Origin of the sequence: Aeromonas lacus, from assembly GCF_000764665.1 — a bacterium.
GTDB classification, from domain to species: Bacteria; Pseudomonadota; Gammaproteobacteria; order Enterobacterales; family Aeromonadaceae; genus Aeromonas; species Aeromonas lacus.
In genome coordinates this window covers 1-57,671 of record NZ_JRGM01000180.1, presented here as the reverse complement: position 1 = coordinate 57,671, position 57,671 = coordinate 1, and the positions used below count along the sequence as shown (strand labels likewise).

The 57,671-nt window shown below is 61.0% G+C and carries 42 protein-coding genes and 1 pseudogene (1 of these 43 running past the window's edge); 24 read left to right on the top strand and 19 right to left on the bottom strand.

Annotated elements, in window-relative coordinates; genetic code table 11:
* Window positions 1-371 carry the end of a DUF5718 family protein gene (locus LG31_RS0119895; protein WP_033116157.1) on the top strand. The gene continues 475 nt to the left of window position 1, outside the view, so 371 of the gene's 846 nt are visible here — the last part of the coding sequence; its start codon lies off the left edge, out of view; the stop codon is at window positions 369-371.
* Window positions 372-428: 57 nt separating this feature from the next.
* The gene (locus LG31_RS0119890) at window positions 429-821 is read left to right on the top strand and encodes a GNAT family N-acetyltransferase (RefSeq protein ID WP_050513497.1); all 393 of its coding nucleotides are present in this window, start codon (window positions 429-431) and stop codon (window positions 819-821) included.
* A 62-nt stretch (window positions 822-883) separates the two neighbouring features.
* On the opposite strand, the gene LG31_RS0119885 is transcribed toward LG31_RS0119890, so the two are convergent.
* The 3 genes from LG31_RS0119885 to LG31_RS21085 form a co-directional block, all read right to left on the bottom strand.
* Window positions 884-1,201, bottom strand: a complete 318-nt coding sequence (locus LG31_RS0119885; RefSeq protein WP_033116138.1) for a DUF4377 domain-containing protein — start codon at window positions 1,199-1,201, stop codon at window positions 884-886.
* Between the two features lie 93 nt (window positions 1,202-1,294).
* On the bottom strand, window positions 1,295-2,581 hold the full coding sequence (locus LG31_RS0119880) for a citrate synthase (RefSeq protein WP_033116137.1): 1,287 nt from the start codon (window positions 2,579-2,581) through the stop codon (window positions 1,295-1,297).
* Between the two features lie 180 nt (window positions 2,582-2,761).
* Window positions 2,762-2,950, bottom strand: a complete 189-nt coding sequence (locus LG31_RS21085) for a hypothetical protein (RefSeq protein ID WP_124242845.1) — start codon at window positions 2,948-2,950, stop codon at window positions 2,762-2,764.
* A gap of 64 nt (window positions 2,951-3,014) precedes the next feature.
* Between LG31_RS21085 and sdhC the strand changes: the two genes are divergently transcribed.
* The 9 genes from sdhC (at window position 3,015) to LG31_RS20680 (ending at window position 13,529) form a co-directional block, all read left to right on the top strand.
* Window positions 3,015-3,392, top strand: coding sequence for a succinate dehydrogenase cytochrome b556 subunit (gene sdhC, locus LG31_RS0119875; protein WP_161785995.1), 378 nt, complete (start codon window positions 3,015-3,017; stop codon window positions 3,390-3,392).
* Window positions 3,386-3,730 (top strand): succinate dehydrogenase, hydrophobic membrane anchor protein, encoded by a 345-nt coding sequence (gene sdhD / locus LG31_RS0119870; RefSeq protein ID WP_033116135.1) that lies wholly within the window; start codon window positions 3,386-3,388, stop codon window positions 3,728-3,730. The genes sdhC and sdhD overlap by 7 nt, the downstream gene beginning before the upstream one ends.
* Window position 3,731: 1 nt before the next feature.
* Window positions 3,732-5,498 carry a succinate dehydrogenase flavoprotein subunit gene (gene sdhA, locus LG31_RS0119865; RefSeq protein ID WP_033116134.1) on the top strand — a complete coding sequence of 589 codons (1,767 nt, stop codon included), beginning with the start codon at window positions 3,732-3,734 and terminating at the stop codon, window positions 5,496-5,498.
* A 17-nt stretch (window positions 5,499-5,515) separates the two neighbouring features.
* Complete coding sequence (locus tag LG31_RS0119860) at window positions 5,516-6,232, top strand: succinate dehydrogenase iron-sulfur subunit (protein ID WP_033116133.1); 717 nt, start codon at window positions 5,516-5,518, stop codon at window positions 6,230-6,232.
* Window positions 6,233-6,346: 114 nt separating this feature from the next.
* Entirely contained in the window at window positions 6,347-9,157 is a 2,811-nt protein-coding gene (gene sucA / locus LG31_RS0119855; protein WP_033116132.1) for a 2-oxoglutarate dehydrogenase E1 component, read from the top strand.
* Between the two features lie 33 nt (window positions 9,158-9,190).
* Window positions 9,191-10,378, top strand: a complete 1,188-nt coding sequence (gene odhB, locus LG31_RS0119850) for a 2-oxoglutarate dehydrogenase complex dihydrolipoyllysine-residue succinyltransferase (protein ID WP_033116131.1) — start codon at window positions 9,191-9,193, stop codon at window positions 10,376-10,378.
* Window positions 10,379-10,482: 104 nt separating this feature from the next.
* Entirely contained in the window at window positions 10,483-11,649 is a 1,167-nt protein-coding gene (gene sucC / locus LG31_RS0119845; RefSeq protein WP_005361097.1) for an ADP-forming succinate--CoA ligase subunit beta, read from the top strand.
* Window positions 11,649-12,521 carry a succinate--CoA ligase subunit alpha gene (gene sucD / locus LG31_RS0119840; RefSeq protein WP_033116130.1) on the top strand — a complete coding sequence of 291 codons (873 nt, stop codon included), beginning with the start codon at window positions 11,649-11,651 and terminating at the stop codon, window positions 12,519-12,521. The genes sucC and sucD overlap by 1 nt, the downstream gene beginning before the upstream one ends.
* Window positions 12,522-12,734: 213 nt before the next feature.
* A complete protein-coding gene (locus LG31_RS20680; RefSeq protein ID WP_084059669.1) occupies window positions 12,735-13,529 on the top strand; it encodes a TIR domain-containing protein in 795 nt (264 codons plus the stop codon).
* A 385-nt stretch (window positions 13,530-13,914) separates the two neighbouring features.
* Here the strand turns inward: LG31_RS20680 and LG31_RS0119835 are convergent, their stop codons facing one another.
* On the bottom strand, window positions 13,915-15,855 hold the full coding sequence (locus tag LG31_RS0119835; protein WP_033116129.1) for an amidohydrolase: 1,941 nt from the start codon (window positions 15,853-15,855) through the stop codon (window positions 13,915-13,917).
* Window positions 15,856-16,080: 225 nt separating this feature from the next.
* Between LG31_RS0119835 and LG31_RS0119830 the strand changes: the two genes are divergently transcribed.
* Window positions 16,081-16,800 (top strand): TetR/AcrR family transcriptional regulator, encoded by a 720-nt coding sequence (locus LG31_RS0119830; RefSeq protein ID WP_193354239.1) that lies wholly within the window; start codon window positions 16,081-16,083, stop codon window positions 16,798-16,800.
* 379 nt (window positions 16,801-17,179) lie between these two features.
* Here LG31_RS0119830 and LG31_RS0119825 read toward each other — a convergent pair whose 3' ends face one another.
* The 6 genes from LG31_RS0119825 to LG31_RS0119800 form a co-directional block, all read right to left on the bottom strand.
* Window positions 17,180-18,586, bottom strand: a complete 1,407-nt coding sequence (locus LG31_RS0119825; protein ID WP_033116128.1) for an FAD-dependent oxidoreductase — start codon at window positions 18,584-18,586, stop codon at window positions 17,180-17,182.
* Between the two features lie 18 nt (window positions 18,587-18,604).
* The gene (locus tag LG31_RS0119820; protein ID WP_033116127.1) at window positions 18,605-20,341 is read right to left on the bottom strand and encodes a putative 2-aminoethylphosphonate ABC transporter permease subunit; all 1,737 of its coding nucleotides are present in this window, start codon (window positions 20,339-20,341) and stop codon (window positions 18,605-18,607) included.
* Window positions 20,338-21,432: a putative 2-aminoethylphosphonate ABC transporter ATP-binding protein gene (locus tag LG31_RS0119815; RefSeq protein ID WP_033116126.1), complete on the bottom strand. Its 1,095-nt coding sequence runs from the start codon at window positions 21,430-21,432 to the stop codon at window positions 20,338-20,340. Before LG31_RS0119815 ends, LG31_RS0119820 begins: the two co-directional genes overlap by 4 nt.
* A gap of 272 nt (window positions 21,433-21,704) precedes the next feature.
* Window positions 21,705-22,724: a putative 2-aminoethylphosphonate ABC transporter substrate-binding protein gene (locus LG31_RS0119810; protein WP_084059668.1), complete on the bottom strand. Its 1,020-nt coding sequence runs from the start codon at window positions 22,722-22,724 to the stop codon at window positions 21,705-21,707.
* Window positions 22,725-22,839: 115 nt separating this feature from the next.
* Window positions 22,840-23,547 (bottom strand): phosphonate utilization transcriptional regulator PhnR, encoded by a 708-nt coding sequence (phnR, locus tag LG31_RS0119805; RefSeq protein WP_033116124.1) that lies wholly within the window; start codon window positions 23,545-23,547, stop codon window positions 22,840-22,842.
* Window positions 23,544-23,813 carry a PH domain-containing protein gene (locus LG31_RS0119800; RefSeq protein WP_033116123.1) on the bottom strand — a complete coding sequence of 90 codons (270 nt, stop codon included), beginning with the start codon at window positions 23,811-23,813 and terminating at the stop codon, window positions 23,544-23,546. The genes phnR and LG31_RS0119800 overlap by 4 nt, the downstream gene beginning before the upstream one ends.
* Here LG31_RS0119800 and phnW point away from each other — a divergent pair.
* Genes phnW through phnX form a run of 3 tightly spaced genes read left to right on the top strand, consistent with a single transcriptional unit; the run spans window position 23,812 to window position 27,222 of the window.
* Window positions 23,812-24,954: a 2-aminoethylphosphonate--pyruvate transaminase gene (phnW, locus tag LG31_RS0119795; RefSeq protein WP_033116122.1), complete on the top strand. Its 1,143-nt coding sequence runs from the start codon at window positions 23,812-23,814 to the stop codon at window positions 24,952-24,954. The genes LG31_RS0119800 and phnW overlap by 2 nt on opposite strands.
* On the top strand, window positions 24,951-26,390 hold the full coding sequence (locus LG31_RS0119790; RefSeq protein WP_033116121.1) for an aspartate aminotransferase family protein: 1,440 nt from the start codon (window positions 24,951-24,953) through the stop codon (window positions 26,388-26,390). Before phnW ends, LG31_RS0119790 begins: the two co-directional genes overlap by 4 nt.
* Window positions 26,383-27,222, top strand: coding sequence for a phosphonoacetaldehyde hydrolase (phnX, locus tag LG31_RS0119785; protein WP_050513496.1), 840 nt, complete (start codon window positions 26,383-26,385; stop codon window positions 27,220-27,222). Before LG31_RS0119790 ends, phnX begins: the two co-directional genes overlap by 8 nt.
* A gap of 98 nt (window positions 27,223-27,320) precedes the next feature.
* Here phnX and LG31_RS0119780 read toward each other — a convergent pair.
* Window positions 27,321-27,764, bottom strand: a pseudogene (locus LG31_RS0119780) (NUDIX hydrolase).
* Between the two features lie 398 nt (window positions 27,765-28,162).
* Between LG31_RS0119780 and LG31_RS0119775 the strand changes: the two are divergent.
* Window positions 28,163-38,866, top strand: coding sequence for a retention module-containing protein (locus LG31_RS0119775; protein WP_033116120.1), 10,704 nt, complete (start codon window positions 28,163-28,165; stop codon window positions 38,864-38,866).
* 98 nt (window positions 38,867-38,964) lie between these two features.
* On the opposite strand, the gene glpC is transcribed toward LG31_RS0119775, so the two are convergent.
* The 5 genes from glpC to LG31_RS0119750 form a co-directional block, all read right to left on the bottom strand.
* Window positions 38,965-40,167 carry an anaerobic glycerol-3-phosphate dehydrogenase subunit GlpC gene (gene glpC, locus LG31_RS0119770; RefSeq protein WP_033116119.1) on the bottom strand — a complete coding sequence of 401 codons (1,203 nt, stop codon included), beginning with the start codon at window positions 40,165-40,167 and terminating at the stop codon, window positions 38,965-38,967.
* A gap of 51 nt (window positions 40,168-40,218) precedes the next feature.
* Window positions 40,219-41,484 (bottom strand): glycerol-3-phosphate dehydrogenase subunit GlpB, encoded by a 1,266-nt coding sequence (gene glpB / locus LG31_RS0119765; RefSeq protein WP_033116118.1) that lies wholly within the window; start codon window positions 41,482-41,484, stop codon window positions 40,219-40,221.
* The gene (gene glpA / locus LG31_RS0119760) at window positions 41,474-43,159 is read right to left on the bottom strand and encodes an anaerobic glycerol-3-phosphate dehydrogenase subunit A (RefSeq protein ID WP_033116117.1); all 1,686 of its coding nucleotides are present in this window, start codon (window positions 43,157-43,159) and stop codon (window positions 41,474-41,476) included. The genes glpB and glpA overlap by 11 nt, the downstream gene beginning before the upstream one ends.
* A gap of 151 nt (window positions 43,160-43,310) precedes the next feature.
* The gene (locus tag LG31_RS0119755; protein WP_033116116.1) at window positions 43,311-44,096 is read right to left on the bottom strand and encodes a PilZ domain-containing protein; all 786 of its coding nucleotides are present in this window, start codon (window positions 44,094-44,096) and stop codon (window positions 43,311-43,313) included.
* A gap of 51 nt (window positions 44,097-44,147) precedes the next feature.
* Complete coding sequence (locus LG31_RS0119750) at window positions 44,148-44,606, bottom strand: YchJ family protein (protein ID WP_084059667.1); 459 nt, start codon at window positions 44,604-44,606, stop codon at window positions 44,148-44,150.
* Window positions 44,607-44,730: 124 nt separating this feature from the next.
* Between LG31_RS0119750 and LG31_RS0119745 the strand changes: the two genes are divergently transcribed.
* From LG31_RS0119745 to LG31_RS0119730, 4 genes are all read left to right on the top strand, one after another.
* Window positions 44,731-46,398: a methyl-accepting chemotaxis protein gene (locus tag LG31_RS0119745; protein ID WP_033116114.1), complete on the top strand. Its 1,668-nt coding sequence runs from the start codon at window positions 44,731-44,733 to the stop codon at window positions 46,396-46,398.
* Between the two features lie 130 nt (window positions 46,399-46,528).
* Complete coding sequence (locus LG31_RS0119740; RefSeq protein ID WP_033116113.1) at window positions 46,529-47,740, top strand: ROK family transcriptional regulator; 1,212 nt, start codon at window positions 46,529-46,531, stop codon at window positions 47,738-47,740.
* 139 nt (window positions 47,741-47,879) lie between these two features.
* Window positions 47,880-48,647 (top strand): tRNA-uridine aminocarboxypropyltransferase, encoded by a 768-nt coding sequence (locus LG31_RS0119735; protein ID WP_033116112.1) that lies wholly within the window; start codon window positions 47,880-47,882, stop codon window positions 48,645-48,647.
* A 190-nt stretch (window positions 48,648-48,837) separates the two neighbouring features.
* Complete coding sequence (locus LG31_RS0119730; protein WP_033116111.1) at window positions 48,838-49,614, top strand: TSUP family transporter; 777 nt, start codon at window positions 48,838-48,840, stop codon at window positions 49,612-49,614.
* A 76-nt stretch (window positions 49,615-49,690) separates the two neighbouring features.
* Here the strand turns inward: LG31_RS0119730 and LG31_RS0119725 are convergent, their stop codons facing one another.
* Window positions 49,691-50,557 carry a LysR family transcriptional regulator gene (locus LG31_RS0119725; RefSeq protein WP_033116110.1) on the bottom strand — a complete coding sequence of 289 codons (867 nt, stop codon included), beginning with the start codon at window positions 50,555-50,557 and terminating at the stop codon, window positions 49,691-49,693.
* A gap of 55 nt (window positions 50,558-50,612) precedes the next feature.
* Window positions 50,613-51,530 carry a DMT family transporter gene (locus LG31_RS0119720; protein WP_033116109.1) on the bottom strand — a complete coding sequence of 306 codons (918 nt, stop codon included), beginning with the start codon at window positions 51,528-51,530 and terminating at the stop codon, window positions 50,613-50,615.
* A 175-nt stretch (window positions 51,531-51,705) separates the two neighbouring features.
* Here LG31_RS0119720 and LG31_RS0119715 point away from each other — a divergent pair, with 175 nt between their 5' ends.
* The 4 genes from LG31_RS0119715 to LG31_RS0119705 all read left to right on the top strand — a co-directional run bounded on the left by LG31_RS0119715 (window position 51,706) and on the right by LG31_RS0119705 (window position 55,322).
* Entirely contained in the window at window positions 51,706-52,584 is an 879-nt protein-coding gene (locus LG31_RS0119715; protein WP_033116108.1) for a helix-turn-helix domain-containing protein, read from the top strand.
* A 72-nt stretch (window positions 52,585-52,656) separates the two neighbouring features.
* Window positions 52,657-52,779, top strand: a complete 123-nt coding sequence (locus LG31_RS21780; protein WP_255933577.1) for a hypothetical protein — start codon at window positions 52,657-52,659, stop codon at window positions 52,777-52,779.
* Window positions 52,780-52,856: 77 nt separating this feature from the next.
* Window positions 52,857-54,494: an ATP-dependent endonuclease gene (locus LG31_RS0119710; RefSeq protein WP_033116107.1), complete on the top strand. Its 1,638-nt coding sequence runs from the start codon at window positions 52,857-52,859 to the stop codon at window positions 54,492-54,494.
* Window positions 54,495-54,602: 108 nt separating this feature from the next.
* Window positions 54,603-55,322: a hypothetical protein gene (locus LG31_RS0119705; protein WP_033116106.1), complete on the top strand. Its 720-nt coding sequence runs from the start codon at window positions 54,603-54,605 to the stop codon at window positions 55,320-55,322.
* Window positions 55,323-55,397: 75 nt separating this feature from the next.
* Here the strand turns inward: LG31_RS0119705 and glgX are convergent, their stop codons facing one another.
* Window positions 55,398-57,461 carry a glycogen debranching protein GlgX gene (gene glgX, locus LG31_RS0119700; RefSeq protein WP_033116105.1) on the bottom strand — a complete coding sequence of 688 codons (2,064 nt, stop codon included), beginning with the start codon at window positions 57,459-57,461 and terminating at the stop codon, window positions 55,398-55,400.
* Window positions 57,462-57,671: the final 210 nt, after the last annotated feature.

The following is a 57,671-nucleotide window of genomic DNA, read 5'->3' as shown; positions in this document are numbered from 1 at the left end:
GCTATCTGGAGCGCGATGGCGAGCTGCACGCCTACGGGGTAGACAGCGCTGCCATCGACTACAGCTACTTCCACGGCAAGCTGCTCGACTGGGCCATCGACAAGTTCAACCATCAGCAGGATGAAGGTCCGGCGGAGCATATTCAGGGGCTGCTGGCGCAGGCGGGGCATCCTCCCCATGCGCTCATCAGCATCGGTGCCACCCGTTATACCCCGTTTGGCGAGACCCACTTCCTCAAACCCGGCGACACCTCCTGTGTGGTGGTCTATCCGGGCAGCCGCTACAGCGAAGCGGATATCCGCGAAGCGATCCGCAGCCGCAACTTTGGTGCCGATGTGTCGGTGCTGCTGCAGGCGGTGCAGGTACGCTAATCACCTTTGTCAGCGGGGAGATATCTCTTCCCGCTGGTTATCATATCGAGCCATTTAATGAAGATTGTCCCTGTATCCCGGGCTGATTATCCGGCCCTGATCGAGCTGTGGGAGGCCTCGGTGCGGGCGACCCACCACTTCCTGCCCGAGGCCGAGATCCTCGCGCTCAAGCCGCTGATTCTGGAGCACTACTTCGATGCGGTGACACTGCACTGTGCCCGGACGGAGGAGGGGCGCATTGCCGGTTTTTGCGGGCTATGTGATGGCAAGATAGAGATGCTGTTTGTGGCGCCGGCGGTGCGCGGCAGTGGCGTGGGTCGCCGGCTGGTGGAACATGCTATCAGCCAGTGCGGCGCGACGCTGGTTGACGTCAACGAGCAGAATGAGCAGGCGGTGGGTTTCTACCAAAAGATGGGGTTCGCCGTGACGGGCCGCTCGCCGCCGCGATAGTCACTCAAGTGAGATAACAAACGGGGGATGGCCTGCGCCATCCCCCGTTTTTGATCCTGCCGTTACTTGCTGGCGACCTTGCTCACCACCTTGATGAGCTGGTAGCGCAGGGAGGAGGCATCCGCTGGCACGTTGGTGAGCTGCTCCTTGCTCACGGTGAGCTGATACTGGTAGCCCGGCTCAAACTGGAAACCCTCGATCTGCTGATAGAAAAGCGTCCAGGGCTGCTGCTCGTCGCTGCGCACCTGCATGCACTGCATCGGCCCGACCCCGACACAATCGACCAGCTGGCTGTTGATGTAGAGGGTCTCACCCTGTGGGGCCGTGGTGTCCTGACAGGCGGTGAGCAGCAGGGCGGCGCTGACAAGCAGAGGTTTCATGCTGGACTCCTTCGAATTGAAAGGGGCATTAGAGCGACAAATAAAAAGGCGGTCAATGACCGCCTTTGTAACAAACCATGTCGACTCAAGCGCTTAGCGCTCGTCGATCGGGACGAACTTGCGCAGCGGCTCACCGATGTAGAGCTGGCGCGGACGACCGATCTTGCCATCCGGATCGGAGTGGAACTCGTTCCAGTGGGCGATCCAGCCGATGGTGCGGGAGATGGCGAAGATCACGGTAAACATGTTCATCGGGATGCCGATCGCCTTCATGATGATGCCGGAGTAGAAGTCCACGTTCGGGTAGAGCTTCTTGTCGACGAAGTAGGGGTCGGAGAGCGCAATGCGCTCCAGCTCCATGGCGACGTCGAGCAGCGGATCCTTGATCTGCAGCTCCTTGAGCACCTCGTGGCAGGTCTCGCGCATCACCTGGGCACGGGGGTCGTAGTTCTTGTAGACCCGGTGACCGAAGCCCATCAGACGGAACGAGTCGTTCTTGTCCTTGGCACGGGCGATGTATTCGGGGATGCGATCCACCGAGCCGATCTCCTCCAGCATGCGCAGGCAGGCCTCGTTGGCACCACCGTGAGCCGGGCCCCACAGGGAGGCGATACCGGCCGCGATACAGGCAAACGGGTTGGCGCCGGAGGAGCCAGCCAGACGAACGGTCGAGGTAGAGGCGTTCTGCTCGTGATCAGCGTGCAGGGTGAAGATGCGATCCATGGCGCGCTCAACCACCGGGTTGACCTTGTACTCTTCGGTCGGCACCGCAAACATCATGTGCAGGAAGTTGCCGGCGTAGGAGAGGGCGTTACGCGGTTGCATGAACGGCTGGCCGATGGAGTACTTGAAGCACATGGCGGCCAGGGTCGGCATCTTGGAGAGCAGGCGGAAGGCGCAGATCTCGCGATGCTGTTCGTTATTGATATCGAGGGCGTCGTGATAGAAAGCGGAGAGGGCACCCACCACGCCACACATGATGGCCATGGGGTGGGAGTCACGACGGAAGCCGCGGAAGAAGAAGGCGATCTGCTCGTGCACCATGGTGTGACGGGTTACGGTGCGTTGGAATTCGGCGAACTGGGCCTTGGTCGGCGCCTCGCCGTAGAGCAGGATGTAGCAGACTTCGAGGTAGTTGGACTCTTTGGCCAACTGGGCAATCGGGTAACCACGGTGCAGCAAGACACCCTGATCCCCGTCGATATAGGTAATGGCGGACTTGCAAGAACCGGTCGCCATGAAGCCCGGGTCAAAGGTGAAATACCCTTGTGCACCCAGTTTTCTGACATCAATGACATCCGGTCCGACTGTTCCGGAGAGGATCGGCAATTCAACCGGATCTTTCCCGGGCAGGTGTAGGGTGGCTATTTTATCAGCCATAGCACGTCTCCTTTGCTCTTTATAATTTGGTTCCAGTCCTACTCTATTACGACTTTTATGACGCTGGCAAAGGTTGTTACCCATACCGAGGTGGCTGGAGCGCCTTATTTGAAACAGAGTTCCCTATCAATGTCAATTTTGCTGGATGGCCATTAATTAAATGTTAAATAAAATATGCGATCAGGTTTGCGGTTTTGTGTTTTCTTTGTAGCTATTTGATTGTCTTCGGTTAAGCCCGCCGATATACTGCGCCACGTGGGTCATGGCTGCGGGTGTTTGAAACGCTTTGGCAAAGCCTGATGTGAAACCGAAAACCGGATTTTTGGCTTTTTCAGAGTGTTTTGGTAACAAATAACCAACAATCACCATCCCGTGCCCTCAGAAACGAGTTAAAACAATAACTAACGTGCTCAATGGAGCTGAGTGGGCAAGCGTGAAAAACAAACAGAGACCGGTCAACCTCGACCTACAGACGATCAGCTTTCCTGTCACTGCCATTGCATCCATCCTGCACCGTGTTTCAGGGGTCATTACCTTTGTTGCACTGGGCATCTTGCTGTGGATGCTTGGTACTTCACTCGCCTCTCCCGAAGGGTTTGAAACCGTGGTTGCCATCATGGACAACTTCCTGGTCAAACTCGTGCTGTGGGGGATCCTGACTGCGCTGGCTTACCACATTGTGGGTGGTCTGCGTCATCTGGTCATGGATATGGGCTATTGGGAAGAGCTGGAATCCGGCAATCAGAGCGCCCGTGTGGCCTTCGTGATCACCGCGGTTCTGGCAGTATTGGCGGGAGTGCTTGTATGGTAACCAATTCTGCAACCTTCGGGCGCAGCGGCGTACACGATTACATCCTGATCCGCGCCACCGCCCTCATCATGACCTGTTATGTCCTCTATCTGGTCGGTTTTGTCGCGTTTAACGACATCACCTACGAGGTGTGGACCGGCTTTTTCGCCAACACCTTCACCAAGGTCTTCACCCTGTTGGCTCTGCTGTGCGTATTGATCCATGCATGGATCGGTTTGTGGCAGGTGCTGACCGACTATATCAAGCCAGTGGGATTGCGCGGTGCGCTGCAGTTCGCGCTGGTCGTGGTGCTGTTTGTCTATCTGATGACGGGTTTCGTCGTGCTGTGGGGTGTGTAAGGTGACTATTCCAACTCGTGAATTTGATGCGGTCGTGATTGGTGCCGGTGGTGCCGGCATGCGCGCCGCGCTGCAGATTGCCCAGTCCGGCAAGAGCTGCGCTCTGTTGTCCAAGGTCTTCCCGACCCGTTCTCACACTGTCTCCGCCCAGGGTGGCATCACGGTTGCGCTGGGCAATGCCCACGACGACAACTGGCAGTGGCACATGTATGACACCGTAAAAGGCTCCGATTACATCGGTGATCAGGAAGCCATCGAGTACATGTGCAAGACCGGCCCTGAAGCCATCTATGAGCTGGAGAACATGGGCTTGCCCTTCTCCCGTTTCGACAACGGCACTGTCTACCAGCGTCCGTTTGGCGGTCAGTCCAAGAATTTCGGTGGCGAGCAGGCTGCCCGTACTGCGGCTGCGGCCGACCGTACCGGCCACGCCCTGCTGCACACCCTCTATCAACAGAACGTCAAGAACAAGACCACCGTCTTCTCCGAGTGGTACGCGCTGGATCTGGTGAAAAACCAGGACGGTCACATCGTTGGCTGTACCGCCATCGATATGGAGAGCGGCGAAGTGGTCTACTTCAAGGCCAAGGCCACCGTGCTGGCCACCGGCGGTGCCGGTCGTATCTACCAGTCCACCACCAATGCCCACATCAACACAGGTGACGGCGTCGGCATGGCGCTGCGCGCCGGGGTAGGGGTGCAGGACATGGAGTTCTGGCAGTTCCACCCGACCGGCATCGCCGGGGCAGGCGTGCTGGTGACCGAAGGGTGCCGTGGTGAAGGCGGTTATCTGCTCAATAAAGATGGCGAGCGCTTCATGGAGCGTTATGCCCCCAACGCCAAGGATCTGGCCGGTCGCGACGTGGTGGCCCGCTCCATCATGATCGAGATCCGCGAAGGGCGTGGCTGTGATGGTCCTTGGGGCCCGCACATCAAGCTCAAGCTGGATCACCTCGGCAAAGAGGTACTGGAATCCCGTCTGCCGGGCATCTGCGAGCTCTCTCGCACCTTCGCCCACGTGGATCCGGTCAAAGAGCCTATTCCAATCATCCCGACCTGCCACTACATGATGGGCGGCGTGCCGACCAACGTGAATGGCCAGTGTCTGGCGCAAGACAAAGATGGCAATGACGTGCCGGTGGTCGGCCTGTTTGCGGTCGGCGAAATTGCCTGCGTCTCGGTACACGGCGCCAACCGTCTGGGTGGCAACTCCCTGCTGGATCTGGTGGTGTTTGGTCGCGCCGCTGGCATGCATCTGGTCAACACCCTGGGCGAGATGGAGCACGGCCGCGAAGCGTCCGAATCCGACATCGATGCCGCACTGGCCCGCTTCAACCGCTGGGAAAATTGCCGTGACGGCGAAGACCCGGTGCAGATCCGCAAAGACTTGCAGCGCTGCATGCAGAACAACTTCTCGGTGTTCCGCGAAGGGGATGCCATGGCTGAAGGGTTGGCGGAGCTGAAGCTGATCCGCGAGCGCCTGAAAAATGCCCGTCTGGATGACACCGCCAAAGAGTTCAACACCCAGCGCATCGAGTGTCTGGAGCTGGACAACCTGATGGAGACGGCGTTTGCCACTGCGGTGGCGGCCAACTTCCGTACCGAGAGTCGCGGAGCTCACAGCCGCTTTGACTTCCCGGATCGCGACGACGAGAGCTGGCTGTGTCACAGCCTCTATCACCCGGACACCGAGTCCATGACCCGTCGCGCTGTCAACATGTCACCCAAGACCCGTGAGGCGTTCCCGCCCAAGGTCCGGACTTACTGATTGCGGAGCCAAGCCCTATGAACGTCACTTTCTCTGTCTACAGATACAATCCGGATGTTGATAACGTCCCTTATATGAAGGAATATCGTCTTGATATTCCTGAAGGTTCCGACATGATGGTGCTCGACGCACTGATCCAGTTGAAAGAGCTGGACCCCACACTCGCCTTTCGCCGCTCTTGCCGCGAAGGGGTCTGTGGATCAGACGGTCTCAACATGAATGGCAAGAACGGTCTTGCCTGCATCACCCCGCTCTCCGATCTGCTGAAAAAGGGCAATAACGTCGTTATCCGCCCCTTGCCAGGCCTGCCGGTGATCCGCGATCTGGTGATCGACATGACCCAGTTCTACACCCAGTGGGAGAAGGTCAAACCCTTCCTCATCAATGAAGAGAAGTTGCCGCCGGTGCGTGAGCACCTGCAATCCCCCGAAGAGCGCGCCAAGCTGGATGGCCTGTACGAGTGCATTCTCTGTGCCTGCTGCTCCACTTCGTGCCCCTCCTTCTGGTGGAACCCCGACAAGTTCATCGGTCCGGCCGGGCTGCTTGCCGCCTACCGCTGGCTGGCTGACAGCCGCGACACCGCGACCACCGAGCGACTGGGTAATCTGGATGACGCCTTCAGCGTGTTCCGTTGCCACGGCATCATGAACTGCGTGAACGTCTGTCCGAAAGGCTTGAACCCGACCAAGGCGATTGGCCAGATCAAGTCGATGTTGCTCAATCGGGCTGTTTAGTATTCGGGCCGGCCAAGGTCGGCCCTGCTTCCGGACAGCCATCCCACCCGTGGCAGGATGGCTGTTTGAACCCTACAAGCTGCGTAGCAGTAACAAGAAGTACAAGGGATAGAAATGCATAACGGCGTGATGAAGGCCTGGTTGGAGTCATCTCACCTGGCTGGTGCGAATGCAAGCTACATTGAGGATTTGTACGAATCCTTCCTGGAAAATCCTGACTCCGTATCCGATGAGTGGCGCAGCCTGTTTAGCGAGCTGCCCCAGGTCAATGGCCATGCGGTCGAACAACCCCACTCCCAGGTCCGCGATTATTTCCGTCGTCTGGCCAAGGATCCCTCCCGTTACAGCGCGCCTGTCTCCGATCCGCAAGTGGATGCCAAGCAGGTGCGGGTACTGCAACTGATCAACGCGTTCCGTTTCCGTGGTCACCAGAATGCCAATCTGGACCCGCTCGGTCTGTGGCAGCGCGATACCGTCGCCGAACTGGATCCGGCATTCCACAACCTGCAGGGCGCAGACATGGAGGCCACCTTCAATGTGGGCTCCTACGCCATCGGTCGCGAGACCATGGTGCTCTCCGATCTCTACGCCTCGCTGAAGAAGACCTATTGCGGCTCCATCGGCGCCGACTACATGCACCTCACCTCGACCGAGGAGAAGCGCTGGCTGCAACAGCGTCTTGAATCCATTGAAGGGAAGGGGAGCTACACCCTCGAAGAGAAGACCCGCTTCCTCGACAACCTGACCGCCGCCGAAGGGCTGGAAAAATATCTGGGTGCCAAGTTCCCGGGAGCCAAGCGCTTCTCGCTGGAAGGTGGCGACGCCATGATCCCCATGCTGAAAGAGCTGATCCGTCGCGCCGGTGAGCAGGGCTGCAAAGAGGCCGTTATCGGTATGGCCCACCGCGGTCGCCTCAACGTGCTGATCAACGTGCTGGGCAAACGCGCTCAGGACCTGTTCGACGAGTTTGCCGGCAAACACGGCGAATCCTGGGGCACGGGCGACGTGAAGTACCACATGGGCTTCTCCTCCGACTTCGCCACCCCGGGCGGCAACGTCCATCTGGCGCTTGCCTTCAACCCGTCTCACCTCGAGATCGTCAACCCGGTGGTCATCGGCTCGGTGCGTGCCCGCATGGATCGTCGCGGTGACAAGGATGGTTCCAGCGTGCTGCCCATCACCATCCACGGTGACTCGGCCATGGCCGGTCAGGGCGTGGTGGCCGAGACCTTCAACATGTCTCTGACCCGCGCTTATGGCGTAGGCGGGACGGTGCGCATCGTCATCAACAACCAGGTCGGTTTCACCACCTCCTATCACCGTGACCTGCGCTCCACCGAATATTGCACCGACATCGCCAAGGCGGTGCAGGCGCCGGTGCTGCACGTCAACGGTGACGACCCGGAAGCCGTGGTGCTGGTGACCCAGATTGCGCTCGATTATCGCAACACCTTCAAGCGCGACGTGGTGATCGAACTGGTTTGCTACCGTCGTCATGGCCACAACGAGGCCGACGAGCCGAACGCGACCCAGCCCTTGATGTACCAGAAGATCAAGCAGCACCCGACCCCGCGCAAGATCTACGCCGATCAGCTGGTGGCCGAGGGGAGCATTGCCCAGGAGCAGGCGACGACGCTGGTCAACGAGTATCGCGAAGCACTGGATCGCGGCGAGCGGGTGAGCAAGGAGTGGCGGCCGATGGAGTTGCATTCCGTCGACTGGACCCCTTATCTCGGCCACGACTGGAACATGGCCTATGACAGCACAGTACCGATGGATCACCTCAAAGCCCTCGGCGAGCGGGTGAGCCAGTATCCGGCTACCCACGTGCTGCAGCGTCAGGTCGAGAAGATTTACGAAGACCGTCGTCTGATGGCTGCCGGCGAGAAGCTGGTGGACTGGGGCTTTGCCGAGACCCTGGCCTACGCCACCCTGGTGGACAAGGGTTCCCGCATCCGCTTTACCGGTGAAGACTCCGGCCGTGGCACCTTCTTCCACCGCCACGCCGTGCTGCACAACCAGACCGATGCCAGCACCTACACCCCGCTGTGCAACCTGCACGACGAGCAGGGGCCGTTCGAGATTTATGACTCGGTACTGACCGAGAACGCGGTACTGGCCTTTGAATATGGCTACGCCAGCGCCGAGCCGGCCGGCCTCACCATCTGGGAAGCCCAGTTCGGTGACTTCGCCAACTGTGCCCAGGTGGTAGTCGACCAGTTCCTCTCCTCCGGCGAGCAGAAGTGGGGCCGGATGTGCGGCCTGACCATGTTGCTGCCGCACGGTTACGAGGGGCAGGGGCCGGAGCACTCCTCCGCCCGTCTGGAGCGTTATCTGCAGATGTGCGCCCAGCACAACATGCAGGTGTGCGTCCCCTCAACCCCGGCTCAGGTATTCCACATGCTGCGCCGTCAGGTAGTGCGCCCGATGCGCCGTCCGCTCATCGTGATGACCCCCAAATCCCTGCTGCGCCATCCGCTGGCGGTGAGCAAGCTCGAAGATCTGGCGGAAGGCACCTTCCAGAACGCCATCGGCGAGATCGACGCGCTGGATCCGAAAGCGGTCAAGCGGGTGGTATTCTGCTCCGGCAAGGTCTATTACGACCTGCTCGAAGCCCGTCGCAAGGCGGAGCAGAAGGATGTGGCGATCGTGCGTATCGAACAGCTTTACCCCTTCCCGGAAGAGGAAGTGCGCGCCATTCTGGCCGATTACAGCCACGTCACCGATTTTGTCTGGTGTCAGGAAGAGCCGCAAAACCAGGGCGCCTGGTACTGCACCCGTCACAACTACGATGACGTGCTGCCGACCGGAGCCACCCTGCGTTATGCCGGTCGCCCGGCGTCCGCCTCGCCGGCGGTTGGTTACATGTCCGTCCACGCCAAGCAGCAGAAAGCCTTGGTGGAAGATGCCCTTACTCTGGCCTAAGCCCTGAACAAGAAGTAACAAGGAACTGATTAGATGACTATCGAGATCAAGGTACCGGACCTGCCGGAATCAGTGGCGGATGCCACCATTGCCACCTGGCACAAGAAGCCGGGTGATCTGGTTGCCCGTGATGAAGTGCTGGTCGACATCGAAACCGACAAGGTGGTGCTGGAAGTGCCGGCACCGCAAGCTGGCGTGCTGGGCGACATCCTGCAGGCAGAGGGGGCAACCGTCCTCTCCCGCCAGCTGATCGCCACCATCAAGGCGGCTGCCGTGGCCGGTGAAGAGACCAAAGAGAAGCCGGCTGAAGCGGTTGCCGATGATGGTGCCGATGGCCTGAGCCCCTCCGTGCGTCGTCTGATTGGCGAGCACGACATCGACGTGGCCAAGCTGACCGGCACCGGCAAGGGCGGTCGCATCACCAAGGATGATGTGGAAGCCTACATCAAGGCGCTGAGCAAGCCTGCCGCAGCCGCTCCGGTTGCTGCTGCTCCGGTCGCACCGGTTGCCGCACTGGCCGGTCGCAGCGAGAAGCGGGTGCCGATGACCCGTCTGCGCAAGCGCATCGCCGAGCGTCTGCTGGAAGCGAAAAACACCACCGCCATGCTGACCACCTTCAACGAGGTCAACATGAAGCCCATCATGGATCTGCGCAAGCAGTACGGCGAGATCTTCGAGAAGAAGCACGGCATCAAGCTCGGCTTCATGTCCTTCTACGTGAAGGCGGTGGTGGAGTCCCTCAAGCGCTATCCGGAAGTGAACGCCGGGCTGGATGGTGACGACATCGTCTACCACAACTACTTCGACGTCAGCATCGCCGTCTCCACCCCCCGTGGTCTGGTGACGCCGGTACTGCGCGACTGCGACAACATGAGCCTGGCCGACATCGAGAAGGCCATCAAGGATCTGGCCGGCAAGGGCCGCGACGGCAAATTGACCGTGGATGAGCTGACTGGCGGCAACTTCACCATCACCAACGGTGGAGTGTTCGGCTCCCTGATGTCCACCCCGATCATCAACCCGCCCCAGAGCGCCATTCTGGGCATGCACAAGATCCAGGATCGCCCGATGGCCGTTGACGGCAAGGTCGAGATCCTGCCGATGATGTACCTGGCCCTCTCCTACGATCACCGTCTCATCGACGGGCGCGAATCGGTAGGCTTCCTGGTCTCCGTCAAGGAGCTCCTGGAAGATCCGACCCGCCTGCTGCTGGACGTCTGAGCAACCAACTGAAAGATAACGAGGGGCCCCCGAGGCCCCCACTCACAGGGGATTGAGAAACACGAGCCCCGGACGGAAATACCTACAACACGGATAGAGCATCTATGAATCTGCATGAATATCAGGCAAAACAGCTGTTTGCCGAGTATGGCCTGCCGGTCTCCGAAGGTTATGCCTGTGCTACCCCGCAGGAAGCGGCCGAAGCGGCCGACAAGATTGGCGGCAATACCTGGGTGGTGAAATGCCAGGTACACGCCGGTGGTCGCGGCAAGGCGGGCGGTGTGAAAGTGGCCAAGAGCAAGGATGAGATCCGTGCCTTCGCCCAGAACTGGCTGGGCAAGAATCTGGTGACCTACCAGACCGACGCCAACGGCCAGCCGGTCACCAAGATCCTGGTTGAATCCTGCACCGACATCGCCAAAGAGCTCTACCTGGGCGCCGTGGTTGACCGTGGCTCCCGTCGCGTGGTCTTCATGGCCTCGACCGAAGGTGGCGTGGATATCGAGAAGATCGCCCACGAAACCCCCCATCTGATCCACAAGGCGGCCATCGATCCGCTGGTGGGTCCGCAGGCCTATCAGGCCCGCGAACTGGCCTTCAAACTGGGTCTGGTCGGCGATCAGATCAAACAGTTCACCAAGATCTTCATGGGTCTGGGTCAGATGTTCCTCGACTGCGATTTCGCGCTGCTGGAGATCAACCCGCTGGTGATCACCGCGCAGGGCAACCTGCACTGCCTGGATGGCAAGATCAACATCGACGCCAACGCCCTCTATCGTCAGCCGAAGCTGCGCGAGATGCACGACCCGTCACAGGATGACCCCCGCGAAGCGCACGCCGCCCAGTGGGAGCTCAACTATGTGGCCCTCGATGGCAACATCGGCTGCATGGTCAACGGCGCGGGTCTGGCCATGGGTACCATGGATATCGTCAACCTGCACGGCGGCAAGCCGGCCAACTTCCTTGACGTCGGCGGCGGCGCCACCAAGGAGCGCGTGACCGAGGCGTTCAAGATCATCCTCTCCGACAGCAACGTCAAAGCGGTGCTGGTCAACATCTTTGGCGGCATCGTGCGCTGCGACATGATCGCGGAAGGCATCATAGGTGCTGTCAAGGAAGTGGGGGTCAAGGTGCCCGTGGTCGTGCGTCTGGAAGGCAACAATGCCGAGCTGGGTGGTATCAAGCTGGCCGAGAGTGGCCTCAACATCATTGCGGCCAAGAGTCTGACCGATGCCGCGCAGCAAGTCGTCAAAGCAGCGGAGGCCAACTGATGAGCGTACTGATTAACAAGGAAACCCGAGTCATCTGCCAGGGCTTTACCGGCGGTCAGGGTACTTTCCACTCCGAGCAGGCGCTCTCTTACGGCACCCAGCTGGTGGGCGGCGTCTCCCCGGGCAAGGGTGGCACCACCCATCTGGGGCTGCCGGTGTTCAACACCGTCCGTGACGCGGTTGAAGCGACCGGCGCCACTGCCTCCGTCATCTATGTCCCGGCGCCGTTCTGCAAGGACGCGATCCTGGAAGCGATCGACGCGGGCATCAAGCTGATCGTCACCATCACCGAAGGCATCCCGACTCTGGATATGCTGGATGTGAAAGTGAAGCTGCAAGAGACCGGCGTGCGGATGATCGGCCCCAACTGCCCGGGTGTGATCACTCCGGGTGAGTGCAAGATCGGCATCATGCCGGGCCACATTCACAAGCCGGGCAAGGTGGGTATCGTCTCCCGCTCCGGCACCCTGACCTACGAAGCGGTCAAGCAGACCACTGACGAGGGCTTTGGCCAGTCCACCTGCGTCGGTATCGGTGGCGACCCCATCCCGGGCTCCAACTTTATCGACATTCTGGAGATGTTCCAGAACGACCCGCAGACCGAAGCGATCGTGATGATCGGCGAGATCGGTGGCAACGCCGAGGAAGACGCGGCCGCCTATATCAAGGCCCACGTCACCAAGCCGGTGGTCTCCTATATCGCCGGTGTTACCGCGCCTCCCGGCAAGCGGATGGGCCACGCTGGCGCCATCATCTCCGGTGGCAAGGGTACCGCCGCCGACAAGTTTGCCGCGCTGGAAGATGCTGGCGTGAAAACCGTCCGCTCCCTGGCCGATATCGGCAAGGCTCTGCGCGAAGTGACCGGCTGGTAATTCCTGTTAGCCCGTTATCGCTAATAAAAATGCCGCCCGATGGGCGGCATTTTTATTCACTAATGATTTGAAGCAGTCATCTTTATTTCCGGACGTTAGAATATGCTTTGCTGTTTGACCTTACGGGTTAGGTAATAAGTGCTCTGTAAATAGGCGTTAACTCACAGTATAATCAACAATTAGGCCCATAAAAACTGAACCGGTACTCTGTGAATGAGCATAAATTTCCTAAAAAGTGATTTTGAGAAAGTTAACTATCTGTTAAATTTGTTGATCGCTCATGCCACAGGAAAAACAGCAGATTCCAGTGAATACGAACAACTTCGCTACGAGTTACTTAGTAATCACGATATTGCTACCCAATTACCAGCATGGCTAAAACTACATAGAAATCTTGACTCTTTCTGGGGGTTCATACAGCCGAAATTCGCTACGTATGCTGAGCGAAGAACCTACCTTTCTGAGCAATTCACACCACTGCTGGACGCGCTTGAGTTCGGTGTGTCAGTGCCATTACAAAATCAAGGCAAGGTCTTAGGCGGAATAAATGAACCTATAGCTAGAAACAAAAGAAATGTTTTTATTGTTCATGGAAGGGATAATGAAGCTAAATATGAAGTTAGCCGTTTCATAGAAAGTTTAGGTCTTAAAGCAATCATACTTCATGAGCAAGCTAGTTCAGGAATGACAATCATTGAGAAGATTGAGCATTATTCAAACGATGCCGACTTTGCTCTAATTTTATATACGCCCTGTGATCTTGGTCGGGGTGTGCATGAATCAAAAATTCCTCCTAAAAACCGAGCTCGACAGAACGTTGTTTTTGAACATGGCTACCTGATGGCAAAATTCGGTAGGGAAAATGTTTGTGCCTTGGTTAAGGGAGAAATTGAAACTCCAAATGACATCAGTGGCGTAGTATACGTGGGCTTAGATGCCGCTGGTGGCTGGAAACTTGCAGTATCTAAAGAGCTCAAGGCATGTGGTTATGCAATTACCAGTTGGTGATCATCTCGTATGTTGGGCTTCGCTACGCTCTGCACCAACCTACAAATCACGCTATCGCTCTGAGTGACAACTCGTGGGGTTGAATAGCGAAGCGTATTCGGACGGGCGGTTCGTATTGCCACAGGGATTACCAGCCGCCAGAATCGAACTGGTCAAGATTGTTCCGCTGCTGAAATCGAATTGACTGATGCTGTTTCGCAAGTGAATCAGTCCTGCCGCCGCTGAGGTCAATCAGCTGACCACGCTTGGTGATAATGCCCCTCTGATTTCATCTGTAAAAATGCCGACCCAAAGGTCGGCATTTTGCTTTTAAGAAGCGCCTTGCTTGCGGCATATGCTCAGAGCGCAGTTGATGAGATCCTCACACTCGCCATTTCGCCTGAGCCTATTGGCTAAAGACCGTCTGCCCGCGAAAGACGGTGCGGGTGACTTTGGTATCGGCGATCTGCTCCGGCTTGCCAGCGGCGACCAGCTGGTAGAGATCCCGATCCAGCACGATAAAGTCGGCCGATTTGCCTGCTTCGATGGAGCCGCTGATAGCCTGCTGGCGCACTGCGCGGGCGCCGTTGATGGTGTAGGCATCCAGCATTTGGTCTAGGGTGATGCGCTGGCTCGCCCGAAAGTCATCGCCGCTTTTGGGTGCATGGTTAACCCCGGCGGCCATATTGGCGAAGGGGCGCGGATCGCGGCTGTCGACCGGCGCATCGCTGCCGGCCACCAGAATGGCTCCCGCCTTGCGCGAGCTGGCCACCGGATAGAGCGCCTGCTTGAGATACCCCTTGGGATCGTACATCGCCTCGTGCAGGGATTGCCCCTTGCGGGTCGGCTGAATAAAGGGGGTAACCAGCATGTCATATTCGGGCTGGGGGTTGGTCCAGGCGTAGGTGAAGGTGAGGTAGAGGCCAAGCTGGCCGAGCCGCTGTTGATCGTCAGGATGCACCACCTGCAGATGGGCGAGGGTATGAGGAATGCCGTGATCGCCGTTGTTGGCGCGGGCCGCTTCTAGTGCATCGAGGGCCATGCGGGTAGTGCGATCGCCGATGCTGTGCATATGGATGCTAAAGCCCGCCTTGTCGAGCGCCCCCACGTAGCGGTTCAGATCGGCGGCGCGGTAGTTGACCAGCCCCTTGCTGCCTGCATCCTCGCTGTTGGCGGTGATAGTGACCTGCTCGCCACCCTGATCCGCGGCGAGGTGGGGGGTCTGGTAGTTGGCCAGCATACCGGCGTTGGGCAGGAAGGGGGGCGTGCTGAAGGGATCCCCCTCCAGTACTCCGTCGAGGAAGATCTTGATCGCATCGGCCTTGATCAGCGGATCACCGGCGAACTGGTCGCGCACCCGGTTGGCCTTGGCCAGATGGCCGCCGATATCGAGCTTGCCGCTGTAGTCATCCTCGTGAAAACAGGTGGCGGCGGTGACCCGCATATTGAGCAGCCCCTGATCTTCCATCTCCCGCAGGCGATCGCGGATAAAGTCGGTGGCGCAGGCGTCCTGAATGCTGGTGATGCCGCGCGAGGCCATCAGGGTCGAGACGGCGGGCAGGATCTGGCGATACTGGTTCGCCGCCTGCTCGTCACGGGCGCTGAGCAGGCCGCTATCGGGGGAGGGGATGGCGCTACGGGCCCCCTCGCGAATAACGCCGCTATCGAGATCCACATAGGGTTTGAAGGGGGCAAAGAGGCCGCCCGGCGCCAGGGTGGCGGTGGAGAAGCCCACCTGTTTGCCGCTTTTATCGGTCGCCAGCGCCAGTGCCCGCGAGTTGTAGGCGCTGGCGTGGCCATCGACCCCGGCCAGCACCACCGGGTTGTCGGGGGCGGCGGCATCGAGGGCCGCCAGTACGGTTTTATAGGCGGTGGTGGGGGCGTTGCCCTCGTAGGGAGACCACTGGTTGATCACCAGCCAGTCGCCAGCTTTGGGGGCGTAGCGGGGCAGGCTGCGCTTCACCTTGGCCGCCAGCTCGCCGAGATCGACCGGCTTGCCGTCGAGATCGCACATATCGAGGGCCACCGTGCCCAGCAGATGGATATGGTTGTCGTGCAGCCCCGGCAGCACCATCTTGCCCTGCAAGTCGACCACCTGAGTGTCGGGGGTGGTGAGCGCCTCGGCCCCCTGCCGGTTGCCCACATAGAGGAACTGGCCGCCGCTCACCACCATGGCCTCTGCCACCTGCCGCTGACCATCCTGAGTGTGGATCTTGCCGTTGAGATAAAGAGTGCGTGCGGCGATGGGCGGTTGCCCCTGCTGACAGCCCGCCAGCGTGGCGGCCAGCAGCGGGGCGAGCAGCAAAAAGGTGCGGGAACGGGCGTGGTGTGGTGCCTTGCAATCCATGCAGTGATCTCCTTGAGGGTCGGGTTGAGTGCAGTTTTTACTGCACATTACGCGATCTCTTTATGGCTGCCCGGTCAAAAAATGCCAGCAATTGCTGTAAATATTTAACGTTTTGTTTACCATGTCACATCAATCGGTGGCGAGCGGGGCGCAGTGCCCGCTTTGCTGAGGTACCAAGATCTACCGCCAGAGCGCCTGCCGATGGGCCAACAACAGGGAGGGGTGATGTCAGAGGAGTCAGTGACCGAGGGGCCGTTACCCCGGGGGGTTGCCATGCGCCGCCAACCCAAGCAGCAGCGCAGTCAGGCGGTGGCCAGCCGCATCGAGGAGGCGACCCTGAGCCTGTTGCAGGAACAGGGCTTTACTGCTCTCAATACCAACGCCATCGCCGATCGGGCAGGGGTGGGGATCAAGTCGCTCTACCACCTCTATCCCAACAAGGAGGCGATCATCGGCCGCCTCGCCATGGGGTGGCTGGCGGCGGTCTGTGAGGCGCAGCAGGCGATCCGGCTACAGGCGACCAGCTGGCCACAGGCGCTGGTGCTGCTCGACGAGGCACTGGAGGAGCTGGAGCGCCGCTTTGTCGGCTATGGCGCCCTCTGGCATGCGATGGATTTGATCCCCGAGCTGCATGCGCTGGAGCAGCAGCACGAGCGGGGTCAGATTGATTTCTGGTCATCCCTGTTGCGCGATTTTGGCTGCCGCTGGCCGGAGCCCGAACTCACGACGCTGGTGCGCTACTTCTATCGCACCGCCGATGTCACCAAGCAGTGCACCCGGGCCGACGGGGATCTCGGTCAGCAGATGTGGCTGCTGCACCGCCACTGGAGCGAGCAGCTGATCGCCGCCGCCATTGCCGAGCCCGACCCCGAGCGGGTGTGGCAGGCAAGGCCTGCGTTGCTGCTGGGGACGGAAGTATCGGCGGCCGACAAGTGGCGGCGATAAACCGCGTGCAAGCGTAGCGGGCTGGCGATGTTTGCCCTGATCGGCGGGACTCTCTCTCTGGCGCGATATCACAGCAAGGCGGCGCTTTGTCAGCCTGATTGTTGCGACAGTAAAATGATTTCTCTTGATGGTGTTTCGCTGGTGAAACAGTGCTGTTGGCAGCAGGTTGGGCACCGTGTGTGCCGCGTCTTGTCTATGCCGTCCGATGCCCTCCGATCCGGGCAATGCAGCGCGGAGCTGATCGCAGGTTTTCGCCGCTCGGGATCATCCTGCACGCTGATGGTCTATGGTGCCATTAGCAAAGCGCCAAACCTTAGGTCGGCGCTCTGCTTGTTGCAGTCAGACGGGGCAGAACCGTGCGGGATTGGTATTACCGCGCTTACTTGTCTGCCTTGCCAGCGGCATCGGCAAGTTTGGCCAGCTGTTTGTCATACCAGGCCACCGGGCGGTTTTCATCTTCCGCCCGCTCTTTGCGCCGGATGGCGTTGCGCACCGCCATGGCGCCCAGCCAGCGAAAGGGTTCGGGTGGAAAGTAGCCGCGCGGGCCGCTGACCAGCGCGCAGTCGCGCCACGGCTTGTCCTCCTCCCGCCCCTCATCGCGCACCAAGGCCGCCAGGATCTGGCCGCCCATCCAGCTCTGCGCCACCCCGTTGCCGGAATAGCCGAGGCCATAGACGATATTGGGCTGCCCTCGCCAGTGGCCGAAGAAGGGGAGGCCATCCACCGAGCGATCGGAGGCGCCGCACCAGCTGGCGGCGATGGGCACCTCTTTAAGTGCCGGAAAGAAGCGGCGCAGGGTGCGGGTGAGAGGGGCAAGATAACGGCTCGGCGCATCAAACTCGGCCAGATGGCGGTTGGCAAAGGCGAAGGTGTTGCCCCCTTTGCCCAGCATCAGCCGCCCTTGCGGGGTCGAGCGGTAGTAATGGACAAAGGTGCGGCCATCCACCACGGAGCGGCCGTGTTCAAGCTGCTGGGCGGCCAGTGCATCCGGTGCGGGGTCGGTTATCACCATATCGGAGGAGACCAGCACGATAGTGCGGCGAAACTCGCGAAAGTGCTGCACCATGGCGCTGTTGAGGGCCAGCACTACCTTGCGGGCACGCACCTCACCTTGCGGCGTCTGCACTCGCGCCGGCTGGCCCGCCTCAAGGCGCTGCATGGGGGAGTGCTCATAGACCTCGACCCCCAGCTCCCGAGCCACCCGCAGCAGACCGCGCACCAGCAGTGCCGGTTGCACCGAGCCCGCGTGGGGGCTGTAGAGCCCCTCCAGATGAACGTGGGAGCCGCTCTGGCTCGCCAGTTCATCCTCTGCAATCGCCTGCCACTGGTTAAGGTCGGCGCGCTGTAGCTCCTGCAATACCGGCTCCATCAGGCCGCGCTGGGCCTCGCTGGTGGCGGTGTAGCAGGTGCCCTCGACTCTCAGCTCTGCCTCTATGTTGTGCTTTTCGCAGAAGCGGGCGATCTCGTGTACCGCCTGCTCGGATCTTTGCACCAGCCAGGCGGCCTGCTGCTCGCCAAACAGGCGCTTTAACGTCAGGTATTTGGCCGACCAGGTGAGCAAACAGCCGCCGTTGCGCCCGGAGGCGCCGCTGCCACAGCGATCTTTCTCCAGCACCATGACGTGCAGGTGGGGCTCGGCCTGTTTAAGGGCGATGGCGCTCCACAGCCCGGTAAAGCCGCCACCGACGATGCAGATATCGGCCTCGTGGTGGCCGTGAAGGGGCGTGGGCGGCACGGGCTGTTCGGCGGCGAGCGCCTCGGCTAGCCAGAAGGGGAGAGTGGACATGGTGACTCCTCGATAAGGTTATGGGTGGCGCCAGCGCTGGGTGCGATCCAGCAGGGCGCGGCTCAAAAAGAGCTGGAGCAGCTTGACGGCGGCGGCGGCCAGCAGGATCAGGGTGGCCATGGCGGCGGCCGCGGCGGTATCGCCGGAATCCTCCATATTGAGCACGGCGATGGAGGCGAGCACGCTGTCGCTCGAATAGAGGAAGATCACCGCCGAGGTGGTGGTCATGGCGTTGACGAACAGATAGATGAAGATCTCCAGCAGCGCTGGCAGGAAGGCGGGCAGGGTGACCCGCAAGAACGCCTTCCAGAGCAGAATGCGCAATGAGATGGCCACCAGCTCCAGCTCCTTGGGCAGTTGCTTGAGGCTGGTCAGCGCCGTCATATGGCCCACGGTGTAGTAGTGGATGACGCAAGAGAGCACCATTAGTGGCAGGGTGCCGTAGAGGCCGCCAAAGAGCGGATTGCCGTTGAAAAAGAAGATATAGCCGAGACCCAGCACCATGCCGGGTACCGCCAGCGACAGCATGGCGAGCAGATGCAACAGCTGGCGCAGCGGCGCAAAGTGGCGCCCCTTCTCCTGCGCCCAGGCCAGCACCATCACCAGCACGGTACCGATAAGCGCGGTATAGAGGCCCAGCTGCAAGGTGTTGGTAAAGGGCTGCCAGCCGTAGACACTGTTGCTGTCAAAGGCGTAGTGATCCAGCGTCAGAGCGAGGTTATAGGGCCAGAACTGCACCAGGGAGCCGTAAACTGCCATCCCCACCAGCGCCAGAAACAGCAGGGCCCAGAGGGTACACCAGCCGAGCGCCAGCAGATCCCGCAGCCGATGGGGTTTGGGCTGATAGGGAACCGCCTTGGTGCTGCTCTGCTCCTGCATCTTGCTGCGTACCCTGTGCTCCAGGGCAAAGCTCAAGAGCGCCGGCAGCAGCAGGGTGACGCTGGCAACGGCGCCCAGCGAGAAGTTCTGCATCCCGATCACCTGCCGGTAGATATCGGTGGCCAGCACGCTGTACTGGCCGCCAATCACCTTGGCCACCCCGAAGTCGCAGATGGTGAGGGTGAAGACGGCGATGGCAGCGCTGAGCAGGCCATAACGGGCGGTAGGCAGGGTGACGGTGACAAAGGTGCGCCAGCCGCTGCTGCCCAGCACCCGGGAGGCTTCATAGAGGCGGGCATCGCTCTGGCCCAGAGCCGTGATAAGGATCATCAGGGCGTGGGGGAAACACCAGAAGCCAAGGCCAATGACGATGCCGATGGGGCCGTAGATGCTCTCGCCGCCGAGCAACCCCTTGGCGATCCCCTGATTGCCAAACCAGTAGACCAGACTGATGGCGGGCAACAGGGAGGGCATCAACAGTGGAATAAGGCCGATGAGGCGAAACAGGGGCTTGCCCGGCATGCAGGTGCGGGTGAGGGCATAGGCGTAGCCAAAGGCGATGGTCACCACCAGCGTGGTGATCAACACCCCGAGCCAGAGGGTGTTGCCGATGGTGCGCCCCAGATGAGGGGAGTCGAAGTAGGCGCTGAAGTTGGCAAGGCCTATCCAGAGGCCGTTCTCATCTTGCAGGCTCTTTTGCAGCATGGTGAGCAGCGGCAGCAGCAGACCGCCGGTGAGCAGGGCGATGCCGAGCACCAGCAGGATCAGTTGCAGCAGCTGATCCCGGCTCCAGCCAGGGCAAAGCCGCTGCCAACGAGAGTCTTGCCGGGCTGTCGCTGGCGACAGCAGGGAGGAGGTCGCAAAGGGGGCAGTCATGGGTGCTCTCCTTCAAACAGTTGCATCGCCCCGGCGGGCCAGTGCAGCGAGCAGCGCATGCCGCTGCGCCAGCCACCCTGTTCGTGGCGGGGCAGTTCGTGGGTCGGGCGCTCCACCAGAATTTGCTGTGGGCCCAGATAGGTGTCGGCGGTGCAGATAAGTCGCTGGGCGGCGCCGAGAAACTCCACCTGATCGATGGTTGCTTCAACGCCATGTTGCCCAAGATACGGCTCGCTCGGCGCACTCAGGGTGATCGCCTCGGGGCGGATCGCCACCTGCAATTTGCTACCGGCCGCGGCCTGGTTGGCAAGTGTCAGCGGTTGTTCGTTGAGGCGCACCTGATTGGGGCTCAGCACCAGGGTCTCGAGGAAGTTCATGGTGCCTACAAAGCTTGCCACGAAACGGCTGGCAGGCTGGTGGTAGATCTCCTGCGGGGTGCCCACCTGTACGATGCGGCCGCCCTCCATCACCACGATGCGATCGGCCATGGTCAGCGCCTCTTCCTGATCGTGGGTCACCATGATGGTGGTGATGCCAAGGCGCTGCTGCAGGGCGCGGATCTCGCTGCGAAGGTGGGTGCGCACCAGCGCATCCAGCGCGCTGAGCGGTTCGTCCAGCAGCAGCAGGCCGGGGGAGAGAGCCAAGGCCCGGGCTAGCGCCACCCGCTGCTGTTGGCCGCCGGAGATCTGGCTCGGGTATTTGTGGGACTGGGCAGTGAGATCCACCAGCCCCAGCCAGTGGTCCACCCGCTCCTTGATGAGATCTCGCGCCAACCCCTGATTCTCAAGGCCGAAGGCGATGTTCTGGGCCACCGTCAGGTTGGGGAAGAGGGCATAGGACTGAAACACGATGCCAAAGTCGCGCTGCTGGGGCGGCAGGCGGGAGATATTGCGCCCTCCTTGCCAGATCTCGCCACTGTCCGGCAGATCCAGCCCGGCGATGGCTCTGAGCAAGGTGGTCTTGCCGCAGCCAGAGGGGCCGAGAAAGCAGATAAACTCCCCCGGCTCAATGGTCAGAGAGATCCCTTTAAGGGCCTGAAAAGCACCGAACTGCTTGTTGAGATGTTGAATGTCCAGATAGGGCTGGGTCATGGTTCGACTCGCTACTGATTTGGTATATACCAGTTTGCAGGTGAAGTGTGACGGTCAGGTGATCGGGGGATGACAGCTTGATGACAGTCAAATGAGATCGGGTCGCCAGCAAGTGGCTTGGCCCTGTGTGGATGGGCGAAGCGTCGCTAATTGAAGGCAATACAAACTCGGGAAGTTAAAACCAAAAAGCGAAGGCCAACACCTGTTGGCCTTCGACTGGCAGTTTATTGGCTGCGGTGTGTCTGGCGTGAACAAACCGCCGCCCTCCACGCTTACTGCTTGGCTTCGGTCTTGCCATCGAAGCTGGCGCTCCACTGGGCCAGGATGGCGTTACGCTCGCGGGCTGCCCAGCCAAAGTTGTTGTCGATCATCTGGCCCTTGATATCCGCCGGATAGCCCGCTCTCGGTTGGGCCACATCGGGGATGGCGACCACGGCGAACGACTTGTTGTAGAGGGCGTTGGCCTGTTCGGTGGCGGCAAAGTCGAGCAGCTGTTTGGCGGCTTCCAGCTTGGGGGTGCCCTTGATGATGGCGGCGGCTTCCATATCCCAGCCCGAACCCTCTTTCGGGAACACCACCTCGATGGGGGCACCCTTGGCTTTGAGGCTGGTAGCCGGGAAGTCGAAGGAGATACCGATCACCGTTTCACCGCTGGCGGCCAGCTTGCAGGGGGCGGAGCCCGAGTGGGTGTAACGGTCGATGTTCTGGTGCAGGCCGTTCATGAATTGCCAGCCCTGCTGCTCGCCCATGGTCTGCAGCCAGCCCGCAACGCTCAGGTAACCGGTGCCGGAGGAGCTGGGGTTGGGCATGATCACCTTGCCCTTGTAGATGGGCTTGGTGAGGTCGGCCCAGCTGGTCGGCGCCGGTATCCCCTGCTTTTCCGCCTCTACCTTGTTGAAGCAGATGGCGCTGAAGAAGGCGTCCAGACCGATCCAGTGCGGCTCGGCCTTGCTGTCGTGAAAGCGGCTGTCGAGCTTATCCAGCCCTTTCGGTGCATAGGCATTGAGCATCTGCTGCTGATCGAGCTGCATCAGGCTGGTGGCGGCCAGTCCCCACACCACATCCGCCTTGGGCTGCGCTTTTTCTGCCAGCAAGCGGGCGGTGACCACGCCGGTGGAGTCACGCACCCACTTGATGTTGATGTCCGGATGCTGGCGCTCGAACGCGGTTTTCAGCTCGTTGAGCTGCTCCGGTTCGAAGGCGGTGTAGACGGTGAGATCGGTCGCGGCCAGTGCCGGGGCTGTCGTGGCAGCCAGCACGGCGGCGGCCAGCAGATGGGTTCCCTGTTTCATCCTCTTCTCCATATAAGTTGGCTTGGTATAAACCAGATTGGTCGAGAGAGAGGCTAGGGGATCTTTATGACGTGACCGTGACAGCCCCGTGACGTTTTGCCGTTCCTGATGTGCCCTAATCCTGGGTATCCACTTCGATCTCCAGACTGTCGTGGCGCCAGTACTCCAGATCGAAGTCGAGCACCCGGCCGTGCTGATCGAAGTTGAGCCGCTCGAGGCGCAGGGCGGGCAGACCGGCGGTTGCTCCCAGCGCCTTGGCCACCTCGTCCGGCAGGGCGGTCGGGAAGAAGCGCACCTGCATGCGGGCGTAGTGGAGATCGTAATGGGCCTGATAGATCTCGGTCAGGCTGCCGTTGAGATCCAGCTCCAGCAGGCCGGGTACCCGCGCTGGCAGGCAGTGGTTCTCGCAGTAGCAGATGGCACGCCCGTTGGCGTAGCGCAGCCGCTTGAGCAGAAACAGGCTGTCGAACGGCTTGAGCTGCAGCTGCGCCATCAGCTCGGGCGGCACCGCCTGGCGGCTTTTCTCCAGCAACTCGGTGCGCGGCTCACCCCCTTGCTCCCGCACTATCTGGTGAAAGTTGGAGGTGCGTCTGGGGTTCAAGCGAAAGCGCGGCGGTGTGACGAACCAGCCGCGGCGATCCTCCCGATAGATAAGGCCGTTCGCCTCCAGCTGCACCAGTGCCTCGCGAATGGTAACCCGGGTGGTGCCATAGAGTTCCCCCAGCAGGCGCTCGGAGGGGAGCTTGTCGTTGGGGGCCAGACCCCCCGCCAGGATCTGGTTGGCGAGGGCATCCTTGATCTGCAGATATTGCGGTTTGCTCATGAAAATCCCTGATTGTGCAATGAGTTGGCAATGAGTTGGGCAATGGGCTGGGCACAGGGCAGGTCATCTGCTCGGTCGTTAAACGGCGACATCAACATACGTTGGTAGATACCAGTGCTGCCCCCGTTGTTCAGGCTTCCTAGATTATCGCGATCCCGGCGCTGAAAATGAATTTTTTGTTGCACGTAGCCCCACCCCTTTGACCTTGGCGGGGCAGTTACCCACAATGCGCTCATTCTGGTATATACCAAAAGGAGCGAAGTCATGACCCATATTCCTGCGGCCCCCGCCGCCGTCGATTACCTGCTGCTGACCCCGGGCCCCCTCTCGACCACCGCGACTGTGCGTGCCGCCATGCTGCAAGACAGCTGCACCTGGGATGCGGACTACAACCAGGGCGTGGTGGAGCCCATTCGCCGCGAGCTGGTGCGGCTGGCCACTGGCCCGGAATATCAAAGCGACTACAGCGCCGTGCTGCTGCAGGGGAGCGGCAGCTATGTGGTGGAGAGTGTGCTGGGCTCGGCGATAGGCGTCGATGAGTGCCTGCTGATCATCAACAACGGTGCCTACGGTGCCCGCATGGGGGAGATGGCCCGCTGCCTTGGCCTGCGTCACCATGAGCTCGACTGCGGCGAGACAACCCGCCCCGAACCTGTTGCCATCGAGGCGATGCTGGCGCGCCACCCCGAGATCACCTATCTGGCCATGGTGCACTGCGAGACCACCACCGGCATGCTCAACCCCCTTGAGGAAGTGGCTGAGCTCTGCCAGCGCCGCGGCATCCGCCTGATCGTCGATGCCATGAGCAGCTTTGGCGGCATCCCCATCGACATGGGCCGCCTTGGCATCGAGTTTCTCATCAGCTCTGCCAACAAGTGCATTCAGGGGGTGCCGGGCTTTGGTTTCGTCATCGCTCGCCGCGTGGCGCTCACGGCCTGCGCCGGTCGTGCCCGCTCGGTCTCCCTCGACCTGCACGCCCAGTGGCAGACCATGGAGCAGCAGGGGGGAAAGTGGCGCTTTACCTCGCCTACCCACACAGTGCTCGCCTTTGCCCAGGCCCTGCGCGAGCTGGATGAAGAGGGGGGCATTGCCGCCCGATATCAGCGCTACAACGAGAATCAGCGCACCCTGGTGGCGGGGATGGCTGAGCTCGGCTTTGCGCCGCTGCTGCCAGAACAATGGCAATCTCCCATCATCACCGCCTTCTACTCTCCGGCCCACCCTGACTACCGCTTCGCCGATTTTTACCAGCGGCTCAAGGCGCAGGGCTTTGTTATCTATCCGGGCAAGGTCTCCCAAGCCGACTGCTTCCGTATCGGCAATATCGGTGACGTGACCCCAGGGCGAGTGCGCGATCTGCTCGCCGCCATGGCCTGCGCCTGCTACTGGCAAGGGGACGCGCGATGACCAGCATGGCGGTTCAGGGGCGCGAACTTCACGGTCGCGAGCTGCGTGACGATAAGCTGCACGGCAGCGGCCGCGCTGACAGCGAAGGGGATATCAACCTCGGCGAGGGGCGGGCACGCTGGTGGGCTGGTCAGAGCGAAGATGTACAGGCCGGATTGGCGGAGGATAGCCGCTACTTTCTCCATCAGGCGCTCTCCACTCCTTGTCTCGATCTGCTTGAGAGCGCCCAGGGGAGCTGGCTGACCAGCGTATCGGGCAAACAGTACCTCGATTTTCACGGCAACAGCGTCCATCAGCTGGGCCACAGCCACCCCAGGGTGGTGGCCGCGGTGCAGCAGCAGCTCGCCGATCTGCCGTTCGCGCCCCGCCGCTACACCCATCAGGTCGCCATCGACTGCGCCCGCACTCTGGCCGAACTGGCCCCCGGCGATCTCAACCGGGTGCTGTTTGCCCCTGGCGGCAGCGAGGTGGTGGGGATTGCCCTGAAGCTCGCCCGCTTTATTACCGGCAACAGCAAGGTGGTGTCCCTGTGGGATGCCTTTCACGGCGCCTCCCTTGATGCCATTTCGGTCGGTGGCGAGGCCTGTTTTCGTGCAGGCATGGGCCCCTTGATGGCCGGGGTGGAGCGCATTCCACCCCCCACCCGTTATCGCGGTGTCTGGTATCGCGGGGAGGGGGATGACCTGCACTACGCCGATTATCTCGAGTACGTCATCGAGAAGGAGGGAGGAATCGGCGCCTTTATCGCCGAGCCCATCCGCAACACCGACGTGCAGGTGCCTTCAAAAGCCTACTGGCAGCGGGTGCGGGAGATCTGCGATCGCCACAAGGTGCTGTTGATCGTCGACGAGATCCCCAATGCGCTGGGCCGCACCGGTCACTGGTTCAGCTTCGAGGCGTTTGGCATCGAGCCCGACATCATCTGCCTGGGCAAGGGGTTGGGGGGCGGGGTGGTGCCGTTTGCGGCACTGATCACCCGCGACCGTTTTAATCAGGCTGCGGCCATCTCGCTCGGTCACTACACCCACGAGAAGAGCCCCATTGGCTGCGCGGCGGCCCTCGCCACCATCAGTACCATCCGTGAAGAGGGGCTGCTGGCCAAGGTGCGGGAGGATGGCCGCTTTATGGCGCGCGAGCTCGCGGCGCTTGCCGAGCGTCACCCGCTGATCGGGCAGGTGCGCGGTATCGGTTTGCTCTGGGCGCTCGATCTGGTGGTCGATCACCAGAGTCGCACCAGCAATAGCCAGGCCGCCGAGCGGTTGCTCTATCGCTGTCTGGAGCTGGGGCTCAGCTTCAAGGTCTCCCAGGGCAATGTCATCCAGCTCTCGCCGCCGCTCAACATCGCCCGCGCCGATCTGGTGCGTGCCATCACCATTCTCGATCGCGCCCTCGGCGAGATCGCACTTTCACCGGAACAGGAACATCACCATGACTGACTTGCAGATCGCTATTCACCCGACCACCAACGTAGAGGCGCTGATCCTCGACTGGGCCGGTACAGTGGTCGACTTTGGCTCCTTCGCCCCCACCTCCATCTTCGTCGAGGCCTTCGCCCGCGCTTATGACTTTACCGTTACGCTGGATGAAGCACGCCAGCCCATGGGGCTGGGCAAGTGGGATCATATCGCCGCGCTGGGCCGTCTGCCCTCGGTGGATGCGCGTTGGCAGGCCCGCTTCGGTCACCCCATGAGCCACGCCGAGGTGGATCACCTCTATCACACCTTTATGCCGCTGCAGATTGCCGCGGTGACCCGCTTCGCCGATCCCATCCCCGGTGTGCTGCCGGTGCTGGATGCACTGCGGGGGCAGGGGCTGCGGATCGGCTCCTGCTCAGGTTACCCCCGTCCGGTGATGGAGGCGCTGGTACCTGCTGCGGCCGATCACGGCTATCGCCCGGATCACTGGGTCGCCACCGATGACCTCAAGGCAGGCGGTCGCCCCGGCCCCTGGATGGCGCTGGCCAACGTAATTGAGCTGGGAGTGAGTGCGGTGCATCGCTGCATCAAGGTGGATGACGCCGTGCCGGGTATCAGCGAAGGGTTGAACGCGGGCATGTGGACGGTGGGGTTGTTGGTTTCCGGCAACGAATTTGGTGCCACCTGGGACGAGTTTGCCGCCATGAGCGAAGCGGAGATCGCTGCCCGGCGCGCACCTGCCGAGGCCAAACTGCGGGCGGCGGGGGCGCACTACGTCATCGACACCCTGGCCGATATTGCCCCGGTCATCGCCGATATCAACCGCCGTCTGGCGGCTGGCGAGCGGCCGTAGGCCATCGGCTTGATCTAACAAAAGCGCTTGGCTGGCTTTAGATACAATACGCCCCCATTTGGGGGCGTGTTGCATTTACAGGGGGAAGTTGTGCGCGGTCAGCGGATATCGACCCGCATCAGAGGGGAAGGGGTGTTGTCGACAAAATAGTGCCAGATATGGTCATTCTGGCCGGGGAAACTCACCAGCGCCTTGGCCTCGGTCAGGGAGTTCCAGCGATAGTCGGTGTGCTCGTCGTTGAGGATCACCGCCTGATTGGGCGGGCAATAGACAACAAAGACCGGTACCTCCTCTATCGTATTCAGGCTCGCCTCGTAGAACTGCTCCAGATACTGACCATTGTAGAGCTCGGTGACCCTGATCCCCGTCTCTTCGCCAAACTCCCGAATAATGGTCTGCCCGCCGGTTTCACCCGCCTCCACCGTGCCCGCCACATGACACCAGAAGCCCCCCCTTGACCCGTGTCATCACAGTAATTTTGTTTCGCCATCGATAGTGGCAAGGGCAACGCCAGAGACGGCCTTGCAGCGAATGGGGAGCATGATGAGACTCCAGAGGTTAGCCAAAGAGAGCTGCATTGTTTGGTGGCCAAGCAAGAGTGACAAGTGATTTTCCGGTCAGTGCCGGCCTTTTTCGACTGGTGCAGGCAGCCCCGGGAACTGTCGCAAATTTTGCTTTTGGATTCTGATTTATGAAAATGGGGTTCAAAAGAGACGGTAATTTCTTCGAAGCCTTTCTTTATAAGGTATGTGGCGAATAGATGTCATTATTTGTCGTATCAGAAGACGTTAAAACATGACTTTTATTATATGAAATGGTCGGTTTGTGGCGTCTTTTATCGAAAATAGAGAAAAGACTGATTATCTTGGTTTCTGTATAATCGTTAAGCAGGGCGATGTGCTGATAAAAATATTTTTAATCAGGTAGTGCCGGAGGTTGTATGGCTGAGTTGCAAATTGAAAAGTCCACGGTGGTGACCCGCATAGAGGGCTCCGTGTTTGTCATCAGTGCAGATGGAGCTGTCGTACGAGCAACCGTGGGGATGGAGCTCCATCCCGGCGATCGGCTGCAAGCCGCGCAGGGGGGGCAGTTTGCACTGGCTGATGCCGATGCGCAGCCAACCGGACAACAACCTGAACCGGCCAATCCTGTTCCGGCCGATGGCAGTGAGGCGCAGCCTGATCAGGAGCTGGCTTCCCTGCAGGAGGCCATTCGCCAGGGGGTTGACCCGACCAAACTCTTTGCCGAGACCGCCGCAGGCAATGCGGCGCCGGCTGCCGGCAATATCGGTGGCGTTGCTGGTTCCAGCTCCGGTGGTTTTGTGGTGGTCGATCGCACCAATGACGCCACCCTGGCCGAGGCCGGGTTTGATACCGATTATGCCGTGCAACCTGTGGGTGATGAGCTGTTGTTTGCTGAAGAGCGCGACTTCTTTGCTGCCATCACCATCACAGAGCCGCAGACCCGCGACAACATCATCAACGCTGACGAAGCTGCTGGCGTCATCATCCGCGGTACCGTGCTCGATGTGGAGGTCGGTCAGCCGGTCACCGTGACCCTGATTGACCAGGCGGGCAACCGACTTACCGTCACCACGGTGGTGCTGCCTGGTCTGGTCTGGGAGGCCAATTTTGGCGACGTCACCGGAAAACTGGTGGATGGCCCCCTCACCATTCAGGCCGATACCCAGGATGCTGCTGGCAACCGAGCCAGTGATCTGGGCCAGACCCTGCTCGATACCATCACCACTATTACCCTGGATCTCGCCGATGAGAGCGACACCGGCGCCAGCCAGAGCGATGATCTGACCCGCGACAATACCCCGCTGCTGCAGGGCAAGGGGGAGCCCGGTGCCACAGTCACCCTCTCCCTTGGTGGCAGCGTGCTCGCCGTGCTGACCGTCGATGGCAATGGCAACTGGCAATATCAGCTGCCCGATACGCTGGCAGACGGAGCTTATGATTTCAGGGTCGACTCGGTGGATATTGCCGGCAACCGCGCCAGCGATACCCTCACTATTGAGGTCGATACCCAGGCCGCTATCGATATCGATGATCTCTATGCGGTGGAACTTTTTGGCAGTGACAATGCCACCCTGAGCGGTACCACCGCCAACGTCGAGCCGGGACAGAAGGTGACCATCACCCTGCTTGGCAGCGATGGACAGATCCTGCTGACCACCTCCGCAGTGGTGGGCGCAGATGGCCGCTGGCAGGTATCAGGTCTTGATCTCTCCGGCATCACGCAATCTTTCGAAGTGCGTGCCAGTGTCACCGATCTGGCGGGTAATTCGGCCTTGGACGGTGCGCCGCTGATCGGCCAGAGCGAGACGCTCACGCTATCTGAAAGCGGGCTGGTCAATGGCCCTGTTACGGCGACCGGCAGCCTCAATACCGGTGCTGGCATCGATGGCAATCTGCAGGTCACCTTCGCCGCTGACCAGAGTGCATTGGAGGGGCTGGGGCTCGTCAGCCATGGCGTGCCGCTTGGCTACGCCATTAATGGGCAGACCCTGACAGCCAGTGCCGGTGGGGCGACAGTCTTCACCCTGACCCTCAACAATGACGGCAGCTATCGCATTGTCTGGAGTCAGAGTCTGGATCACAGCCAGGATACCCTGCGTCTGCCGTTCAACCTCGAATACCGCGACAGCGACGGTGATCTGGTCAAGGCACCGCTGGTGATCAATCTGGTGGACAGCAATCCGCCCAGCTTTGACTTTGATCTCCCGCCCATTACCCTGACCGAAGATGCCTTTACCAACGGTGCCGCCGTAGTCGGGGAGAGCAGCTTTGTGGTCAAGCACACTGCCGATCCTTTGCTGGTGGATTCGCTGGTGTTCAGCAATCAGAGTGGCACCCTGGCTACCCTCAACGGCTCGGGTCTTGCCAGCGATGGCCATCCGCTTACCTTCGAATTTACCGATGATCGTACCCTGCTGGGCTACTACCTCGATGGTAATGGTCAGCGGGTAGAGGTATTGCGTGCCCAACTGCTGGCCGAACAGCAGGGGAGCGATGTGGGCGGTCGGGTGGTGATCACCCTCATCGGCCCGCTCGATCATCAGGGTAGCGACAGCCTCTCGTTGGGGTTGCAGGTGAGTGTCAAAGAGATCGATGGCGACACCACCAGTGCCGACCTGACCCTGACCATCAACGATGGCAGTGATCCTTCGCTTGGTCTCGACAAAGGCGTTTCGCTGCAGGAGGGTGGCAACCAGAGCATTGATGGTCAACTGCCGGTAACGGTGGGAAGCGATCGTCTGGTCTCTCTCACCTTTGAGGCGAGCCAACCAGCGTTGGCGGGGCTCACCAGCCAGGGGCAGCCCACCAGTTATGAGGTGCAGGGCAACCAGCTGATCGTCAAGGATTGGCAGGGCAATACGATCCTTACCGTCGCCATCGGGCTGGATGGCAAATACAGCGTCTCCCTGACCGGCGTGTTTGACGAACCGGTGGCGACCAACAGCCTCAACCTTGGCCTGAAGGTACAGGGTTCAGATTTTGACGGGGACAAGAGCAACCTCGGCACCCTCAATATCACCATTACCGATGGTGCCTTGCCGCAGGTTAATCCTGTCTCCCTCACTCTCACCGAAGATAGCAACTGGCAGCAGGGCCAGACTCTTAACGGTGATCTGACTATCACCGCAGGCAGCGATCCGCTGGCCAGCATCACCTTCGATGCCAACCAGCCGGGGCTGCAAGGGTTCACCTCGGGCAAGCAGGCCGTGACCATCACGGTGGCTGACCACCTTATCGAGGGGCGTACCCCCGATGGCAAACTGGTGTTTGAGCTGACCCTCGGCAACGATGGCAAGTACAGCTTTACCCTCCATCAGCCGCTGGATCAGGGCAGTGCCGACAGCCTGCTCAAGGCGGGCTTTACCCTGCTCGACAGCGATGGCGACAAGGTCTCCTCTACTATTACCGTGGCGGTAGGTGATGGCGCCAACCCGACTATCTCTGCCGTCAGCGGCACTGCCATCACCGAGATGGCGCAAGGGGAGGCCGCTGCGGTCAGCAACATGAGTTTCACGGTGACCCACGGCAGCGATGGGCTTGATCCCGCATCTCTCGGTTTTGATATCGCCACCATCCAGAGCACCCTGACCGGGCTCACCAGCCATGGCAGCCCGATCAGTTTTTCCCTCGATGCCAACGGCCAGCTGGTGGGCACCACGGCAGATGGTCGCGAGATCCTGCGCGCCGAGCTGAGCTTGGTCGACAACCAGGGTAACTGGAGCGTCACCGCCAAGGTCACCTTGAGCGGCGAGTTGGATCATAAGGGCAGCGAATCCCTCAATCTGCCGCTGGCGGTCACCATGGCCGACAAGGATGGCGATCGCATCGGTACCACGCTGCCGCTCACCATCGCGGATGGCAAGGCGCCGAGCTTTATCCCGGGCAAAGGCGTGTCTCTGGATGAGGGGAACCTCACCGGCAGCAACAGCCTGAGTCAAACCGGTCACTTCGATGTGCAAGCCGGGTCGGATCGGGTGGTCGAGGTGGCCTTTGCCGATGGCAGCCAGCAACCGGCACTCACCGCACTCGGTCAGCCGCTGCAGTACCAGCTGGTGGATGGTGACCCGCTGATCCCAGGCAGCCAGCTACTCAAGGGCTATGTGATGGTCGATGGCCAGCGAGTCGAGGTGTTTGAGGTGCGGCTGGTTGGCACGCTCGATCAGGCGGGCAAGAACGGTTTTGACTATCAGGTAACTCTCTATCAGGGGATCCATCAGGGCGCGCAGGCCGTGACCGAGCTGCCCATCAAGGTGATCGTCAACGACTACGACAAAGCGGGCGGCAACAACGACAGCACCAGCGGAACCCTTAATATCCAGATTGGGGAAGGGAATAAACCGACCCTCACCCTGACGGGCGTCACCTTAAGCGAAGGGCGTTTCGATGGAGCTAACTCGACCACTGATGACCAGCAGGCGAGCGGCAAGATCACCATCAAGGCTGACTCGGATCCGGTGACCGATGTGCGACTGACGCTCTTCGGTCAGGTCATTGATGCCAGCGGCAAACCCATTACCCACAATGGCGAGGCCTTGACTTGGAAAGCGGTTGGCACGGATGGTCACACCTTCCAGGCAGTGACCAGCTCTGGTCTGGTGGTGATGACGGTGTCCATCCCCACTGTGCCAGCCAGCATTGCCGCTCACACTAGCGCGGAGATAGGTTATCAGGTGACGGTGCATACCAACCTGGATCACGGGGCGGATGACAAACTCAACCTGACCTTGCCAATCAAGGTGACCGACAGCGACGGCAGTGTGACGACTGGCAGTACCACCGCCGTAATCACCGATGCTGACAATCCCGTGATCACCTCTATCGAGGGGGTCACCGTCAAGGAGTCGGATCTCAACGGGGGCAATGGCCAGCATGGCGGCTCTAGCCCGTCAGGCTCGGGAGAGGTTGCCATCGGCCAGGTGACGATCGCCGCCGGGAGTGACCGGGTGGCTTCGCTGCAACTGGATGTGGCTCGCTTCAACGCCCTCAACACCCTCAAGTCAGGGGGGAAGGTCGTCACCATTGGCGCCGATAGCCAGCCCGGTGTGTATCTTGGCAAGGACAGCGCAGGCAAGCTCATCTTCAAGCTGACTTTGGATGTCTCCGGTCGCTACACCTTCGAGCTTATCGGCAATCTGGATCACAGTGCTCAGGGCAAGGATCTGCTGGATATCCAGCTGCCGTTACAGGCACGGGACAGTGACGGAGACCTCAGTGCCGAAGTGATTGGTCATGTGAGCGTGCAGGATGATGTGCCCGTGGCCGTGGATGCGAACAAGACCCTGAATGAAGGAGCGAAAGTGACCGGCGATCTGCTGGCCACCGCCAGTGAGGGGGCGGACGATGCGGTAGTGAAATCGGTCACCATCAATGGCACCGAGCACCCCATCGCCGCAACGGGCAATACCACCATCTCGGTAACAGATGGCACAGGACAAGTCATCGGCACTCTGGTTATCAATGCCGAGGGTAACTACAGCTTCACTGCCAAGTCGGGTATCGATCACAGCAACAGCACCCTGGTACAGCAGATTGAGTTCCACCTGGTGGACGGTGACGGGGATACCGATGATGGGGTTCTGACCCTGACCATCCGGGACGAGGATGGCATGCTCAGCGTGAGCGAGGTCACCGGTCTGGAGGATGCCGGTGCAACCGATCCGGGTCAGGGGATCCCCATCACCATGAACCTGGATGTGGGGGATTTCGATCGGGGCGAACATGTGGAGCAGCTGCTTATCCAGGCACCTGCCAATGCCCAGGGGACCTTCTATTTCAACGGTGTCGCGCTGACCACCATCACCCAGGGTGGCAAGACCTGGTATGAGGTGCCGCCTGCGGCCATGGTGGCGGTGGCCAACACCAACGACAAGTTCCAGCTCACCGGCGTCACCTTCGTGCCTAACCACGACTACTCGAGCTACAACAACGGAGGCAATCCGCTGCGCTTCCCGGTGCAGTTGCAGGTGGGCGTCACCGAGGGGAGCAAGCCCCCGGTGCTCACCGGCAATCTGGACATCACTGTGCAAGGTATTGCCGACAAACCCCTGTGGGATGTGGGCAGCACGCACCAGCACTACACCACCAGTGAGGACAGCAGCGGCATCGCTCTGAATGTGAAGGCGGGCCTTACCGATACGGATGGCTCCGAGACCCTGAGCTACCAGATCAAGTGGGAGGCGGGTCAGGGGAGTCTGACCCTTAACGGCAAGGTGCTGACCCCGGGGGCAAACGGCCTCTATACGGTAGCTGGTGGCGACATCAACAAGGTAACCGTCGTCCCGGCCAAGGATTTCAGCGGTGACATCAAGCTCTCGGTGACCCCGATCAGCACGGAGCAGAACCCGATCGCTCCGGGTCAGGGTACGGCGCAGGGAGACAAGATTGAGCTGGTGATCAACGTCAATCCGCAGGCGGATGAGGCCAAACTCACCGTGCGCGATATTCAGGGCAAAGAGGATACCTTGCTCGATCTGGGCAGCAAGATTGGCCTGGCCCATCTGGGTGACACTACCGATGGCTCCGAGCAGCTCTTTGTGCGCATCAGCGGCCTGCCCGCCGGGGCGACGCTGCTGCTGGGAGGCGTTGCCGTCAGCCAGAATGCTGCCGGGTATTACGAAGTGCCCTTTGAGCGTATCAATGAGCTCAAGCTGCTGCCGCCCAAAAACAGCAACGTTGATTTCGATCTGACCATCAAAGGGGTAGTGAAGGACAGTGCCACCCTGACCGATGCCAATGGCCAGACCCATACCGTGGTGAACGAGAAGGAGACCGGCTCCCAGACCATTCATGTGGATCTGGTGGGGGTGGTGGATCAGCCTCACTTCGAGCTTGGCAATACCGGCTGGGAGGCCGAAGGGACAGGTTATGCCATCACAGTGGGTGAAGATGGGCGGGCGCCGCTCAACTTTACCCTCACCTCGGGCGAGTGGGTCGATACCCCGCACGACACCTCGGAGAGCCTCAACGTGGTGCTGCAAGGGCTACCGGAAGGGGCAAAGGTTTTTGATGCCAGCGGCAAGGAGCTGACCCTCACTTTTGCCGGACTCGATGCCAGCGGCAGACCGACCTATCAGGTCAATGTCTCCGATTTTGGCAATCTGCTTATCCAGCCACCCCACAACAGCACGGCGGATCTGCATCTTGTCGCCAAGGTGGTGGTCACCGAGAACGACGGCGACAGCAAGAGCTTCGAGGTGCCGCTGCATATCAAGGTGGAGCCGGAGATCGATGCCACCGACTACAGCAAGACCAGCCACGGCCTGGAAGATCAGTTCACCGTGCTGGACTGGCATCCGACCCTCACTGACGGTGCCGAAAAGGTCACGGCGCTGAGTCTCTCCGGGGTGGAGGCTGGCTACCAGATCTGGCTGCGAGTCGGCGGCGTGGAGAGCCAGCTGACCGTGGTGGGTGGCAAGGTCACCCTGACGGCCGCCCAGCTCGACAGCTTGCTTAACGGGGGCCAGCTGCTAGTGAAGGCGCCGGAGGATAGCGATCTGGATACAACTATCCAGAGCCACGTCACCGTGACCCAGCATGATGTGGATTCGGGGGCTGTGGCCGAGAAGGTGATCGATGGCAATCTGCATGTCGATATTCAGGCGGTAGTGGAGCCTGATGGCGTGCTGACCCAGACCGACGGCGCACTCGTGGGGCAGGGCGGTGCCGATATCGATCTGGCAGGGCGTTTCCTCTTTACCGACCTCGATCCCTCCAGCGTGGAGGAGATCGACTATCTGGTGATTAACCTGCCTGTGTTGAACGGTGGCGCAGGCGATCAGTTTGTGGTGATTGGCGGTATCAACAACGGTAACGGCAGCTGGATCGTACCGGCGGGCAACCTCGGCAGCTTCAAGCTGCATGCGCCGGACGGGTTTGTCGGCAAGGTTCAACCGATCCGCATCGATGCCATGGTGATCGACCGGGGTGACGATGGCGATGCCAGTGCCCATGTCAAGGTGAGTCTGAACACGGAGGCGACCTTCGAGGCGACGCCGACGACCAACAAGGAAGCTGCGGCGACCGTCGATATCGACGACAACGCGGTGCTGGTGGGCAAGGAGGATATCCGGGTTGACTTTGGTCAGCAGCTCAAAGGTGTGATCCATATCGGCGCCGCCGATCAGGCCAGCGACGAGGTGACCATAGTCCTCAAGGGGTTGCCGGCGGGCGTCACCATCAGCGGGGCCGAGTACAACATCTCGACCGGTGAGTATGTGATCAAGGTGCCGCCGTCACTGGCGGGGCTGGAGGGGCTGACCCTCGGCTTGCCGCAAGACTTTGCCGGCTCGCTCAATATCGAGGTGAAGGTGGTCAACACGGATACTGCCAGTGGCGACATCAAGGTCGACAGCAGCACGGTACGGGTCGATGTGGCCCCCGTGGTTGATGTGAATGGCGGTCGTGGCGAGCATCCGGAACTGACGCTGACCGTGCTGGACACCAACCATGACGGGCAGCCGGACAATCTGGAAGATAGCGAGATCCACCTCGATCTCTCGGTGAAACTGGCCGATATCAGCCCCTCCATCGCGGGCGGCGGTCTCGAAACCGTTGAGCGGGTCACCATCACGGTGGATGCGAAATATGGTTACTTCCTCGATAGCAGCGGCAAGCCGGTCAACACCTTGGTGGTCAACGATGTGGCGGCCCTCAAGGACTTGGTGTTTGTGCCCAAAGAGCACTTCAGCGGTCAGGTACCGCTCGACATCAAGGTCGATATCGTCGATACCGCGTTGGTCGGTGGTCAGCAGGTGACCGACAGCGGCAGCTGGAGCGGGCAGGTCGGTTTTGAGGTGAGACCGGTCAACGATCCGGCTGCGCTCACGCTGCACGATGTATCGGGCAACGAAGATGGTGCCATCAGTCTGGCTGGCTTTGGTGCCGCTCTCATCGATAACGACGGTTCCGAGAAGATAGTGGCGTTGCAGATCAAGGGGGTACCGGATGGTTTTACCCTCTCGGCCCCTGCCGTCAACAATGGCGGCGGTGTCTGGCAGATCCCGGTAGGCACCGATTTTGCCAAGCTGACTCTGATCCCGCCGGCCGATTTCAGCGGCAACGTGGATCTGTCACTCAGCGCCTTTACCCTCGATAAGGGACTCACGATTCCCCTTGAAACCAGCGGCAGCTTCACCGTGACCGTCAATCCGGTGGGGGATGCGCTTATCAGCGATCTGGTGCCCAACGCCAACGGGGTAGAGGGCGACAGGATCCTGCTCAATCTGGGGCTGGAGACCCGCGACACCCACGCCACCGGCGGGAGCGCGAGCAATGTACATGAAAATGGCGCCGAGCAGGTGCGGGTGACCATCCGCAACGTGCCGGAGGGGGCATCCATTGAGCTGCCGGACGGAGTGGCCGGTCAGGTAGTCAGATTGCCAAACGGTGATTGGCAGGTGACCACTGTGGGTGGCAACCTGGCGGATCTGGTGCTGGTGACCAACGACGTTAACGGTACCCTGAAACTCGAGGTGATCGCCCAGAGTCTGGACAACGGCGCGCTGGGGCCCGAGGTGAAGGGCAGCATCGATGTCACTATAGAGGCGGTCAACGACGCGCCCGAAAACATTCTGCCCACCGCGCCGCTGGTGGCCGAAGAGGATATGCCTTACCGCATTGATGGCTTGCAGGTCAAAGATGTGGATGCGGGTAACAGCCCCATCGAGGTACGCCTCTCGGTGGGTCACGGCACCTTGACCCTGGCGGCCGGCAGCGGTGTGACCGTGACTGGCAGTGGCACGGGTTCGCTGGTGCTGAGCGGCTCGCTTGCCGCCATCAATGCGCTGCTGGCGGGCGGGGTCACCTATCAGGGGGCACAGGACTTCAATGGCCAGGATCAGCTCACCATGGTGACCAATGATCTTGGCAATACCGGTAGCGGCGGAGCCCTCAGCGACACCGATGTGGTGCCCATCGAGGTGCTGCCGGTCAATGATGCGCCGGTCAATCAGCTGCCGGGCAGCATGACGGTGAAAGAGGATGGTTCGCTCTCCCTTGCCGGCATCAGCGTGAAGGATGTGGATGCTGGCAGCGCGCCTGTCTCCATGGTGCTGCGGGTCGAGCATGGTGTGCTGAGCCTGCTGGGCGCAACCGGCGCCGTGATGGTGCAGGGGGCGGGTACCAGCGAGATCACCCTGGTGGGGTCGCTGGCCGATCTCAACCAGTTGCTGGCAAGCAGCCTGCACTATGAACCAGCCAAAGATTTCTGGGGAGAGGATACCCTGACCGTCACCACCTCCGATCAGGGCAACAGCGGTGCGGGCGGTTCTCTGACCGACACCGATCAGGTGACCATCAATGTCACGCCCGAGCCGGACATACCGAACCTGACGCTGACCCAGCACGAGATTCATGCTCTGCAGGGGGCGCTGGTGCCCCTGAGTCTGCAGGCCAGCGTGGTCAATCCGGCAACCGGTGAGCTATCCATTCGCATCAGCGGATTGGGTAACGCTCTGGTGCAGGATGAACATGGCCTGACCGTTGGACAGCAGGAGAGCAACGGTGACTGGCTGATCCCGGCAGATCACTCGGTTCCGCTCTACTTCAACGGCCTGAGCGATGGCGATCATGTACTGGGGATCTCCGCCGAGTCGAGTGTCGGCGGTTCCACCATCAGCACGCCACTCGATACCTTGACTATCCACAGCCAGAGCGGTCATGAGCTGTTGGGTTCCGAGCATGACGATATCCTCTTTGGCACTTCCGGCGATGATCGTCTGGTTGGTGGTCAGGGCAACGATATCCTCACCGGCGGTGCCGGCAGCGATCTCTTTGTCTGGCAGAAGGGGGATGAGGGAAGTCAGGGGCAGCCCGCAGTCGATACCATCACCGACTTCCATCCGGAACAGGGGGACCGGATCGATCTGGCCGACCTGTTGCGGGGTGGCCCGGGAGCCAGCGTCGAAAGTCTGCTGAATAACCTCTCGGCGTCGGTGACGACCGGCAGCAATGGCCTGAGCGATGTGAATCTCTCGGTGACCTCGGCCAACGGTGGTCAGGTGACTCAGCAGATCACCCTGAAGGATGTGGATCTGAACAGCTGGAATCTTAGCGGTACTTCGTCCCACGATATCCTGCAGAGCATGCTGGATAACCACAGTCTGATCATCCAGCATCCCTGATAGCGGGAGTGAAACGTAAAAGGAAGAGCCGGCAATTGCCGGCTCTTTGTTTATCTCTGCGTGGATCGTTTTTTATGCGGCCGCAAGGGCCGGGGGATTCAGGCCAGCGCTTGGGCCAGCAGGTGGATGGGATGCTCACAGCGGAAGCTGGTGCTCATCTCGATCTGCCATTTGCAGGTCTCGCAGTCGGTGATCACCAGATCGGGGGCCAGCCGGTTGATTTGATCAAACAGTCCTTCGCCGATGGTCTGGCTGGTCTGGTAGTTCTCCGACTTGAAGCCGTAGGTGCCGGCGATGCCGCAGCACTGGGAGTCCAGCACGGTCACCTTGACCCCGGGGATGGCGCGCAGCAGCTCGAGGGTATAGATGACGCCCCCCATCTTCTCCATGTGGCAGGGGGTGTGGTAGGCGATGTGCAGATTGAGTGGTTTCATCGCCGGCTTGTTGCCCTTGTAGAACTCGTTCCACAGGAAGCGGGTTACCAGCGAGATGCGATCGCGCACCTTGTGGTTGTCCTGCTCCAGCAGGTGGGGATATTCGTCGCGCAGGGTGAAGCCGCAGGTGGAGGAGGTGGCCAGCAGCGGCATCTCGTTGCCAAGCAGGGTGTTCTCCAGCTGCTTGATGTTGAAGGCAGCCTGCTGCTTGGCCTTGTCCATGAAGCCGTTGGCAATCAGTGGCACGCCGCAGCACTTCTCCCGCTCCAGCAGCTGGACGCCGATGTTCATGGCGTTGAGCACCTGCACCAGCTCCTTGCCGAGCTGCGGGTGGTTGTAGTTGACGTAGCAGCCGTGGAAGTAGGCGATTTGCCGCTCGAAGCGGGCCTGATTCGCTTTCTGCTTCTTGTACCAGCCGCGGAAGGTGCCCTGGGAGTATTTGGGCAGGTCGCGGTGGGAGGAGACCCCCAGCGCCTTGTCCAGCACCAGCTTCATCGGCTTGAGGCCGGTGGTGAAGTTGACCACCGGGGCCATCAGGGTGGACATGCTGCCCATCAGATCGGTGTGGGAGAGCACGAATTCGCGGATCCCCGGTTTGAAGCCACTGTACTTGTCTTTGGCCTTGGCTATGATGTCGCCGATGCGCACCCCGCTCGGGCAGGCCACTTCGCAGCGCTTGCAGTTGGTACAGTGCTTGAGGGCGCTGTCAAACAGCTCCGGGCTCTTGATCCGCAGCCGCTCGCCATCCGGGCCCGCCTGCTTGGGGCCGGGGTAGGCGGGGTTGGCCTTGGCCACCGGGCAGTAGGCGGTACAGACGGTGCATTTGATGCACTGATCGAAAGTTTGATTGGCATGATCCAGTAGCATGTCAGTTCTCCTCCCGTAGGGTGTGAAGGCACGGGATATGGGACGAAGTAATCATTGGGCGGCGCCCAGAATATGGCCGGCGGCCTGCCAGCCGGTGGCAACCGCGACACCTGACCCTGACCCCTCCTTGATGGGGTCATAGTTAGCCAGCACGCTGCCGGCGCCATAGAGGTTGGCGAGCGGCTTGCCATCGCGCAGCACTCTGAGCTGGTCGTCGGTCTTGACCCCGAAACCCATGAAAGGGTGGTGATCGAACAGGCGGCGACCGGCCCAGGCGTCGCGCTCCTCAAGACTCAGCACATCGGCATCGAAGATGGGTTCGCGAATGCCGCGCAGACGGGACTCCAGCCCGCGGCTAAAGAAGCTGCCGGAGGCGAGCACGAAGTTGTCCGCTTCAAACAGCTGATCATCGCCATTCTGGGTGTGTACGCCGACCACCCGATCCCCCTCGTAACGGGCGCCCAGCACCCGCTCGCTGGTGAGGAAGGTGCCGCCAAGGGCCATGAAGCGGCGCTTGAGCGCCTCCTGCATCCGCATCCCGATCAGCGATGGCGGCATGGTCGCCACCTCCTTGATGGTGCAGCCGGTACATTGCTCCAGCTCCGCCAGACGCGGGCCAACCAGCCCCAGCGACAGGCAGGCGGGTAGCACGATATGGCGGCAGTCGGGCACGCCGCTCTCCTGCACCATTCGACTGATCTCGCTGGCCAGATCGGCCACCAGATGGTGCTTGTCACACAGGCGCGCGATGTCGGCGGAGCGAAACTCATGGGGATTGCGGCTGAATTCGGCCAGCTGGGGCAGGCGGATTTCGCCGGTCAGAATGCGGCAGTGGGCGAAGCGGGGATGGGTCGCCAGATTGGCCGCCGCCAGTGCCGGATGAAAGTCGCGAAAGCCTTCCAGTGTCGCCAGCAGCAGGCTCTGTGGAATGGGGGCGTCGGTCACACAGGCGCAGGTATCGGGGGAGAGCCAGGTGCGCTTGAGGGTGCCGATGGGGGTCAGGCGCTGGTGATTGGTCTCGTGGCGCACCAGCGGCAGCCCCTGCTCGGCGCAGTGGCGCTGCAGATCGGCCAGACTCGCCTCGATATTTTGCATTCCTACTTTGCTGTAGGGGTGATCCGGATGGGCCGCCATAAAGGCGGGCAGGGCGGCGCGGGGGTCGCCCTCGCTCTCCAGCAGGTCGACCGAGCCGGAGGAGAAGTGCAGGGCACTCTGGCCGGAGGCCATCAGCAGGGTCTTCTGGCCCGCTTCCACCAGACGCAGGGCGGCCGAGAGGCCCGCCATGCCGCCGCCGATAACGATATTGTCAAACTTCATGACGGCTCTCCTTCTCAGTGGCGTGAGTGGCATTGTGCTGCCCGGGGGCGCGTGGCGCATCGGCGACCAGCTGTGGTGTGGTCCACTCGCCAAGGCCAAACAGCCCCTCGTAGATCCAGTAGGTAAACTCGGCCTCGCGCAGGGCATCACCCCACAGTACCGGGCGGGTGCCCTTGTAGCGCTCCTCGAGGAACTGGCGCAGCATGACGCAGGCCTGACGGCCGTCGGCCTTGCCGTACTCCTGCATCAGGCCGGCTGCGCGGTAGGCACAGAGCTCGCCCTGGCAGGGGCCCATGCCAAGACGGGTGCGGCGGCGCAGATCGATGAGGTTGTCGACATCCAACTCGCGCAGGGCATATTCGATTTCGCCCGCGGTGACCATCTCGCACTCGCAGATGAGGGCGTTGGCCTTGGGATTGTCGCGGAAGAATGCGATGACCCGCTCACCGTGGCGGTACTGGGCCGACCCTTCGGCAGGTACCGAGAGCCCCGGGGCGGAGACTTTCTCCGGATCTCGCGAGCCGGGCAGATTGAGCTCGGCAGTGCGGCAGGGCTTGCTGTTTCCGAGCTTTTTGGCCAGCAGATCGGTGGCCCATTCGGCCATCAGGCGGTAGGTCATCAGCTTGCCGCCGGTGATGGTGTTGAAGCCCTTGAGGCCATCGCGCTCGGCGTGATCCAGCAGCACAATGCCGCGGCTGATGTTGCGGCCGCTCTCGTCGCCATCCACCGCCACCAGCGGGCGAACCCCGGCATAGGCGCGCAGCAGGCGGGTGCGCGCCATGATGGGGGCAAGCTTGATCCCCTCGCGCAGCAGCACCTCCACCTCTTCGGGTTCGACGGTGAGCTGGTCAATCTTGTTGTAATCGATGCGGCTGGAGGTGGTGCCGATAAGGGAGATGGTATCGCCGGGTACCAGAATGTCCGCATCCGCCGGTTTGCGAGCGCGGTTGAGCACCAGCTGGTTGATACGGTAATCCATGATGAGCAGGGATCCCTTGGCCGGGAACATGCGGATGCCGAGATCGGCGTATTCGCAAATTTGCTGGCCCCAGATGCCGGCGGCGTTGATCACCTCCTGACACTCTACCTCGAATGCTTCGCCGGTGCGGGTGTTGATCGCCTTGACCCCGTGTACCCGATCCTGAGTGCGCAAGAGTCCCAGCACCTTGCAGTGGGTAAAGATGCGCGCGCCGTGCTCTTTGGCGTCCAGCACGTTGGCGGCGGCGAGGCGGAATGGATCGACCGTGCCATCCGGCACGTGGATGGCGCCAATCATCGCCGGGTTGGCGTTGGGCTCCATGCGCAGGGCTTCGCGGGGATCGAGCTGACGGGTTTCAATTCCGGCACGGGCGCAGGCATCCATAAAGGTGGTTTGGAAATTGATGTCATCTTCTGGCAGGGTGAGGAAGAGGCCGCCGGTGTCCTCGACACAATGGCTGGCAATCCGCTTGAGGATGCGGTTTTCCTGAATGCACTCGCGGGCGGACTCTTGATCCGTCACCGCGTAGCGTGCTCCCGAGTGGAGCAGGCCATGGTTGCGCCCCGTGGTGCCGGCGGCGATGTCGTCCCGTTCGAGCAGAACGCAGTTAATGCCGCGCAGTGCGCAATCGCGCATGATGCCTGCCCCGGTGGCCCCGCCGCCTATGATGACGACTTGTGTAGTTATTCTTTGCATTGGTGCCGGTCTCGCTACTCACATTGATGAGAAGTTTGACGTTAACCGTGAGTAAAATGTTTGATTTAGACCAAATAAATGAGCGTGATCGAACATTTTTGACCGTTAATGCTCAGAAGTGTGATCGGGATCGGCCTGACAATAGCCCCTTTCAGGGGGCTGAGTGGCCCATGGCGATGTTTGCAACGGCGCCAGTTTGAGTGCGAACGACCATCTGGTGGCCATTGAATTCGAGGTGCTTCAAAAAGGTTTCGCTTTGTTGCAAGCCGGCTGCGTCGAACTGCATGCCGTAGACGGGGTAGTTGTTGATTTGGCGCTGGTTGCGCACTGTGCCGGTCAGCTGGTAGGGCATCCCGCTGTTGGTGGCGGCATCGAGACGCAGCTCAAGCGAGTGGTTGAGGGGGATGGTCGGCGCCTGATGGTGGGTGCTGAAGGCGCAACCTGCCAGCGAAAAATCCACCAGATGAATGTTGAGCGGATGCTGGGCAAAGAGTGCGACCCCCTCACAGCTGATGGGGTAGCGGATCTCCTTGCGGATCTTGAACAGGGTCATGCTCTCTGGCTGGCGCATGGTGAAGAGCTGGGGCTGCTTGTTGAACTGCTCGATAAAGCCCTCGAAGCAGAGCATGGCTCCCACGCCCCGCTCGCAGATGATGGCCGCAGTGAGCCGGTAACCCGGCTGACAGTAGAGGGCGGCATCCGCCGGGGTGGTGGCGGGCAGGCTGAAATAGATGATGCGCGCCTTGTCGGCGCCGATCAGCACGGCAGGCAGGGAGCGCAGCTGACCGGTCGGAGTGATTACCTCGATCCCCACCTTGCTGGCGGGATAGAGATAATCCATGACATCGGGTCCCTGGATGGATACTCCTTTCTCCTTATTGGCCTTGATGCGATCCTTGATCGATTTGAAGGGTGACTGCTGAGTCTGTTGTGTCATGGATCATGATCCCGATGCTCCCGCGTTACAGATTCATTTAAGTAGTCAGCCTCAATTGCCGCAACACTTCTTGAACTTCTTGCCGCTGCCACAGGAACAGGGATCATTGCGCCCTATCCGGAGCGTGACGGGATCTATCTCGCCGTCGGTGTAGACCCAGCGCCCCTCATGACGTACGAAGCGGGAACGTTCATGCAGGCATTGGCGGGTCTCGCCTTCCACGAACCAGGCTTTGAACTCCACCATGCCGAGTATGTCGTCGGGGCCGCCTTGGCTGGCGATGATCTCGAGGCCATCCCATTGGGTATCGGTCTGGGAGAGCAGTTCTGCGGTCAGCTCTCCCAGATAGTCGGGGTGCCAGCTATGCACCAGATAATCCCCCAGACCCAGCACGAAGGCGCTATAGCGCGAGCGCATCAGCTGTTCTGGGGTGAGAACTGGAGCTCCGCCGTGGAGTGATCCGCAGCACAGTTCGAGAGAAAGGTTGGAACCGCAAGGGCAAAGAGTCATGTTTTTCGCTAATTGGCCGATTTATTTTAAGGGAATTGTAACGAAAGCGAGCCGCGAACTGCCAGCACCTATACTGATGATTGGGCAAGGAATTCCAATAAAAACAGCTGCAAGGATGTGAAAAATGACGTTAAAGCAGAAAATCCTGTTACTCGGAGCGCTCCCCGTGCTGCTGATGGCACTGGCGGTCAATCTCAGCAACTACATGCTCTCCAGAAGCGATCTGGAGTCTGATCTGGTGGTGGCGCGGGAGAAGGCGATCAAGGATCGCAAGGCGCTGCTCAGCAGTTACATCATGATGGCCCAGACGGCCATCAACGCTGTCTACTCCTTGCCTGATTCACCGGAGAATCGGCAAAAGGTCAAAGAGTTGCTCAGACCGCTGCGCTACAGCAGCGACGGTTACTTCTTTGTCTATGACTTTGAGGGCAACACCATATTGCTGCCGGTTCGCACCGAACTGGAGGGCAAAAATCGCTGGAATGACAAGGATGCCAAGGGCAAGTTCCTTATTCAGGAGATCCTCAAATCGGCCCGTCAGGGAGATGGCTTTACCGAATACTGGACGGCCAAGCCCTCCATCGGCCGTGATGCGCCCAAGCTGGCCTTTACCCTGGTGCTGGACAAATACCAGTGGATCATAGGGACCGGCTTTTATATCGATGACATCGACAACGAACTGGCCACCCTGCGTGCCGAGCGGGAGAGCAAGATGAACAGCTCGCTGCAGGTCGGGGTGCTGGTGATCCTGGTGATTTTGGGCGTCACTCTGGTGGCAACCGTTATCGTCGGCAACCGGGTCAGCAAACCGCTGGCAGATGCGGTGCTGGCATTGAACGATATCGCCAACGGCGAGGGGGATCTGACCCAGCGCCTCAAGGTGCAGAGCAAGGATGAGATTGGTCAGCTGGCCAGCGCCTTCAACCGCTTCGTCGAGCGGATCCAGTCGGTGGTGAGTCAGGTCGGGGAGACCAGCAACCACCTCTTCAGCGCCGTCGACAAGCTGCATCACCTGAGCGAGCACTACGACCAGCAGATGCACGGTCATAGCCGGGAGACCGATCAGGTGGTCACCGCAGTGACCGAGATGAGCTCGACCGCGCAGGAAGTGGCGGCCAGCGCCTCCAATGCCGCCAGTGCTACCAGCGATGCGGCCCGCGAATCCGACGCGGCGCGCGGCGTGGTGAGCACCGCCATCAACAGCATCAACCGGCTGGTGGGCGAGGTACATACCGCTTCCGGTGTTATCGAGCAGCTGGCGCAGGAGACCGGCAAGATCGGTTCTGTGGTGGAGGTCATTCGCGGCATCGCCGAGCAGACCAACCTGCTGGCGCTGAACGCGGCCATCGAAGCGGCCCGTGCCGGTGAGCAGGGCCGCGGCTTTGCGGTGGTGGCAGACGAGGTGCGATCCCTTGCCGGCCGTACCCAGCAGAGCACCAAGGAGATCAACGAGATGCTCCAGCGTCTGCAGGGCGGGGTGAAGCAGGCAGTGGATGTAATGCAGGCGAGCGAGGAGCGCAGTCAGGAGACAGTGCAGGAGGCGAGCCATATCGCCAGCTCCCTCGACAGCATGGTGATGGCGGTCAGCACCATCAACGACATGAACATCCAGATCGCTACGGCCGCCGAGGAGCAGCACGCGGTCTCCGAGGAGATCAACAAGAATCTGGTGGCCATCCAGCAGATTGTCAGCGAGCTGACCAGCGCGGCGGTCGAGTCCAACAGCACCACCCGCGATCTGGCCAATACCGGTGACAAATTGCGCAAACTGGTCTCCCAGTTCCGCTATTGACCCTGCCTTGTCAGGTGACGAGTGCCACAAGATGCGGTCTGAACCCCGGTTCAGGCCGCACTTTATTTGGGGATTGACCAATAATGTGTGAAAATTGCCGCCCTCTGTGTCTGCGTTTGCCCCATAGCCTATGAATGAGATCGTGAAAGGTAGTATCGACTTGATCCGCCAGCTCAACTACGGCCTGGTTTATGCCAGCCTGGAAGAGCACAAGGAGTTGTCGCGCACCGATCTCTCCCGCTTGACTGGTCTCTCTCCCGCCAGCATTACCAAGATCACCCGCGAGCTGCTCGACAGCGGGCTGGTGGTCACCTGTGGTGAAAGCTCGGTGGGGCGTGGCCGTCGCCAGACCTTGCTGCGCATCAACGAGCGCCGCTTCCAGTTTCTCTCCATGCGTCTGGGGCGTGGTTATGTAGACATGGCGCTGTTCGACTTCACCGGTCGTTCGCTGGCGCGCCATCGCCATATTTTTACCGAGGCAGAGCGCGGCGAACTGCTGGATAGCCTGGTTCACGCCATTCGCAGCTTCTTGCCGAAAAAGGCCCTCAACCTTGCCTGCATCGCCCTTTGTTTGCCGGGACAGGTAGAGCGGCACTCCGGCATGGTCAAACACTTCCCCTTCTACGATCTGCGCAACTGGCCGCTGGGGCCAACCCTGCAGGAGGCCTTTGCGGTGCCGGTGCTGGTGAGCGGCGACGTGCGCACCTGGATCCAGGCCGAGCGCGAGTGGGGAGCCGCCAAGAATTGCGCTGATGCGGTGCTGGTGTTCGTTCACAACGACATCGGGGTCGGCATGGTGGTCAATGGCCAGCTTATCGAGAGCGAGAATGCGCTGCTCGGCGATCTCAGCCATTTGCAGCTCGAACCCTATGGCCAGCGCTGCTACTGTGGCGGCTTTGGCTGCGCCTGCACGCTAGTGACTAATCAGGCGCTGGAGGCGCAATACCGGGATCTGCGCGAGCGGATGCAGGAGCACGATCTGCCGGAGAGTGTCACCATTCGCGAGCTGTGCGAGCTGGCGCTGGCGGGCAACAGCCTCTGTCAGGACATTCTCCATCAGGCGGCGGGGCGCCTGTCGCGGGTGCTCTCCAACCTCATCTGTCTGCTCAATCCGGGCAAGCTGCTGCTGGGGGGTGAAATCACCCGTGCCGATCGGCTGCTGTTCCCCATGTTGCATCAGTCGCTGGCGAGCCAGTTGCCGGCCGAGTATCTGGTGCGGCTGCAGATCGAATCCACCCACTTCTACGAAGATCCCACCAAGCCCACCTCGGTGCAGGTGCACAAGGCGCTGCGCGACGGCAGCCTGTTGCTGGAGCTGCTGCGCACCTGTCAGGAGTCCTGAGCCCTTTTTGCGGGACGTGTGAATTGGCGAAAGGGGCAGTGAATGCTGTTCCATCGCCGCGCAACTGGGTACAATTCAGCCCCTTTGTGGCGGGCCGCTGGCACCGTCGTTGATGATCTCCCTCTGTTTGTGACGCAAGATGAAGCCTGTTCCTGATCACGCCGTCAACCGCCTGCGGGCCTGGCGCAAGAGTATCTCTACCCGACCGTTTCTCGCCCGTGGCGGCACGTTGGCTCGTTGTCCAGCCTGCCAGCTGCGCGAGGATTGGTGTGCCTGCGAGTGGCGCCCCGAGCTCAAAGCGGAGGCGGGCTTTTGCCTGCTGATGTACGACAGCGAGCCTATGAAACCCTCCAACACCGGCCGTCTCATCGCCGATGTGTTGCCGGATAGCACCTGGGCCTTTCTCTGGTCGCGCACCGAGCCCCATCCCGAGTTGCTGGCCTTGCTGGCCGATCCCACGTGGCAACCCTATGTGGTCTTTCCTGCCTGTGAAAAGGAGCCGGCCCGTTTGACCGGCGAGGTTGTGCTGGCGCCCGGCAAGAAGCCGCTCTTTATCCTGCTCGACGGCACCTGGCCCGAGGCGCGCAAGATGTTCAACAAGAGCCCCTATCTCGACGGTTTTCCGGTGCTGGCGATCAAGCCCGATGCGCTCTCCACCTACGGCATGCGGGTCGCCAACAGCGAGGAGCACCTCTGCACCGCCGAGGTGGCGGCCTGTGTGCTGGAAGTGGCCGGGGAGCTCAAGGCCGGGCAGGCGCTACAGCACTGGTTCAATCTGTTCAGCCGCCGCTACATGGCTGGTCGGGTCAGCCGTTTCCCCGGTGATGACGAGGCGCCGCTGCTGGCGGCCCTGAGCGCCATCAAGGGATCGGAAGCGGAGTCACCGGCGCCACAAAGCGCCGCCTGAGCCGAGGGGCGGGGGCGCGAGAGCCCAAATTAGTGAAAATCAGGAATCAATTGGCTGCCACTGTTTCGTTAGATTCATGGACTTTGGCCCGTTAGGATAACCGGCAGTCAGTGCAGCCCCTCTGCCCGGCGTGTTTATTCTCCCCCCGGTTGCCCTTGTGTCGGGCAACCCAATCCCGTGAGGTCTATGGATGGAATTGGAACTGGTTACCCTGTTTGCCCTGTTTGGCGTGGCGCTCATCGCCGGCTTTATCGATGCCATCGCCGGTGGCGGCGGCCTATTGACGGTACCGGCCCTGCTGGCCACCGGCATGCCCCCCGCACTGGTGCTCGGCACCAACAAGCTGCAGAGCAGTTTCGGCTCCTTCTCCGCCACCTGGTTCTATGCCCGCAGAGGATTGCTGGAGTGGGCCATGATCTGGCCTGCGGTGATCTGCACCTTTATCGGTGCGGCGGTGGGCACCCTGGCGGTACAGACAATCGACGCCGCCGTGCTGGAGCGTTTGCTCCCCTTCCTGCTGATGGCCTTTGCCTGCTACTTCTTCTTCTCGCCGCGGGTGAGCGATGCCGAGAGTTCCCGCCGCCTGACCCCCATGCTGTTTGCGCTGCTGGTGGGGGGCGGGGTCGGCTTCTATGACGGCTTCTTCGGGCCGGGGACCGGTTCATTCTTTGCCATCGGTTTTGTGGCGCTTGCTGGTTTTGGCATGGCGCGGGCCACCGCCCATACCAAGCTACTCAACTTCACCTCCAACATCGCCTCCCTGCTGTTCTTTGCTCTCGGTGGCAAGGTGGTGTGGAGCGTCGGTTTCTGCATGGCGCTGGGACAATTCGTGGGCGCCCGTTTTGGCTCCAAGATGGTGCTGCAAAAAGGGGTGAAGCTGATCAAGCCGCTGCTGGTGACCGTCTCCCTGCTGATGTCCGCCAAGCTGGTGTGGAGTCAGTATCCCGAGCTGTTTGCCTGGATCTGATGTGTGCTTTGCTTGCCGCATCGCAATTGTTAACGGGGCCCTCGGGCCCCGTTGTCATATCTGCGGCTTTGCAGCGCTAGCGCGGTGTGTCGCTGTAATGGCTGAAGTGTTTGCGCAAGGCATTGACCAGTTTGGCAATTCGCTCGCGCTTGAGACTGTTTGGCCGATAGACCAGATGCAGCGGGCGGGCGAGTGTCGGCAGCAGGCGGGCCGTTTCTCCCTGCTCCCCCACCAGCGCCAGCAGACCGGCAGGCAGCAGCACCGGGCCGATACCGGCCTTGGCCAGCTCGATCAGCGCCAGATAGGAGTCGAGCTCCATGGCGGGCTCCAGGCCGAGGGCGGCGAGGGGCTCGCGCAGATAGCGATTGGCAGGGTTCTCCAGATCCATGGTGAGGATCTTGCGCCCACCGCCCTGAGCGGCAGGGGGCAGGCTCTGCTGCGCCTCTCCCACCAGATAGAAGGGCTCCTCCAGCAGCAGCTCGGCGCCAAGGCCATGGCCGGGCGGGAGGCGACCGGCGCAGATGCCGAGCAGGGCATCGCCGCTGCGCACCCGCGCCAGAATGACCGGGGTGTGGTGGGTGGAGAGGGCGAGATGCGGGTCGCGGCCAAGGTAGCCGCGCATGAAGTGGGCGAGATAACCGGCCAGCAGGGTCTCGGAGCAGGCGATGGGGAGGGGACTGTGATCGGCCAGATCCTGGCTGTCGGCCAGCACCCCCTTCATCTCGGCCAGGCTCGGCGCTACCCGCTCCAGCAGCTCCAGCGCCTGCGGGGTGAGGCGGATCTGGCGCCCCTCCGGCTCGATTAGCTTCTTGCCAAGGCGCTGCTCCAGCTGGGCAATGCGCTTGCTCACCGCCGACTGGCTGATATAGAGGCGGCTGGCCACCTTGGCCATGGTTCCTTCACTTGCCAGCAGGCTCAGCGTCTCCAGCCCTTCCAGTAACATCTCGCCCCCTTGCCATCTGCAGATTGGATCTGCGTTACCTTAGGGGCTGGTCGCTTCAGGAGCAAGTGTCGTTTACCGCCTTGAACGGGCCAATGCGCCAGCTCTTCAAGGGCGGTGTGAAGATCACCAGATTGCCGATGAGGCTGATCACCACCCCGACCACCGACACCGGCTGCCAGACAAATCCCTCATAGAAGGTCGAAAGGGTGAGCGCTACCAGCGGAAAGAGCACGGTCGCGTAGGAGGCCTTGCTGGCCCCGATGCGCCCCACCAGGGTCAGGTAGGCGGTAAAGGCGATAACCGAGCCAAACAGGGCGAGGTAGACCATGGCCGCCAGATAGTGGCTGTCGGTCGGCACCACCAGCTGCTGACCGAGCAATGTGACCCAGCCCAGCAACAGCACGACGCCGTAAACCATGCCCCAGGGCACCATCTGCAACACATGGTAGCCGTGGCGCTGGCCGCGGGCCGAGACCAGATTGCCCAGCGAAAAACAGAGGGTGCCGCCACAGGCGAACAGCAATCCCTTCCAGCCGTTTGCACCCAGTTGCGCATCTGCCAGTACCGGCCAGAACAGCAGCAGGGTGCCAAAGAGCCCCAGTAGCGACCCTTGCAGCCAACGCAGGCCCGGTCGTTTGCCCTCGAACAGCCAGATGTTGAGGCCATTGAAGATGCTGGCACTGGCGAAGATCACCGCCGACATGCCGCTCGGGATATAGCGGGTGGCGTGGTAGAAACAGAGAAAGTTGGTGGAAAAGAGCAGGGCGCCGAGCAGCGCCGCATAGCGCTGGCCATGCCACGGCAGGCGCGGAAAGCGGCCGCTGGCGGTGAGCAGGACAAACAGCGCCACCGCCGCCAGCAGGAAGCGATAGAGCACCGACACTTCGATGGGAATGGGGCCAAGCTGCCAGGCGATGGCGATCCAGGTGCTACCCCAGATAAGGACGGTGGCGAGATAGAGCAGAAGGTTCATCGGTTGTTCCAAAAGTCAGGAGGTTTGTATTCCAGCATGGGGTGGGCAGGGGCTTGCTGGCTTGCACCATCTTGCGGTTTTTGTTTGTGGGCCGCTGTCATCCGGGGCGTCAGTCGGTAAGATGAGCGGACGGCAGGATGGGCTTGCCGGGATCGTCAGGGAGAAGCAGGGTCAGATGAAAACGGCAGGGGTATTCGACGCACTGGTCAGCACCGGCGCCCGGCTGGAGGACTCCTGCTGGCTGGAGCCGGGGCTTGGCGTCGCCAGCTGGCGCAACTGCTACGATCAGACCCGCTACCACAAGCCGGGCCACCACACCCTGAGCGTCTATCTGCAGGGGGGCGAGCAGACCGAGCGGCTCGACGGGCCGGGCGGTTGTGGTGGCACCGGCAAGGTGTGCATCATGCCGGATCACCACAGATCCGAATGGCTGGTGCGCGAGGAGTTTCGCTTCTTCCACCTCTACTTCACCCCGGCCCACCTGACCCGCATCGCCGAGGAGGTGTGCGACCGCGAGGGGCGCCACCTGCAACTGCTGGACAAGACCTTTATCGACGATCCGAAGGCGGCATTGTTGGTGCAGAGTCAGCTGATGCAGCTTGAGTGGCAGCACGGCATCGACCGACTGGCGCTCTCTCACGGCGCCTGGATGCTGATCCTCCACGCCTATCGCCACCATACCGAGGCGGCGCCTGCACTGCCGACGGTACGTGGCGGGCTGGCTCCAGTGGCGATCCGGCGGGTGCAGGAGTACCTCCATGCTCATCTGGCCGAACCGGTGACGCTGGCCCAGCTGGCGCAGCAGGCGGGTCTGAGCGAGTATCACTTCGCCCGCATGTTCAGTCAGAGCCTGGGCTGCCCGCCCCACCGCTACCTGCTGGAGCTGCGCCTCAAGCGGGCCAAGCAGCTGCTGGCGGGGAGTGAGCCGCTGGCGACGATCGCCAGCCAGTGCGGTTTCTCCTCCCAAGCTCACTTTGGCAACCGCTTTCGCGAGGCGTTTGGCCTGACGCCGGGGCAGTGGCGTGCCCGGCTGTCATCCTCCTGTCACAGTTAACCGCGAGACTCAATGCGTTCCGGTGAGTTCGCTCACCCCGTCATTTCGCAGTGCCACAAACAGGAGCCGCCATTGAATCATCGCAAGCGCCAGATCCGTACCCGCCACCTCTGGTTCAACCACTGGAATGCCCCGCAGGGGCGCCTGACAGAGCCAACCCCGCCCGAACCTGCCATTCCTCACAGTTCCCGCTGAAAAAGGGCGCTGCCAGATAGGATTTTTCCGGCAACTTTGCCACTATTGCTCCATCAGAGTGACGTGGACATGGCTGGATGTATCTGGAACGTATTGAAGTTAAAGGATTTCGCGGCATCAATCGGTTGTCGCTCGGGCTTGACCATACCACAGTGCTGATCGGTGAAAACACCTGGGGGAAATCGAGCCTGCTGCGCGCCCTCTGGTGTCTGCTGGGGCAAAATGCCGAGCCCTATCAGTTTGGCGTCGAGGATTTCCACCGGCCGGAAGATCCCGAGCTCGCCCCGGCGCGCCATTTGCAACTGGTGCTCACCTTCTGTGAACACAGGCCCCAGATGTGCCAGCACTCCCGCCGTCTGGCGCGGCTTTGCCCTGCCTGGGTACTGCACAAGGACAAGTTCAACCGTATTCACTACCGCGCCAGTGCCGAGCTGCTGGAGGATGGCACGGTCGCGACCCTGCACGACTTTCTCGACGGGGTGGGCAAGAGCCTGCCTATCGCCAATGCTCACGAGCTGGTCTGCATGCTCATCACCATGAACCCGGTCTTTCGCCTGCGCGATGCCCGCACCGCCCGCAACGGGGTGGAGACGCTGCAGTGGGGCGATCTCTCCGAGCATCGCCTGAACGAGTTGGCCGACAAGCTCATCGACGAGCCCCAGCGCATTGGCGAGCCCGAGCTCAAGGAGGCGTTGCAGGCGGTGCGCCAGCTGATGGATCACTACTTCAACGCGCTGGCACCCATCAAGAACAAGCCGCGCAGCCAGCGTGACATCATCAATCGCCCCATGACATTGCGCAATCCGGGCAACCTGCACACCCTGTTGCGTCAGGCGGATAATCGCGCCCTGCAGCTGGCGATGGCGGGGATGGCGGCGACCCTGCTGCAGGCGCGTGGCAACCGTGAGCTGGAGGAGGGGGCTCGTCCCATCATGATCCTCGAAGATCCCGAAAGCCGGCTTCATCCGACCATGCTGGCGCTGGCGTGGGGGCTGCTGGAGCAGTTGCCGGGCCAGAAGCTGCTCACCACCAACTCGGGGGACTTGCTCTCCTCCTTGCCGCTCAATCAGGTGCGCCGGCTGGTGCGGCGCCAGCAGGATATCCTCTGCCACCAGCTGGGTGGCGAGCGCTACAGCAGCGACGATCTGCGCAAGATTGCCTTCCATGTGCGGATCAACCGTCCCATGTCGCTGTTTGCCCGTTGCTGGCTGCTGGTGGAGGGGGAGACCGAGATCTGGCTGCTCTCGGAGCTGGCCCAGATCTGTGGCTACAGCCTGCGGGCCGAGGGGGTGCGGATCATCGAGTTTGCCCAGTGTGGCCAGTCGCCGCTGATCAAGGTGGCACGCGACTTTGGCATCGAGTGGCACCTGCTGGCCGATGGCGACGAGGCGGGGGTCAAGTATGCCGCTTCGGCTCGCGGTCAGCTAAAAGGCGACAGGGAGCGGGATCGGCTGACCCAGCTGCCTGCGGTCGACATCGAGCACTACCTCTACAACAACGGCTTTGAGGGGGTGTTCCGGCGCGAAGCCGGTGTCGGTGGCCGCGCCATGTGGAGTGCCAGCCATATCATCAACAAGGCGATCCATCATCGCAGCAAGCCGGGCATGGCGCTGGCGGTGGTCGAAGAGGCGGAGCGGCTCGGCGCCGAACACATACCGCCGGTGATCCGCCAGATGTTTGCCCGGGTAGTGGCGCTGGCCCGCGGTCAGCGTTAAGGCCGCCACTTGTGATGTCAGGCGTTGGGGATGGCGCCGGGTTTGGGTATACTCGGCCCCTCTCTGGCGCCACCACGGCGCATTTCGACACCCTTTGCTGGAGGCGCCATGTTCGTCCAACTCCCTTTCTGGCTTTTTCCCCTGACCGGCCTGATGGCGCTGGGAGCGCTTGTTGTCCTTGGCATCGTGCTCTGGCGCGGTGATCTCTGCCCGGGCCAGCGCTCGCGTATCAGCCAGCAACTCTTCTCCATCTGGGTCATTACCGCCCTCTCGCTGATGCTGGCGGTAGAGGCCAAGGCGGCCAGCTGGCTGATCTGGAGCGGCGGCGCGGCGCTGGTGCTGGGCGTGGGTCTTTCGCTCGCCCAGTCACGGCTGGAGGGGAAACGTTTCATCCCATCTTCCCTGCTCTGGCTACCGGCGTTGCCGCTGGCAGTTTATGGTGTGGGCCTACTGCAACTGCAGGGCTGGGTGAGTGGTCTGCTGCAGATGGCAATGCTGGGTGCGGCCTTTGCCCACCTGATGCTGCTGCGGGCACGTCACCGCTTGCAGGCATTCAATACCCTGCTGCCACTGGCCGGTCTGGTTGGTGCCATGGCCAGCCTGATCTGGCTGGGCGTGCTGGTGGGCTGGCAAGGGGGTGAGGCCAATCTCGATGCCCTGATCCCGGCGGTGGTGACTCAGGCTGTATTGCTGGTGGCCTCCCTGCTGCTCTGGTTCAGCCCGCTCTATCTGCAGCGTGACACTGCGCCGGTTGTGGTTTCAACTTCGTTGTGTGGTCTGCTCATCGCCCAGATCGCCGCCACCAGCGTGCTCCATCAGCTGGTGTGACGCAGGCAAGCAAGCCCTGAAAAAGAGAAAGCCCCCGGATATGAGCCGGGGGCTTTTTGTTTGCGGGAGGGGGCATCAGTAGAAGTCGTCGGCCCCGCAGATAAAGAGGCAACTGCTGCGCGGCTGGGCCAGATATTCGCGGGTCAGTCCCTCCAGAGGCATGCCGAAGGTGCAGATATCCTGCGGCGAGGGGAGGGCGGTATCGAGGATCCGTCGCCAGTAGCCACCGACACCCTTGGGGGGGCTAGGCAGGTTGAAGGTGAGGGGCTCCCAGTAGGCGTTGAACAGCACGTAGAGTGCCAGCCGGGTTTCGCTCGAGAGGGCTGACATGGCGATGGCGTGGGAATGGGGGCTGAAGTCAGGCTGCATGGCGTTGACGCCGTGCCAGCAGATCTCGCTGTGGCGCAGGATTTCGGTGAGCGACAGCGGCATGCTCTCCTGCTCGGGGCGCTGGAACAGGTGCTTGCGATACTGGATCAGCTCCTTCATGAAGCGGAACATCTCCTGACTGCGGGCGTTGGGTTGCCAATCCATCCAGCAGGTCGGGTTATCCTGACAGTAGCCATTGTTGTTGCCATGCTGGGTGCGCAGCAGTTCATCGCCCATCAGCAGCATGGGGGAGCCCACCGAGAGCAGGGTGGCTACCATCATGTTCTTGGCCTGACGCATGCGCAGGGCGTTGATCTGGGGATCTTCCGTTACCCCTTCGTGGCCGTGGTTCCAGCTGAAGTTGTGATCGCAGCCATCGCGGTTCTGCTCGCCGTTGGCTTCGTTGTGCTTGTGGTTGTAGCTGGCCCAGTCCCACAGGGTAAAGCCGTCGTGGCAGGTGACGAAGTTGATGCTCTTCTCGGGGTCGGCATGGTGATAGTGGTAGATATCGGGGCTGCCGCAGAGTCGCTCGACAAAGGCAGTCACGCTGTTATCGTCCCCTCTCAGAAAACGGCGCACATCGTCGCGGAACTGACCGTTCCATTCACGCCAGCGCGCGCCGGCGAGTGATCCTACCTGATAGAGTCCCCCCGCATCCCAGGCTTCGGCGATGAGCTTGATGTCGGCGATGTTGGGATCTGTATCTATGGTGCGCAGGGTGGGGGCGTTGGCCTGAGGCTGGCCCGATTCATCCCGCGACAAAATGGCGGCCAGATCAAACCGGAAGCCGTCGACGTGCATCTCCTGCCGCCAGAAGTGCAGGCTGTCCATGATCATCCGCAGCACTACCGGGTGGGCGCCGTTGAAGGTGTTGCCGCAGCCCGAGTAGTTGGTGTCCTGCTGGTTGTTGTCGAGGATGTAGTAGGCCTCGTTGTCGATGCCGCGAAACGAGAAGGTAGGGCCATCGTTACCCCCTTCTGCCGTGTGGTTGTAGACCACATCGAGGATCACCTCGATATTGGCTTTGTGCAGTGCCTTGACCATGTCGCGAAACTCGGTCAGCGGATCGTCCCCGCAGGCGTACTGGGCGTGGGGAGCAAAAAAGGACATGGGGCTGTAACCCCAGTAGTTGGAGAGCCCTTTGGGCGAATCCTGCGGATCAAACTGGAACACCGGTAGCAACTCGACGGCGGTGACACCGAGAGATTGCAGATAGGGGATCTTCTCGATGAGACCCAGGTAGGTGCCACGCAGTTCAGGTGCAACCCCGGAGCTTGGCGAGTTGGTAAAGCCCCCCAAATGGAGCTCATAGATCACTGAACGGGAGAGGGAGTGGGCCGGCAGTTTGTCACCCTCCCAGTTATAGTGGCGGGTATCAACCACCCGGTTCTTGGCACAGCAGGCAATGTTGCTGCCCGGGAGTGCCGCAGCCCAGCGATCGTAGTTGGGTCCGAGTTCTATGCTGCGGCCATAGGGATCGAGCAGCACCTTTTCCCCATCGAAGCGGGTACCGCAATAGGGGCGCCATGGGCCCTGAATGCGATAGGCATAACGCTGCCCGATGGGCAGACCTTCAATATGGATATGCCAGTAATAGGCGGTACGGTTGAAACGGGGCGAGAGCGGGATCACTTCCGGGGTGCAGTCTTCTGCACTGGAGAAGAGCAGGAGTTCTACCCGGCTGGCCAGGCGTGCCCAGATCGCGAAGTTGACGCCGTGACTGTCGGGTGTAGCCCCCAACTGACGGCAATGTCCGGCGGAGATGCGCATATCATACCTACCCAAAATGAGGAGTGTTCAGCTTATTGAGTGTAGTGCCGGATGCCTTCCCTAGATCCGTTTGCCTGAAAAAACAGCATGATGCTGATAAAGACCGCACTCTTTGTCGTATAAATCTACGAATAAACTTTTTTTGATATATTTACTTGCAATCTGTGCGCCGGCGCCTATTATTGGCCACCTCGGACGCGGGGTGGAGCA

Coding starts and splice junctions, on each gene's coding strand:
- LG31_RS0119890 (WP_050513497.1), top strand. CDS start 429: ATGAAGATTGTCCCTGTATCCCGGGCTGATTATCCGGCCCTGATCGAG.
- LG31_RS0119885 (WP_033116138.1), bottom strand. CDS start 1,201: ATGAAACCTCTGCTTGTCAGCGCCGCCCTGCTGCTCACCGCCTGTCAG.
- LG31_RS0119880 (WP_033116137.1), bottom strand. CDS start 2,581: ATGGCTGATAAAATAGCCACCCTACACCTGCCCGGGAAAGATCCGGTT.
- LG31_RS21085 (WP_124242845.1), bottom strand. CDS start 2,950: ATGGTGATTGTTGGTTATTTGTTACCAAAACACTCTGAAAAAGCCAAA.
- sdhD (WP_033116135.1), top strand. CDS start 3,386: ATGGTAACCAATTCTGCAACCTTCGGGCGCAGCGGCGTACACGATTAC.
- LG31_RS0119860 (WP_033116133.1), top strand. CDS start 5,516: ATGAACGTCACTTTCTCTGTCTACAGATACAATCCGGATGTTGATAAC.
- sucA (WP_033116132.1), top strand. CDS start 6,347: ATGCATAACGGCGTGATGAAGGCCTGGTTGGAGTCATCTCACCTGGCT.
- odhB (WP_033116131.1), top strand. CDS start 9,191: ATGACTATCGAGATCAAGGTACCGGACCTGCCGGAATCAGTGGCGGAT.
- sucC (WP_005361097.1), top strand. CDS start 10,483: ATGAATCTGCATGAATATCAGGCAAAACAGCTGTTTGCCGAGTATGGC.
- sucD (WP_033116130.1), top strand. CDS start 11,649: ATGAGCGTACTGATTAACAAGGAAACCCGAGTCATCTGCCAGGGCTTT.
- LG31_RS20680 (WP_084059669.1), top strand. CDS start 12,735: ATGAGCATAAATTTCCTAAAAAGTGATTTTGAGAAAGTTAACTATCTG.
- LG31_RS0119835 (WP_033116129.1), bottom strand. CDS start 15,855: ATGGATTGCAAGGCACCACACCACGCCCGTTCCCGCACCTTTTTGCTG.
- LG31_RS0119830 (WP_193354239.1), top strand. CDS start 16,081: ATGTCAGAGGAGTCAGTGACCGAGGGGCCGTTACCCCGGGGGGTTGCC.
- LG31_RS0119825 (WP_033116128.1), bottom strand. CDS start 18,586: ATGTCCACTCTCCCCTTCTGGCTAGCCGAGGCGCTCGCCGCCGAACAG.
- LG31_RS0119820 (WP_033116127.1), bottom strand. CDS start 20,341: ATGACTGCCCCCTTTGCGACCTCCTCCCTGCTGTCGCCAGCGACAGCC.
- LG31_RS0119815 (WP_033116126.1), bottom strand. CDS start 21,432: ATGACCCAGCCCTATCTGGACATTCAACATCTCAACAAGCAGTTCGGT.
- LG31_RS0119810 (WP_084059668.1), bottom strand. CDS start 22,724: ATGAAACAGGGAACCCATCTGCTGGCCGCCGCCGTGCTGGCTGCCACG.
- phnR (WP_033116124.1), bottom strand. CDS start 23,547: ATGAGCAAACCGCAATATCTGCAGATCAAGGATGCCCTCGCCAACCAG.
- phnW (WP_033116122.1), top strand. CDS start 23,812: ATGACCCATATTCCTGCGGCCCCCGCCGCCGTCGATTACCTGCTGCTG.
- LG31_RS0119800 (WP_033116123.1), bottom strand. CDS start 23,813: ATGACTTCGCTCCTTTTGGTATATACCAGAATGAGCGCATTGTGGGTA.
- LG31_RS0119790 (WP_033116121.1), top strand. CDS start 24,951: ATGACCAGCATGGCGGTTCAGGGGCGCGAACTTCACGGTCGCGAGCTG.
- phnX (WP_050513496.1), top strand. CDS start 26,383: ATGACTGACTTGCAGATCGCTATTCACCCGACCACCAACGTAGAGGCG.
- LG31_RS0119775 (WP_033116120.1), top strand. CDS start 28,163: ATGGCTGAGTTGCAAATTGAAAAGTCCACGGTGGTGACCCGCATAGAG.
- glpC (WP_033116119.1), bottom strand. CDS start 40,167: ATGCTACTGGATCATGCCAATCAAACTTTCGATCAGTGCATCAAATGC.
- glpB (WP_033116118.1), bottom strand. CDS start 41,484: ATGAAGTTTGACAATATCGTTATCGGCGGCGGCATGGCGGGCCTCTCG.
- glpA (WP_033116117.1), bottom strand. CDS start 43,159: ATGCAAAGAATAACTACACAAGTCGTCATCATAGGCGGCGGGGCCACC.
- LG31_RS0119755 (WP_033116116.1), bottom strand. CDS start 44,096: ATGACACAACAGACTCAGCAGTCACCCTTCAAATCGATCAAGGATCGC.
- LG31_RS0119750 (WP_084059667.1), bottom strand. CDS start 44,606: ATGACTCTTTGCCCTTGCGGTTCCAACCTTTCTCTCGAACTGTGCTGC.
- LG31_RS0119745 (WP_033116114.1), top strand. CDS start 44,731: ATGACGTTAAAGCAGAAAATCCTGTTACTCGGAGCGCTCCCCGTGCTG.
- LG31_RS0119740 (WP_033116113.1), top strand. CDS start 46,529: ATGAATGAGATCGTGAAAGGTAGTATCGACTTGATCCGCCAGCTCAAC.
- LG31_RS0119735 (WP_033116112.1), top strand. CDS start 47,880: ATGAAGCCTGTTCCTGATCACGCCGTCAACCGCCTGCGGGCCTGGCGC.
- LG31_RS0119730 (WP_033116111.1), top strand. CDS start 48,838: ATGGAATTGGAACTGGTTACCCTGTTTGCCCTGTTTGGCGTGGCGCTC.
- LG31_RS0119725 (WP_033116110.1), bottom strand. CDS start 50,557: ATGTTACTGGAAGGGCTGGAGACGCTGAGCCTGCTGGCAAGTGAAGGA.
- LG31_RS0119720 (WP_033116109.1), bottom strand. CDS start 51,530: ATGAACCTTCTGCTCTATCTCGCCACCGTCCTTATCTGGGGTAGCACC.
- LG31_RS0119715 (WP_033116108.1), top strand. CDS start 51,706: ATGAAAACGGCAGGGGTATTCGACGCACTGGTCAGCACCGGCGCCCGG.
- LG31_RS0119710 (WP_033116107.1), top strand. CDS start 52,857: ATGTATCTGGAACGTATTGAAGTTAAAGGATTTCGCGGCATCAATCGG.
- LG31_RS0119705 (WP_033116106.1), top strand. CDS start 54,603: ATGTTCGTCCAACTCCCTTTCTGGCTTTTTCCCCTGACCGGCCTGATG.
- glgX (WP_033116105.1), bottom strand. CDS start 57,461: ATGCGCATCTCCGCCGGACATTGCCGTCAGTTGGGGGCTACACCCGAC.